We start from the raw sequence: 57,671 nt of genomic DNA, 5'->3' as shown, positions 1-57,671 counted from the left end.
TCTCCCGTGGATTGGATCCGAACGAGCCTTTGCTTCACGTCGTATGTGTAGTTGGTTTGGACTCCGTTTCCTAAACCGAAGCCGGAAGTTTGCCCGAATTCATTATAGGTAATATTCTCCACGATCGTCTTACTGCAAAATCCCGGTAAGACTCCGTTCGTATTCACCTGGACGGAAATTCCCGTGATATACCCCGCGGTTCCGTAACTATAGCAGGCCTTGAGTCTCGTGTGATTGACTGGATGTTCCGGATAGTCTATGGAACTCACACGACCCAATAGATCGTATTTGTATTCCGTAATATAAGGACCATCGGCGAGAGCTATATTCAGATTCTTGAGGTTTCGAGTCTCTTTCTTGACGCGGCCTAGTTTGTCGTAGCTGAAGGCCTTACTCTGTACATTATCCTCTACTTTTACGAGTTTACCGAGTGCATTCTCGCTTCCATATCCCGCATCGTAATCGAAATAAGTGATTCCGTCCGGATTGGACTTAGTGGCCATTCTTCCCAGAGAATCGTAGGTGACGGTGGTCGTAATTCCCCGCGCATCCGTACTTTGGATGAGATCTCCGAAAGCGTTGTAGGAAGAGGAGCTGACTCCCAGATCCGGATCGCTTTGCTTTTTTTGTTTTCCGAAAACGTCATACAGCCAATAGGCCTGGTTTTTACCGGAGGTATCTTTTATGTTGATCCCGCTTGCATCACAATGGAGAGATCCTCCGTCATTCAGGTCGGATTTCTGAATTAGATTTCCTGCAAGATCGTAGCAGAATCCGATCTGAGACCTGGTAGAATCCGAACCGAAATCCTCCACATAGAGAACATTCCCCTTCGCATCCTTAACGGTTCTCTTGCTCGTTCCTCCGCTATGAGTCTCGATCGTTTCGAAAGGATCGTTATAAATATAAGTGATCGTCGTGGATTCGGTTTCTCCCACAGCCTGAGGGAGAATCGCCTGTTTTTGTCTTCCGATCGCATCGTATTTGAAATAACTCGGATTTCTTTCCTGGTTATGAGGAACGAATTTGTCCAATTCTCCGGAATCCGCCCAGTCGGCTTGCCCCGCTCTGGACACTCTTCCGTTTCCGTCATATACGATTCTACCCGATCTTACGAATTTACCGTTAGACGCTGTCTTTACCGTGTGTATGACTCGGTTCATCCCGTCTTTATAACTCCGGGTCGCGAAATCCGGATCTCCCGCACCGGAGGGGAAGATCGTCTTGGCACTCAAAGGAAAATCGGAAGCATAAACGTAGGTTGCGAGAGTCTTCTTACCCGCATCCGTATCCGCGGAGGATTCTACCAATCTTCCGTAATCGTCGTATTCTAAGTAAGACTTGTTTCCGTTCGGATCTATGGTTTGTGTGGGAGAACCGAATGCCTTTCCGTATTGGATCGTGTATTGCGTTTTTAACTGGATGGATCCGCCGAAACTTATCTGCTCGATTACGAATTGGTTTAGCTCCGAATCGTAAACGTAGGAGGTCCCACGGGCGGGGCTTGAACTTACGTCCTTCTCTTCCGCTTTGTTTCCGTAATTGTCGTAGGAAGTCTCGGTGATTCTGGAAGGAACCGAAGGAAGCCCGTTACCGGTATAGGATAGGACGTTACGGATGGGATTTCCTTGGGAATCGTAAGTAAGAGTGCTTGTGGTTTCGTGGGAAGAACCGGAAAGAGAGACCGCCTTCTTGATCCTGGTTTGGTTCGTATTCGTATCGGTTTCGAAATCGGTTACGGTCACAAAGCTCTGAGAAGGGTGGGCCGTATCCGAATAATGGTCCGTCGCGGTTTCTATTTTCCGAACGAGTTTGTATCCGTCCAGAGTCACAGAAGATTCGGAAGTCTGGGTAGGGGTAGCGTTGATGAAATTCTGGACCTTGGACTGTCTTGCCAAGTAACTGATCTTACCCGGAACGGTTTCAATATGAATCACATCGTGAGTATACTTTATGGATCCGTAATCCTTATTATCGGATCCTACGATTCTAGTCTCTTTTTCCGCACCCCCGAGAGCCCGGTTGTCCAGAAAATTCGCATAGGGTTGGCTATGATAAGAATGCACCGTCCTTGCGCCGCTCGCATCCGTCATCGTAAACTCGGTGAATCCGAAAGTATCCGTCTCCTTCTTCCCGTTGATGAACGCAGAGAAGGAGACACCGTTCTTATAAGAATATAATTTAGGAATGGTATTGCCTAACCCATCGTCCAAAACGATCTGAGTGCAGACCCTATAATTGATTCCCAGATCGGGAATATCATCTTCTCCGTTATTATCGAATTTCGTGGAATTCTCATATTGAAAAGTATACACTCCCCCGATTCCGTTCTTCACCTGATCGATCACGTCCGGAACGTTCCCGGTAGACATCGCAAAATACCAGGTGGGTTCTTTGAGATGTATGATCCCTATATCAGTGAGTCCGTCTCCGTTATAATCCCCTTGGATCCATTCGAAAGGATAGACCTTGGACATCAAATCCGGACGCTCCAAAGAAGAGGAGAATACGGGAGAGGCCACGGATACGATCTTACTCTGGGAAAGATCGTAGATTTGGTTCTCTCCCCCGGAAACTACGATCGGATTTCCCCTATGATCGTAATCTCCGTTGAATCCCACATTCCCCGGGTTGAATAGGTTCTGGGTCACGGAAGTTGCAGTAATTTTAATTTTTGAAAATACGATGGAAGTAGCGTCGGTAGGATCCTCATAAACGATGGAGTTTCCTAAAATCTCCGGATAGAGAACATAACGGATCCCCGCCTGGCTCGTTTGGTCGTAAGCGGTATTTTGGATGGGGACATTCACGGATCCCGTGAGAAGTTTGAATTGGACCGTAGTACTTCCTACGGTTCCCAGATACCATTTATGGGGAGTTGCTCTGCGATCCACGAGTAGGATTTGGGCCTTTCCGCTTCCCATAAAATCCCCGGAGAAAAAGCTGAATTGGTTTCTATTATTGCGATTCGTGGAACTCCCAGCTTGGAAAAGATTCTGCAAGAAAGAATCCAGAACGTCACCCGCTACACTCAAGTATCTGGTTCCGCTCGGTCCTGTGAGTAGGAATCTTTGGGCGCTCGTAGTAGTCTGATCGTTTAAGACTAAGACCGATTTCGAAACTGTAGAATCGAAATTGTCCACCGCATATCCGCCGGAGTTTATATCGAAAGAAACGATTTGGGTATCCGACATGCTTGCTAGGTCCGTACGTTTGAATGCTGTTCCCGTATCCTGAGTCACTACGAAGAATTTATTTACGTTTCCGAAATTCCCGAAGAATAAAACCTCATCCCTTGTATTCGTAGTATAACGATCGGGTCTGGAGTTATTGATTCTTACGATCCCGCTTGTCTCAGGGTTGAAACCGGTAAGAACGGATTCCGTAAATGTGGATCCTTTTTTGAAATCGAAGACTCCTGCTTTGCGATCATACAACAAAAGCTCGGGAGAAGAGGAGCAATCGTTTTGGGTAAAGCATCCGAAGAATGGGAGCTCTCCTCTTCCCGGATTCGAGTTCCCGTCGTATTGGTAATCGAGTAGTACGGTTTTCGTGTCCGAAGAAGCGGGAAATACTCCGAAACCTTTCTTCAAGTCCACTTCGTCCAAAGGCAAAGGAGTCTGCATGACTCTGGACTGGTTGGGTCCGTAAGACATATCGCTGTATATTTTATAGCGAAATCCGTTAGACGTAGCTTCTCCGATCCAGAACTTCCCGTCGCTTGCGGAGAAGAATCCTATATCCGTGGCTCCGTCCCCGTTAAAGTTTCCTTGTAACCAACGGGTGATCTCCTTGAATTGGGGAGTCTTGGACCAGATCTTGAAATTGATCGTCCCGTTCTTAGTCTCTCCTAAGGTCCATTCTCCCGAAGAACGATCGAAAAGTAGGAAGTCCGACAATCCGTCTCCGTTATAGTCTCCCGAAAATCGATCGTATCCGAAAAGAGTCTGCTCAGGTGCCGTGAATGTCTTATACAATACCCAATTGGTTTGGAAATAGATGGAAGAGTTCTTGTCCGGATTGCGTTGGTTTTCTCCTACATACCATTTCCCGCTACGAGAATCATACAGGGAAATATCCGTAAGTCCGTCCCCGTTATAATCCCCGTTTAAGAACTGCACTTTCGCACGATCCTTTCCCGATTCGGATAGATCCGAAGTGCTTACGCTATCCAAATTCGCATTGGGAGAATAGTCTCCTCTGTATACGTTCTGGAACTTCTTTCCTATTTTCAAAAATTCGAAACTACCGCCCTTATTGAGCATCAAGGTCCAGAGTCCCGTAGGCTCGTCGAATAACATGGAATCCGAGAGCCCGTTCCCGTCGTAATCTCCCGGAAACCATTCCATACGAAAGATGTCCGGAATACCGCTCATCAATCTTCCGTAATTCTTGAATTGAAAAACCCTTCCGTCGTGTTCCGCAACGATGAAGTCTCTCGTCTCCGGAAGATAGAATGCGATATCCGCTCTCCCGTCCCCGTTGAAGTCTCCGCTAACGTTCCCTTTGAAGAATCGGATCTTGGAAGGTCCTTCGTAATTCTTATAACGGTTCGCATACAATTTAAAATTGTATCCGCCTTCTCTTCTTCCTTCCGCGACCTTCCAATTTCCTGACTGGGGATTGAAGAATAGAATGTCGGAGATCCCGTCTCCGTTGAAATCCCCCTCGAAATATTCCGTGGACCCCGGAGTCACTTCCGGTTCGCTCGAGGCTTGGTTGGATAAATTCTGCCAGGTGAGCAACCGAGAGGCGGCCCCGTATTGGAACTCCGGCTTCGTAGTATGACGATCCGATTCCACGGTTCTTAAGATAGGTCTTCCAGAATCGAAGGAGATGTCGTAAACTAGGGTATAGGTCCAGAGTTTTCCTCCGCTCCAACCCACTTCCACTCGATCCAAAAGTCGATCCATCACCATCGTGAATCCGGAAGCCTTGCTTACGTAGGAATCTCCTCTTTGTTTCGTGAAGAATTTCACATATTGCTTTGGAATTGCGCCGCTTCTGCTATTCCCGGTATATCGTATTTCCTGAATGTATAGGGTCCGCTTATCTGAATACTGGGAAGAATCGTATTGCACCTCCATATAGTTCCCGTTTCGGTCTTCGGTTCGGGAAAGATACCAACTATACGTATTCGAGATTGAATTCGGGTCGTAAATTCGTGTGGAGGATGTGTTTCCGTAAATCGTTTTGGTTCCGGAAGAGTCCTGGACTTCCCAGACTCCTCCGCTTTCTATATTCGTTAATTTTAAAATGACAAAATCGTCGTCGGTGATCTCCGGCCTGTACGTCCCATTCTCGCTGGAACCGGAACCGGATACTTTTATGAGCTTTTTTCCGTTCCATGTGAATGTATCTCTGGAATCGTAAAACAAGGCTCCGTATTCGGGAGTTCTAGTAATCGCTCCCAGTCCCAAACTCCATCCTATCCCCGTCCATCCGTCTCCTCCGGTGGAAGAATAGGATAACGCAAGACTCGGCTGCACTCCCGATCTTCCTACCGGTACTTGGATGGGATAATTTAAAGACACCGCTCCGTAATGATTAGGTTCGGGTGGAGCCACAAATGCCGCTCCGGATACCGGATCCGCCTTTGTCTCCGGATCGTCCACTGCCGCGCTATAATTGGTTGAGATCGAAAACAGATCGCTTCCCTCCGGAGCCGGAGCAGATCCCGGAGAAGGAAGACTCGTGCCAGAGGAGAATGTTCCTACGGACGAGAATACTCGGTTGAGTAAACCCGTTCCGTGCGTACAGGAACTTAAGAGGAGGGGGAGGACGACCGTATAAACGGCCGCCCTATAGAATCTTTGCATCGATCTTTACCGAAATTTTAGTTCGAGATCTTAGTCCAGATCGTGAACTCTCTTTCGATGAGAGGAGCGATGAAGAAATTGTTCATCCCGTACTGGAGGGCTCCTCCAGGGCTGGAGAAATCCAAAGGCATAGCCCGAATCCTGCTCGGAGGGACCAAGAAATCGCCGGTCGCAGTCCAGACCGCCAGGCCAAATTGGGACGATCCAGTTATATCCGGACTTGTATGATTTCCCAGATTCGTAGTGCTGACAAAGAATTCTCCGGGCCCCCTCAGCGCGGGGGTTCCCGTTACGTTCACATATCTACCGCGAATCGAAGTCTTCGAATTTTGAGTATGTTCCCAGATAGAAACCAGAGTAGATCCGAACAAACTTAGTTTTTTAGGAACCTTAGTGGCAGAAGTAATGATACTATCAATTGCCAAACTTGCCGCATCCGCAAAAACCCCGGTTTGCAAATGTATAGACCTTAGATAAATACGATTATCTTTTCCGTATTCGACATATCCGGTTGTTCCCGAAGCATAAGTCAAAACTTCAGTCGTGTTCGTATCCACACTTTGCACGGCATTGACCACTTGGTTAACCGTATCAATCGCCACAACCTTCGCTTCATTCGTAGGCAACTTCCAGGAAATCAAGGTATAATTGCCTACAGTAGAAATACTCAATCCCGTCGTTCCCAATGAACCGCTCGAACTAAGATTGAATAAACTATCATTCGATACGGTGCCGGTTGCCAAATCGACCGAAGCCATTTTCAAATCGTAGGTGTCTACAGGAGTATTCCGATCCGTTTGCAAAACAAACGTAACTTTATTATTCTCCTTCCAGCTTCGGTATGCCGTATTATATGTAGGAACAGTAGTGCCCGTATTCACCAAACTCGATAAAATGGAGAAGTTCGACTTAATGGTAGCACCTGTATTAATATTATACAACACACCGGTAACCCGATTCGTCCTGTTCGTACCAGAACTGCTCCCAGTCGTAATCAATTCATTCCAAGCAAATAATACAGTATTATCTCCAACATAAATGTCGATTGCAGAAAATTCAGAATTGAATGCTGGTCCAGAAAAATTTCCTGAAATCGTAGTGGATAGAGTCGACAAATCAAGGACGGCAAAACGATATTCAGTGTCGCTAGTTTCAAAAGGATAAATTTCCCAGGTTACCACCGCCTTATTATTCTTGATACTGACATTGAAATTTAGAACACCAGAAACGTTATTCCCAGTGGAATTGACCGCGTTAATTTTAAATTCGTTCGTCAGTGGGACCCCGGTAGATAATTGATAATATCTCCCGTATACATTGCCATCCGTCCAACCCGTATACGAGGAAGCGCGAAGATGAAGAACGAGAGCAGTATCTCCGTAAGATACGATCTTCGGAGCCAATGCATAAGTAACTCCGGCATTTGCACTTACAATAAAATCGGACTTAGACGGTTCCAATTTATAAGAACTTCCCGTACTACTGGTTAATCCGAATAAGCCATTCGATAGAAAGTTATTAAAATAGCTCGCATCGGCCCAAGAGTTCCATAGAGCCACGCCTCGGTTATACGCTCCGGACCAATTGATCGCATCCGAATTCACCTTAAAGCCCAGACAGCTTATAGGATGGAATGCATCTACGCCGGAACAACCAACACTAGAGCTTAGAACAAAGGGAAGATACTGGCTCAAGTTCCATTCCGTAGGCAAAAAGACGGAGTTCACTTGGGCATTCCAGTCGTTGAGAAAATTATTTTCAACCGTCAATCTCACGTCCGATGTCGTCAAACTACCTTTAACGAAAACTTCCGAGGTTTTCTTTCCCACCTTCTTGATCGCCGGACTCACCGTTAGGGAGTAAGAACCATCCGAAGCGGGAGAAGATTTCGCGGAGATCGTGTATTGGTTCGGGTCTCCTAAAATATAGACCTTATCGTTCACTTCCGCAAGTCCACTCGGATTCGCGACATGAATAACCGTATCTCCGATTGCCAAGGCTTCCTGCAATTCTCCTCGCATTTTACGAACATCCGAATATGCAAGAGGCCAGATCGTCCTACGATAGGCATTACTTAAAGAAGGCCTCAAATAAAGACTAATCAGACTTACTTCAGGATCCACATATGCGTGACGCGTAGGGAGCTCCACGCAAAGAGAAAAAGTTTGACTAACAAAATCCAGCGTTCTGCCGCAACTCTTCAGCTTGTAGTCATCATTATTATCCAAATCTTTAACTACATGGAACCAGTCGGACCTATCTCCACCAAACCCCATACTCAATTCCAAATCCACCACCTGATCAATAGAAAAGCTCTTAGTGCTATCGATTATATTATAGCTGAAATTTGCAAAATATTGGAACCCGTTGAGGACGGTCGGCGTTCCGAAATTCGGAGTCAGATAGGTAGTCCTATCTAGCTTAATATTCAGCTCGACTTTTTCTCCAAAACCGACCTTACCCAGAAATAAAGACTTTACATTCGGGTTATAAGGATAATCTCCCAGACTATTTAAGTCCCAGGAAGTATTAATTGTATATTCTCTCTGAGTCTCTAAAGGATTCGTACCAAATGTCTGCTCTTCCTCTTTTTTAAGTAAATCCTTGTAGGAGATATAAACGATATCATAATAATCCCCCGCCCAGATGATCGAATCCACCCCTTTCACCATAGGAACTTTTTGGCTATTTGTTGGATCAAATGTCCGAATCGAGTCATCTAGATCTTTGAAATATTCCGTAAGATTATAATATTTTCCGTTGGAATAAATTGCCCAAACTCCCGCGTTCTTTTTTTCCTCGTCTGTCCAAGTGCTAAGAGGCTTCTGAACGCATGCGGTTCTAGACTGCCCGTCGGATCCAGTATGAGTCTCGTCCACGCAAGGAATATTAGTGGGAACCGGTCCGAGGGTCTTAATTCCCTTCAAATGTATTTTATATTCTCCTAATGTAGGAGCGATCTCGGCCAGATTCACAACATAATCCTGAAATTCTACTTTCAGACCGTTACACTGCAATCTTTCCAAAACCTTTCTCAATGTAATGCCAGGAGAAAGAACATTCGCTGTCCTTGCACAAACGTCAGAATTTTCAGGCGCATCAAACGCAGCCACACGATACATTTGCCGAATATTAGGACCGTAAATCCTAACCAAACCCGTCCTTCCTTTCGAATTTTCCTCTATGATTTTCAGGTTGTCTCCGCTGAAATTCAAAAGACTAGACTTATAATTCGAATCGGGAACATGGCTCATCTCATAATCTACGATAAAAATTTTCGGATTATAGCCAGCGGCAATAGCATTCTCGATCTCAACCGTATTCAAGCCGGTAAGTTCGACCACATAGGGACCGAATTCAGAGCCGCCATAAACACTAACTTCAAAAAGACTATAGTCATCATTTCGGAGTCGGAAACTTTGTACAGGGATCAGATCCCCTGTACCCGACTCGAACATCAAAGAACAAAGAATATTCTTCAACTTAACAGGCATATTCACGGAAGCGTTCTTTATATATAAGGCGGCTCTTACGTAACCTGCATTGGCATCCACTTTGGAGGTTTCGTTGATCTTCTGAGACTTTTCAGAACGAAATTTCTTCGCCTTCGTACTAGCGGATGATGATTTTAAGTTGTTCGACTGTGTATCAATATTATTCTTAAAAGGCTTATCTGCCCATTTTGTAGTCGTGGTGGATAAGGAATTTTTTGCCTCCCAACTATTCGAACTACTGGATGCATAATTGAATCCTAACTGAACCGGCCCTATTTTCGTAGCTGTCCCATAACTTAGACTATTACTTACGGATTGAGATAATTCGTTAGAACTTGCAAACGAATCCTGAAACTGAACCGTCTTAAGATTTACCTCATTCTGATGAATGCTCTCGGAGCCTTTAGTCTTAGTAGACTCGAAATCACTGGAGTTAATTTCACTCGTTATCTCATCAGAGGTGTTGGAGGAATTTTTGAGAATTTCGATCTTCATCGTTATTGGGGGAGCCACGATCGCTTCAATAACCGGATAATCCGCCACCCAGACATTTGTAGTTGTCTCATCGGTGTTCAAAATTCCATCACCGTCAAAATCGTTTGCAATCGTGGTTCCAGTAGGATCGATCACCCCGCCTAACGCGCTAGCATTTACTTTAGTTCCCGGAGTAAGCTTAAACAGATTGTTTACAGGAACTGAGGGAGTTATCCCAGGCACTCCTCCGTTATCGACAGCAAGAGGAACTTTTTCCGCCCGCAGCCAAACCGCTTTTTCGAGATTCACATCCTCTAAGCGATCTCCATCTCCCCAAAGCGAACATCCCAAAGCAAAAAGCAAATGCAAAAGTGCATAAGACCTGAAGACAAAGCGGTAGCGAGAGAGCATAAAATCTCCTTTAAAATGAAATTCGATTTTTGTTCGTACGTTGCGCCCCTCAAAGAGAGTAAGGGAACAAAACAATATCAAATTTTATAATTATTCAAGAAGACATCCTACAAATACGAATAACGCAAAACGACAGATATGCCTTCAGATTTCGGACGGTCGCATCATTTGATGGATTTTGTCTACAATATTGTCATAATTTTTTAAAAAAATATATTTCAAAACAAAAAATTATATTTTTATAATTAACAACACCAGAATGAACAATATATAAAACATACGCAATTGTTCGAATTTTCGTTTTCGGCCGCTAACAGTAGATATGCGTGCAAGTTGTTTAATTTCATTAAACAGTATCAAATGATGCCGTTATGAAATCTTTGGGAAAATACCGTACATCTAATAAAAGAAAAAACCGAGATCGATGTAAATTGTGCGTCGAGAATTGGAAAAAGCGTAAGCAACTGCAAGAATATATGCAAATTTCTCCCTCCGGCTCTTGACAAAAATAGAGGAACAAAAATGCATTCCGATATTTTAGATCCATTTTGATAGTTAAATTTCTTCACCCCCCGTCTTCCCGGTTGATTTTTTTTCCCGTTCCTGTCCCATTTCCCGCACCCCGATGGATGTAGATACGTGGTTCGGATCACAATAGGAGTAAAATCGAATGGAAGAATTCGTGATTTTAATGCGCTTGGATTTGATGAATAAGGAGGCCCGACCTTCTCCCGAACAATTGCAAGTCTACATGAAGCAATATCAGGATTGGGTGGGAAGCATCGCCGCTCAGAATAAATTCAAGGGAGGGACAGGGCTCTCTCATGAAGGAAAAGTAATACGCAATCGATTGGTCACGGACGGACCTTATGCGGAAACCAAGGAATCTCTGGCAGGCTATATCATCGTAAAAGCCAAAGACTGGGACGAGGCCTTAAGCTTCGCAAAGGAATGTCCTATTCTTCAAGGAGAAGGAAATAGCGTGGAGCTACGAATGATCTCGGGAGTTCATGAAAGCGAGGGAAAAGCATGAGTACCATCGGTCTCACCTCAAAAGAACGGCTTCCTTTTCGTATCGGTCCTATCGCCATCCTATCCGTAGGGCTTCTTGCGTTTATTGCCAGCTTGCTTTGGTACAGTCCGATCCTTTTCGGAGGAATATGGATGGAATACAGAAACCCGTCGGCGAATTCTTCTCCTCTTTGGATGCTTGTCGCTCCCTTACGGGAACTCATAGTCTCTTATCTACTCGCAAAATTATTCCGAGAGCTGAGAATATTGGAATGGAAGAACGCGATACTTCTCTCCTTTCAGTTATGGTTGGCGTTTCATGCTGTAGGCATGGCCGGTGCGGTGATTTGGGACAATATGAATTGGAAACTCGCCAGCGTTCATGCGGGAGATTGGTTGATGAAAATGATTCTAATGTCCATTCTACTTTGCTATTGGAATCGAAAAATAAACGAAGTATCTGCATGAAATTTCCGGGCAAATCCTGAAATAAGGATAAGAATGTACCGTGCAGAATACGGAGTTAATCCCTCACTTATTTCGAACGGAATATCGTAAGATTGTTTCCGTACTCTGCAAATTCTTCGGATCCGAGCGAATCGATGTGGCGGAAGACATCGCAGGAGACACCTTTCTCACCGCTGCGGAGACCTGGGGGATTACCGGAATCCCCGCTAATCCTTCCGCCTGGCTTTATAGCGTAGCTAAAAACAAGGCGAAGAACTTCCTACAAAGAGATTCCGTATTTCGAAACAAAGTATTTCCCGCTTTAAAAAAAGAATATACTTCCGTCTCGGAAGAAGAACCGGATCTGTCTGTGGAGAACGTTTTCGATAGCCAACTCGGTATGATGTTCGCGATATGCCATCCTTGTATTTCAGGGGAGGCTCAAATCGGCCTTTCTTTACGAATTCTTTGCGGATTCGGCATAGAAGAAATTGCGGAAGCTTTTCTTACGAACAAGGAAACGATCCACAAAAGACTGGTAAGGGCCAAGGAAAAGCTGAAAAGCAATCGAGTCCCTATAGAAATCCCTCCTCTTCCGGAGATCCAAACACGTATCACCGCGGTTCTCGCAACGATCTATCTTTTATTCAACGAAGGATATCGATCTTCGAGCGGCAGTACGATTCTTCGCAAGGAACTGTGTATGGAAGCGATCCGTCTCTGCGAAATGCTCACGCAAGACGAGAATACGAACCGACCCGAAACGAATGCACTACTCGCACTCATGAATTTTCACGCCTCCCGATTGGAAGCAAGATCGGACGATAAGGGAGAAACTGTACTATATGAGGACCAGGATCCGAATTTATGGAATTATAAAATGATACAAAAAGGAGAATATTTTCTAAGTCGATCCGCCTCCGGGGATCGACTCACCAAGTATCATTTGGAGGCAGGCATCGCATACTGGCACACTCAAAAGTCGGACACTCCTGAAAAATGGGAGAGTATATTACAGTTATATAATCACCTTTTGCAATTGGAATATTCTCCCGTAGCGGCCCTGAATCGCACTTATGCGTTATCCAAGGCGAACGGGAAATCGGAAGCGATCCGAGAGGCCGAAAAACTGGATTTAAGGACTAATCGGTTTTATTTCGCCTTGCTCGGGGAACTATACACCGGGATCGATAACGAAAAAGCTAAGGAAAACTATCGAATCGCTTATTCTCTCGCAAAAACGGAAGCCGACAAATCCTCCATCCGGAAGAAATTGGATTCGATCTAACTCGTCATCCAAACCCGATAATATAGGATGTTAAAATCAATCCTCGGAAAGAGCCGAAGACCAAAGAATCAAAGAATCCTTTTCTCCTAAATTGGCAAGTTCCTGTAGATCCTTTCCTAGAAAAGTCATGCTGTCCCCTTCTTCCAGATCGAACCATTTGCCGCCCACCTTCAATCTCAAGGATCCGGATTGAAGATATAGACTTTGTCTTTGCTTGGATTGCACTTTCGTAATGAATGTCTTGGCGACTCCGGAAGAAAGACGGATTTCGAATAGCCTGGTCTGGAATCTGGTCTCCTCATGCAAAAGAGGTCGGATTTTATAAACCCCTCCTTCGATTGCCTGTTCCAAAGAATCCTCTTTTCGATAGATTTTGGGAAGTTCCTCTTTGGAAAATTCCATCAGACTGGAAAGGGGTAATCGAATCGCTTTGGAAATCTTCCAAAGAAGCGCGATAGAAGGAGTCGCCTTTCCGGATTCCACCAAGCTGAGCATCCCTCTGCTCACTTGGGATAGCTCGGCCAATTTGCCGAGAGAGAGACCTAATTCCTGTCTTCTCTTGCGAACCAAGGTCCCTATGGATTGGATGAGTCCTCTTTCGATCGGATCAACTGTAGGCATATATCTTCTCCCTCTGCTCAGAATTCCAATTCGATGAAGGACAGAAGTGCTATCCAATCGAAATTCCAATTTATTGGATAAGGATTCTAATATAGTTCATTACAGTCAATTATATTAAAGTCAAAGCGGTTATTTTTGCAAAAACTGCAATATCCTAGCCCCTGAGGGAGTTCCTTCTAAAAAACCGGCTCCTTATCCAGAGTAGAAAAGGCAGAACGCATCCAAAACCTGCCAATCCGACAAGCCAGCCCGGATGAGCATAATATCCCTTCTCCAAGACGAGGTCCCATTCTCCTAAATTCGCAAAATTCAAATAGGAAGCCTGGGCTAAGAAGAATAGAATCCACCCCGGCCAAAAGAGTCTCTTTCCGGCGAATAAAAACGGAAGGCTCCAAAGTAGATACCAAGCGTTCAAAACCGGAGAAAAAAAGAAGAATAGAAAGAAGGAAGCGGCCATTATCTCCTCCCTTCTCAATTTGTAGGACTTCCTACATTTTAATAGGATTAAGATTCCTGAAAGTAGAATCAAACCCCAGGCGAACCTTGCGATTCCTTCTCCCATGTAACGAAGAAGAATGTACCCTAAAGGAAAGAATTCGAATCCGTTCGCAAATCGACTCACAACCCCTAAATCTGTTCCGTCCGAAGAAAGAAAAAATACGGTATAAGGAAGAAGAAAACCTAAAGAGAAAGAAACTACAACCCCCGTAAAGACCGAAAGACCGAATCTTTTCCGGAAAGATTCGAATATTAAGAGAGGAAGAAAAATCAGCGCGAATCCCTTTACGGCCGTCGCAAGCCCGGAAAAGAAAGCGGCGGTCCTAAATCTTTTACTCCCTGCCAAACTGAATGCGAAGAATAGAATAGATACTCCTATAATATCCGGGTGCCCGTTCAGAAACGTTTCCTTGAGCAGAACCGGATTCCACCAATACATAATTCCCGAATTCCTACCGTATTTTCCGCGAATCCAATAAAATAAGAATAAATCCGGAATAAGCAGAAAGAATTTCAGGGCGGCGAGCTTCCAAGGAAACAGAAAATGGATTAAAAAAAAATAAATCTCCAATACGGGACCGTAAATGGTCGGCCAATCCGGATGGTTGATTCTGGAGAGAATTTCTGCATGGATCGGTTCCCTATCGCCGAAAAAATCCTGGGGAATCGGACCGTAAGGAGATCCGAATCGACTCGTTTGGAATCCGTCCCAGAGATACCTTGCCCAATCGTCTTCGAATACCGGGGATAAAAAAACGAGAAACATTCTGATCCCCAATCCAGACCAAAAGTAGAGTTTCTCCGATTGAGCGGTTTGTCCTAGAAGGGAAATTACCGCATACAACAGAATCAGAACAGAGAATCCGAAAAGAAATCCCCACGCGCCTAGATTTCTGTTATCGTTTGCGACTTCGAAATATCCGAATATAAACATATAACCGAGTCCGACTGCGGTCCATGCCGAAATCCTAGTTTTATCGCCGAACTCAAATGAGAGAATATACTTTCGAAAATGATTCATCGGTCGTTTTCGTTAAATATTATTAAACTATTATACATTATATTGTTCCAATTCCGCTATATCAGATAATTCGTATATTTTATTTGACATCAACTAAAATATACCAAGTTTGGAGCCATGATTCGTTTCGCTTTCTTTTTTACGCTGCTTCTTCTATCCCATTCTTTACTCGCTTCGGAAACTAGAATTTCCGGACTCAAGGGTTGGTTCGTCGACGCTTCTACCTCCCTGTATCTTTCCAAGCAAGGAGCAATACTCATAGACGCCAGAGAAGGAATCACGCTTCCTTCTTTACCTAAATCGATCTCGCTGGGCTGGCAGGAAATTTCCCGGAAAGATTCCCCTTTCGCAGGGAATCTTCTTCCGGATTCCGAGGCAAAGGCGGTGTTAGCTAAGAAAGGAATTCTTCCTAATACAGTTCTTCTAGTATACGGAGATCCTACGGGGGGATGGGGAGAAGAGGGAAGAATCGTATGGTCCCTAAGAACATTAGGTTTTTCGAAATCGTTTATCATAGACGGCGGATATGCCGCCTTGAAAAAAGCATCCAATTCCTCCGTTCCGGATAGATCCGATATACTCGCTAAGATACGCAATAGCTCCTCCGAGCAAAAGAAATGGGGTGTGGATCAAAACTTCGTCTCGGCGAAATTAGCGGATAAGAATACCGTCTTCATCGATACCAGGGAAGAAAGGGAATATCTGGGAGAGACCCCTTACGGAGAATCGAAAGGCGGCCATTTGCCGAAAGCGAAATGGATTTATTATAGGAATTTTCTAGATAAGGAAGGTTTTCTACTTCCGGATTCCAAGATACTTGCCAAACTTCACGAATTGGGAATCTCGAAAGACAAAACGGTAGTCTCTTATTGCACGGGAGGAGTTCGATCCGGTTGGATGACTTCCGTACTCGCATCTTTAGGATACGACGCTAAAAATTACGCGGGTTCCATGTGGGAATGGACTTCTCCGAAGTTCGACAATCCGTTGGTATTGAAATAAGACGATAGATGTCCCTATTAAAAGAGAGAAAATTCTATGCCGGAAGTCTCTTCCTAATCCTGATCATTGCAAGCGTTTACCTAGTTTGGCCCACAAAGGAAATCGTTCCGATCGAAGACGTATTCGGAGAAAAGCCTTGGGCCAAACCTCTTCCCTATCTTCCTCCTCTAAAAGGAGTAGGTGAAGTAAGAGCCGAGAATTGCGGTAATTGCCATAAGGAAATCTATGAAGAGTGGAAGACTTCCACCCACGCTAACGCGCTTTCGGATCTGCAATTCCAATCCGAATTATCCAAGGAGTCCTCCCCTAAATGGCTTTGCCTAAATTGTCATACGCCTATTTCGAATCAAAGAGAGACGTTAGTTGGCTATCTTAGAAACGGAGATTACAGGACTCCGATCGAAGAAAAGAACCCTCATTTCGATCCTAAAATGAAGGCGGAAGCGGTGACATGCGCCGTCTGTCATATACGGTTGGATGAACAAGGACAATCCTATGTTCTGGGAGCCAACGGAAAAACCAGCCCTCCCCATCCGGTTCGGATCGATCCTGATAGTTTAAGAAATCGCTGTTTAGACTGTCATAATGCGAATTACGTTTTGGACGATCAATTAGTCTGCGCCTTTAAGACCGGGGACGAAGCGATACGGGAAGGCAATTCCCACGGAAAAGCCGCCTGCGGCTCCTGTCATATGCCGGAGATACGAAGAAGAATCGTCAAGAAGGAACTAAACACTCCTATCCGGACGGCGCATAAACATTCGTTCATAGGCGGCGGAGTGCCTAAAAAATTCGATTTGTATCCCAAGCAAATTCCAGGAGGTTACGGAAGCGGACTGCAAGTAGGAGAGACGGAATGGAAGTCCATAGGACAAAAAATAGAATATTCCATTTCCATAACGAATCGGAATGCGGCTCATAATATTCCGACGGGAGATCCGGAGCGTTTCCTTTCCGTTAAAGCCTTTCTTTTGGATAAAACGGGTAAGATTTTGGATTCGAAGGAAACCAAATACGGTCAGGAATGGGAATGGTGGCCGAAAGCGAGAAAAGTAGGCGATACAAGGATTCTTCCGGGAGAAACAAAAATCTGGAAAGGAACCCTGGAAGAAAAATCAGGATCTCCGGCAAAGATCATTTTGGAATTCTATCATGTCCGTCTAAAAGAAGCTAACGCTCAATATATGAGAAAAGGACACGACGCTCTTAGTCCCGAACTAAGAAAGAAGGTCAGCAAGATCGAGGATTTTTATCCGTTTTCCAGTCTAGTATACAAAGAAGAAACCGACTTGAAAACGAACCGACGCAAAATCCATTCTCCAGAGGAACTGATGAAACAATCCTATTTAAGAAGGGGGGAATAGTATTTGAGCTCGGAGATAAATCTTAGCTCCGTATACTTCCTAATTCCCGCTTTGAACGAGGAGGAAAGTCTTCCGGGAGTGATACGTTCCTTGAAGGAATTAGGCGTATCTTTGTCCCATATAGTCGTTGCGGATAACGGCTCGACGGATTCCACACCCAAAATCGTTCTCGATCTGGGAGCGAACTTAGTGCAAGAAACGGAAAGAGGTTATGGAGCGGCTTGTCTTGCCGGGCTTAAGTTCTTAGAAAGGCAAGGAATCAAACCGGAATTCCTCGTCTTTATGGATGCAGACGGGTCCGACGATCCTAAGGATATCTATGCTCTACTCCGTCCTTTTTCGGAACATCCAGAAACCGATTTCGTGATCGGATCTAGAATTCTAGGTAAAGCGGAGCCCGGCTCTCTTTCTTTTCTTCAAAAATTCGGAAACGCTCTAACTTGCACTCTCATCCGAATTTTCTATCGTAGAAAGTTCACCGACCTGGGACCGTTTCGAATTCTTAAATGGAAGTCCCTTTTGGGTTTGGCTGTTAAAGACAGAACCTGGGGATGGAATGTGGAAATGCAAATCAAGGCGATTCGCAAAAGATATGTGATCGAAGAAGTTCCGGTGAATTATATCAGAAGGAAAGGCGGGAAATCCAAGATCAGCGGAAATCTTATAGGAAGTATCCGGGCTGGCGGAAAAATACTTTGGATTTTTTTTAAACTGACTTTAGGTTTTTAGAATATTTCCTCTACGGTTTTCGATTTTTAGAATTTTGCAACGAGAATAGAACTCGCCGAACCTTCGACCAACTGTATGGTCGTTTGAGATGATTCTGATATCCGCTCCTGCTTTCCGAATTCCACTCGGAAGTAGGAATAAGATTGCGCTGCTGCAACACCGGCGCCCAATCCTCGGAATAATCCGATCGAAAGGCAAGTTCTTCATCGGCAAAAATAGCGAATATCTCGGAATACATTCCTAGAATCGCCTTCAGTTCGTAAATATCGTATACCTGAAGCACGTCGAAACCGATTCTTTTCAATAGACCGGAAAGCCCCGATATACCCTTGAAGTTTTTCTCGACGATTACGATTCTCCCGTCCACGAGGTCGTCGTTCATTACCAATTCTTCGGAAACGCTTCTGGAGAGCGGTAGAAAAATATCCACTTGCGTTCCTTTATCCGGTTCGCTATGGACATGAATCGCTCCTCGAGATTGTTGAACGAAAGCGTAAACCATAGGCATACCCAACCCGGTTCCCTTTCCCGCTCCCTTGGTAGTAAAGAATGGTTCGAAAATTCTCTCCCGAGTAATCGCATCCATTCCGATTCCCTCGTCTCGAACGGAAATCAGACAGCAATCCCCCATTTCCTGGAGTCCTGGTACGACCGCTCTTTCCGTTCCGGCGGGACAAAAGGAAACGGATACTAAAATCCTTCCTCCCTGCGGCATGGCATCCCTGGAGTTGATTCCCATGTTCAGAAGCGCGTTTTCCAATCCGTTCCTCTCGAAGTCGCAGCATAAAGGAAAATCTTCGAAGGAAAAATCTATAGTTACGACATCGTTTCGGATCCGAGTCAATACGGGAGCGAATTCCTGGACTACGCGACTCACATCGTAAGTCTCTGGATTGATCGCTTGTCTTCTGGAAAAAGATAATAGCCTGCGGTTCGCCTCCGCTCCTCGCTTAACCGCATCCTGAGCGGAACTCACTCGCTTCATCAGCTCCGGAGAATCCTTTAGCTTCAGTTCCAATAGATCCAGATTTGCAAGTATGACGTTTAGAAGATTATTGAAATCGTGAGCCATTCCTCCGGCCAGTTGACCTACCGCTTCCATCTTCTGGAATTGCCTCATGGAATCGTTCCATTCTTTTTGTTCCGTGATATCCTGCATGGTTCCGGACGTTCCGATAAGCCTTCCTTCGGCATCGAGTAAAGTTTCTCCTCGAACCAATAGATGCTTTTCGGTTCCGTTAGCGGTGATCACTCGGAATTCCGCATCTTCGAAAATTCCTTCTTCGGAGAGTCTAATATAATTCTTAGTAATTCTCTCCCTATCCTCGGGATGTATCAAGCTTAGGAATTCCTCGAATCCCTTCGGAGGCTCGCTCTCATCCATTCCGAAAATTTCATATAATCCGGGAGACCAGGTAAGCTCGCCGTCGAAATACATTTTCCAGCTTCCGATCTTAGCTATCTTCTGCGCATGCTGAAGTTCCTCCTTGCTTCTGGTCAACTGTTCCGCCGCGAATTGCAATTTTTGGGTCGCGAGACGGTCTTCCGTCTTATCCCTACCTACCGAGAAAATTGCACCTGAATCGGAAGAATGAACGGAGTTCCAATAGATAACCCGTATATCTCCGTTTTTCGTAATATAACGGTTTTCAAAACCGTAAGAATGGCCTTCCTTGCATAATTTTGCGATCTCATTCTTGGTATATCCCACGTCCTCGGGATGTATGAAATCGTAGATATTCTTTTTCTTAATGGACCTTCGATCGTATCCTAAAATCCTTCTAAAGGAAGAATTGGCCTTTTGGATATTCCCGTCCGAATCTATGGTGAGAATCATATCCAAGGAAAGCTCGATAAACGTCTTCCTTTCCTCGTCGGCGACGCGACGACTCACTACCTCGGCGAACCTTTTGGATACCACTCTCAAAAGATCGATATAAGCCTCTTCTCCGCTAAGCACTCTCTCCGAAAGAAGCTCTATCTCGTAGAATCTGCCGTCAGAAAGAACAGGAATGCCCATCCAGGATCGAAATCCCGCAGCCAAGGCAAAATCCTTTCTCTTAAGTTCCGTATCCGCCTCCAGATCGGGAATAAAATACAATTCTCCGGACTCGGTAACCTTCTTAAGAATCCCTTCCTTTACGCTGAATTTCTTCCCGACGGAGCCTTCCCGGAAAATCAGCTGTTTATCGTTAGTTGAAACGAAAGGGTCCTCGTCGTGGATAAAAACGAATCCCTCCTGAAAACGCCAGATCTGTCCGAAGGACCAGGGGGTATTTTGAATCAATGTGCGTATAACTTTTTCGAAGGCCGAGTGCAGATTCTCGGAAGCCGATATATTCCACAAAAGAGTCTCGCCTAAATTCCAAGAGAGCTCTTTTTTCTTTCTATCCGTGATGTCCTTATAATAAACGAGATAGCCTTTTTCCGTCGGAAATATTCTTACATCCAACCAGTAATGAAAAGGCAAAAAGAAAGATTCGAAGAAGACAGGCTCCCCGGTTTCTTGCGCCTTTCTGTAATTCGTTTCGAAATCCGTACCGATAATTCGAGGAAAGTGTTCGAATAAGTTCCTACCTACTACGTCGACGTTATGAAATCGGAAAAGAACATTTGCCGGCTCGTTTAAGTAAAGAATTTTCCATTTCTTATCGAAAACTACTACGGCGTCGGATATCCTATTTAAGATCATACCCATATCCGAAGTCGATAAGGGTAAAGAAGAGCCTAAGCTCTCATCCGAAAATTCATGATCCTTATGCGAAGACATCACACACCTTAGGCAGGCCTTTTTAGCAGGCTTAAAAGCGAATACAAGTAGAATTCGTTCCGCTTACATTTTCGCCGATTTGCGAACGATCGTTAAACGTCTATATGGGGACTAAGGATTTAAGACGGTAAAATACGTAGGAATTCCGACTTACGGATGCAACAAACGTCGCATATTAACCGAATTGGGCAATAATTTCCGAAACCTTATCCGGCGCGACTGGTCTGGAATAATAGTATCCTTGTCCGATATCGCATCCCGCCTCTTTCATCAGTCTTTCGACCTCGGCGTTCTCAATCCCTTCGGCGACCACATTCATACCTAGTTTATGCCCCAGATCGATGGAAGCCTGGCAGATAAATAAGGATTCCCTATCTCTTGGCGAATCCATAACGAAAGACTTGTCTATCTTCAATTCCGTAAAGGGGAATCTGTGCAATTGTTTCAGGGAAGAATATCCCGTTCCGAAATCGTCGATAGAAAGGCCGATTCCCCGGATCCTCAATCTGGTTAAAATATCCTGAGTGAATCTTATATTCTCCAAGAAACTGGTCTCGGTGATTTCCATTTGAAAATTGCTCTGCGGCAATCCCCTCTTCTTTACCTTTGCGAAGATATGCTCCGGAAACTCCAACTCCGTGAGAGTTACGGGAGATACGTTAACGGCCACACGAAGAGACTTACCGTTGGAATTCCAACCCGAGCACTGATCGATCGCCTGATCTATGATCTTTTCCGTCATTAGATTCAGGATTTGACTTTCTTTCTCCATAACGGGCAGAAAGGAATCCGGAAAGACCAGCCCCAATTCGGGATGATTCCAACGTACTAAGGACTCGAATCCCTCCACCTTACCCGTCTTTAAATCTATCTTAGGTTGATAATACAATATGAATTGGTTTTTATGAACTGCGTCCAAGAGCTCTTCTTTAGAGAATGCTCGTAGAGATTGGCCTGTGGCTCCAGGCTTGGCCTTAGATACCTGGTTCTTGGATTCTTTTTCTATAATATGATTGAATGTGACCTTTATATCGGAGATACGGATGGGCTTCTCCATTACGGACACAATGCTTAGACCGTATTCTCCCGCGAGGGTCTCAGCGCTATGGATCGTCCTTCGATCCGCTCCCGAGATGAGGATCACATCCGGATGAACTTCCTTTTCGGAAAGGGAACGGATAACGTCGACCCCGTCCATGCCGGGAATCATCAGATCAAGAATTACGCAGTCGAAACTAGAATCGACCTGGTTCAGAAAATCGGGAGCCGTATGTGCGAGAGATACGGAGAAGCCGCAATCTTCCGCGATCTCGCCCAGAATTTTAGCGATCTCCTCCTCGTCGTCGAGAATCAGCAATTTTTTACGGTTTCTTTCTTCCTTCATGGAAGAGTCTCTCCGATTTTCTGAAGTGCGTCTCTTAAAGCGGACTTAGTATAAGGCTTTCGTATGAAAGGAACGTCCCTGGGAATTTCCGGATCGGCGGGATCTTGTGCCGAAGAAAGGATTATTTTCTGAGCGCCGAATCTGGTTAATTCTTTCGTAATATCTATCCCCCTATTCTTGGCCCATTGCAGGTCGAGAAGCACGAAGGAAATATCCGAATCTCCCGAAAAGAATCCGGCAAGCCTCTTGGAGTCCGAAGTATTCATAGGTTCGAATCCGAACTCCCTTAAATATACTCCGACTAATTCCGCCGATTCCCTATTTTCCTCAATCACTAGGACTTTTCCGTATTTCTTGCCGTTTACGGTATGTTTCCTTTGTATACTATGGGAAACGTCCTTGTATACGGGAAGGAAAATCAGAAAACTGGAGCCATAATCGGGGACGGTAATCACTTTCAAAAATCCGTTCGATTGTTTTACAAAACCGTAAACCATGGTCAATCCTAAACCGGTCCCCTTTCCTCCTCCTTTTGTGGAAAAAAACGGATCGAAAATTCTAGCCTTGATCTCGTCGTTCATGCCGGTACCGGTATCCGTCACGGAAACCAAAAAATAATCCTCAAGGCCTAAACCGGCGATCCTAGATCCTTTCGCATCTCCGTTACGTATAAAACCTGAGGAAATATATATCTTTCCGCCATCCGGCATCGAATCCCTAGCGTTGAGTGCAAGATTCAACACTGCATTCTCCAATGCGGTTTTTTCTATGTCGCAAATGATCGAGTCCTCGGAAAGTTCGTATTCGATAGTCACCTTATCCGTCCGAATTCTGTCTAGTATTGGAATAAACTCCCTTAATACTCGGTTTACGTCCGTCGGTTCCGGATTTAAGGCTTGCTTTCTAGAGAATGCGAGGAGCCTCTTATTCAATTCCACTCCTCTTTGGATGGCGCCCTGCGCCGAACTTACCCTTTTGAGTAATTCGGGAGAATCCTGCAGCTTCAGCTCTAAAAGATCTAGATTCGCTAATATAACGTTTAATAGATTATTAAAATCGTGGGCCATTCCTCCGGCCAATTCTCCTACGGCTTCCATCTTTTGAGATTGTCTGAGCCTTTCTTCGGTCAAGCGTCTAACGGTAATGTCTCTTTCTATTCCCATCAAGTGGGTGGTAACGCCCTTATCGTTTACGATGGGAAAGATATCCATTTCTATCCAATATTCGTTTCCATCCTTATCGTAATTGACGATTTCCTCGAAGCACGGCTTCCCTTCCGAGATCGCCTCCCGAATCCGATCTAAAACCTTACGATCCGTCCTGGGGCCTTGCAGAATTCTAGGGGTTTTGCCCAAAACTTCTCCGCGCTTATAACCGGTAAGTCGTTCGAAAGCTTCGTTCACATAAACGATCCTGGGTCCCGGTTCGTCTATAGGAGAAGCCTCGGTAATCAGAAATATATCGTTGGATCTCTCAATTCCCATCTTTAATAAATTGAGATGATCCAGGGACTCGTTTCGCTCGATGGAAAGACGAATGGCTCTTTCCAATACGTCCGCGTTCAGCCTGTCTTTGAGTAGTATGTCCGATACGGGAATCTTCTTTTCCCGAAGTTCCTTTCTCACATTTGAGTCGTTCACGATTAGAATTATGGGAGGAAGAGGAGAAAAATGCAGGACCTCCCAAAAAGAAGGAAATCTATCTCCGGATCCGTAGGAAGAGAGGATTAAATCGAAATATTCGGAACGCAGACATTTTTCCGCTTCGGACACATCGGAAACCCGAACCGCGACGATGTGACCGATTTCCATCTCACCCAAAAGACTTCTGAATACACGATAGTCTTCTTCGCGATCCTCCAGAACAAGAATTCGCCTAGGGACCCGCCAAAAACCCATTTAGTCCAATCCAGGAGTAATAATACTCGATTCGATTTCGGATTCAATGAAAAAGCGGAAAATCATATCCTCGAATTGGACGAAAAGAGAAGCGTCATTGCACGCTTCTCCTAAATTCGCGAATTCGAGGAAAGAATTTATATAGCGATTTAGAGGCCTTCCAAAGAAGGTACCTATATCACTTATGCATCTCCTCTATCTTATAGGCGGCATGGCAAGCCACGCAATTCTTGGTGAGGTTGTCCATTTCCTTCAGAATGATCTTAAGATCCTTCTTTTGCTTCAATAAGGTAGCGATCGTATCGAATTGTCTATGGGTTCCGAATCCTAGCTGTTTGAATTCGATAGGAAGCTTGACCAAAATCTTTTTTTCCTCATGCTCCAAGCTTTCCACCAATGCCATCCCGGAAGCGGAGGCGGCGACTTCGGCCTTCGCATAATCGTCCTCTGCAAGAGCGGCAAGCATGCCGTTGACGGAGGTAAGAAGACCTCTCATTTCGGTGAGAACCAATAACTTTTCGTCCTCGGTCAAACGTATCGAGGTCCTACCGTCCTTGGAAACGGATGTGTTTCCGAAGATAAAGAAATATCCGAATATGGAAACGGTCGCCGCCCATAAACAAAAAGAAATCACACCCCAGGGAATTTTCCTCATATCATCTCAGTCCTTATATACTTTATTTTTTAATAAATTTACGCTTTATATGTGATAGAATCTAAATATTCTTTTCCATTCCTAAATACAAGCTCACTATCGACATGCTTTTGCTGTGATCGAATCTCTGAACTTCCACGTCGGAGTTTGGAAATACGGAATGAGCCAGAGTCCAGTCCGAATTTTTGGCCCCGGAAACCGATTTAGGAAAACCGTATTCGACCGCAAAATGAAACGCGTATTCTTTCATATACCAACCGAAACCGGCCGCCAGATGGTGCTCCGTAGTCGTTCCCAACATGGGACTGACCCCTCTTTCTCCCGTCGGAGTCTTTCCGTAACTATACCCCATCCTCGTTCGAAAGTTTTCGTTCCATTTGTATTCCCCACCGAGAGAGAATACCCATTGGTCTTTCCAATGGAAATTCATCTGCATGACGTTAGAATCCGTCCCGAAAGGAGTCGTAACGGAAGAATGGTCCAAAACGAATTTGCTACTTCGAAAACTCTGGGACCAAGGAATGAATTTAATGTCGAAATCCAGAATCCAGGACTCCTTTCTATAGGAAATCCCCATAATATGTTTGTCAGGCCAGACCATATTTCTGGAAACCCTGGATGCTTGCGTAGTCCCGTCGGACTCGAGAACCCGCATGCTACCGTCTAAGGGCAATAAGTTTCTGGTAGTATAAGAATAAGCGATGCGAACCGTATCGGACAAATCGTAGGACATCCCCAATTTCCCTCCGTAAGAATAGGATGGATCGCTATTGTATCTAAGACTTCCCGGCAATTCCAAAGAACCGGTCGGATCGCGATAAGTTTTTTGCATTTCCATAAAAGCGTAAACTATATCCAATCCCGCACCTAAGGATAGATTTCCGAATTTCATTCCAACTCCGGATGTGAATTTAACTGTTATGAATTTATAAACCAGATTCTCTAAAATTCTTCTCTCGTTTCCGATATAAGGAAGATCCGTGCCCAGAGTTTCATCCAAGGTCTTACCGTTAGGAGAAAGCCTTCTTATATTGGAGAACATCCCGCCTCCTCCTCCTTGAGAATACAATGCGAATCCGATTCCTACCTTATCGTTCAAAGGAGTTATATATCCAAGATAAGGAAGAATGGCCTTAGGACTTTCCACCAAGCTATTCTCATAAGCCTCGTTCGGATCCCCGCTAATATATCTGTCCTTGTATTCTATCCGAGGAGAATGAAATCCAGCTCCTAGTTCCCACTTTGCATTCTTCAATCTGCCAAGATGTGAAGGATTCGATTCCAGATCCATCACGGAACCGCCTACCGCCTGGAAAGCTCCCCCCATTCCGGCCTGCCTAGCTCCGAAGGCAGGCTGTAGGATTCCCTGGAAAGCTTTTATAGGTTCTACGAGAATAAGTAAGGGTGCTAGTATAAGTAAACGGATAGAGGATTTAAGCATAAATTTATGATCCTGCGAATCATTATCAATAATTGCAGACTAAAAAGAAGAGAAGAAGAAACAAGAATAAAATCCTACTTTGGAGTTCCAACTCCCTTTGAGGAATATCAGGGAGTCGATCCGTGCGGAGAAGGACTCCTGTGCGAATCTCCTCTCCTTCCAAGAATGGAATATGGCAGCAGTCCCCACCCTGCAACCGGACCGGATCTCATTTTTTCCGATATTTTGTTTCGTGATAAATTCAAAGAATGAAAAATTTCGATAAAAATAATCTACTAAGTATGCACGATTTGTCGGCATATCTCGGAAAATCCGTTAACGTAAAGTTTCGTTCCCCGATAGAAGGGTTCGATCGGGAAAGACTGGCATTCTGGCGAGAAGAAGTCACTCTCTCCGGTGTGGAACTAATTCACTTCGATTCTGGGGCAATGAAAGTTATCCTCAGACTATCCGATGGGGAAATACTGCAAATCCATCCCATGATGATAACCTCGGCTTCTTAAGGCTCGGGTCGAATTCCGAAATCGGAAGATACGACGATCCTGAAAGCGAATATTTTCATTCGAATTTCGTAAATCACTAATGGAATAATAGGACGTCCGAATATTTTCCTCTGTCCTTGGCTCGCTGTGGATAAATCCAGATCCGTTCGCAGTGAGTCTCTTTTCCCGAATAAAACGTATCGATACTAAATCGAACGTACGCAATGCATAAACAACACTCACGCATAGGCTAAAAGCATTAGTTATCGAGAAAAATTCTCCCCGACGCGATCGGACAATTTAGTTGCCTCAAGCAAGCGTTGCAAAATGATATCTATCGGTATCGGAAGATTCTCCGATTTCCGACCTTAGATTCTCTTAAGAATCGCTTCTTCGATATCTAAGATCGGGATATCTTCGTCCTATACAACAAGTTCCCTAACACAAAGAGACTCATGCAAAGAAACAGCCTAAAATTCATTCTTTTACTCGCCGGAGCAGGTATCCTGATCGCTCTGACTTGTTTCATCTCCGGGTTGGCCTATTATATAGGGCAAAAGAAAATTACGGAAACGTATATAGCCCAAATGCATGGGACCGTCGGAGTCGTTGGACAGGAGATAGACGATTTCTTTACCACGCATGTCAACGTAATTCGTATGGCAGCAAAAGATCCGCGCACGATCGCTTCCGTCAAGACAAGCAGTCCTATCGCGAAGGAATATTATAAGGAATTAAAAGACCTATATGGTGTTTATGATAATGTATACGCTCATACCTACGGCCAGGACCCGACCGTCATAGCGGACGCGGACGGAAACGCCATCGGTTATAAATTGAAGAACGAAGAGATGGACCCCGAAGAGTTAAAAGCCGGAAAAGAAAAGAGATATTTTATCGGAAAACCCATCCTGAATCCCTTGACCAATAAGCCGATAGTCACCATCACCTTTCCCGTTTACGACGGCGAAAGATTGATAGGAAACTCGGGGATCGCGCTCTCTTTGACGGATTTAACCGAAAAAGTAATCCAAAAAATAAAGATCGGTCAAGCCGGTTACGTCGTAGTCACTACAAAGGCGGGACTCCTCATCGCGACTAAGGACAAGGAGCTGATCCTAAAATACGATCTGGCAAAAGACGAGGCCGGAGCTAAAATGTTGGCCCTGAAAACGGGAGAGGATCTGGAGTTCAATTACCAAAACGAGGATCATATCGCCACCACCTACGATCTGGATAAATGGGGGATGATGATCATCGCGGTACAACCAAAAGGCGAAATCAACTATATCATACTCGAACTTTTGCTCTTCATAGGACTCTCGGCCTTGGCAATCGCCGTCCTTTCCGTGGGACTACTTTACATTCTTCTAAATAAAAGATTGAATCCTTTGGAAAAAGCGAGCATGATCTTCCGATCGATGGCGACGGGGGACCTGACTTCGGATATAGAGATCGTTTACCAGGACGAAATCGGCCAAATGGGTCGGGATATGAATTCCTTCATAGAAAGCCTAAGAGGATCTCTTAAAGATATACAAAGGATAGCGTTCGAACTTGCTTCCGCTTCCGAAGAGCTGACTTCCTCCTCCCAAAATTTCGCCACGGGAGCTCAATCCACCGCAGCGTCTTCGGAGCAGATGTCCGCCACCGTGGAAGAAATGTCGGCAGGTATGGAAAATATCGCCGTCGCTACCGAGAGACAATATGGGAATATTATGGAATTCCACTCCAAGATCAAGGAACTGTCAGAAAGCGTACGTAGGATCGGAGTGCAAATCGAAAGTACCCTGAATCTTACGAAATCAATCTCCAATCAGGCCAAGAAGGGAGAGGAATCCATCCAAGGGATGAGTAAGATGATCGAAAACATACTACATTCTTCCGGCGAGATGACCGCTATCATCAGTATCATCAACGAGATCTCCGACCAAACCCAGTTGCTTGCGTTAAACGCGGCGATAGAGGCTGCTCGCGCCGGAGAAGCGGGAAGAGGATTCGCGGTAGTCGCGGACGAGATCTCCAAATTGGCGGAAAAGACTGCCTCCTCCATCAACTCCATAGGCAGCATGATTACGAACAATAACCGGGAACTGGATTCGGGTGCGAATGCCATTCGTTCTTCCGCAGAAATCATCCATGGTATCATGCAAAACATCGATTCCGTTGCGGAGGCCATGAACCAATTATACTCCATCACGGAAACCCAAGAATCCTTAAAAAGAGAAGTGGACCAGGGAGCGGAAAAAATGGGCTCGGATGCGGAAGCGGTCAAATTATCCACGGACGAGCAAAAACGCGCGGTCCGAGAAATCGCCGCAGTCATCACTCAGATCAACGAGCACACTCTCAACACCGCTTCGGGCTCGGAAGAGATGTCCTCTTCCGCACAAAATCTTGCTACAACGGCGGAGACTCTCAGATCCATCACCGAAAAATTCAAAGTCTGAAACTGAACTTTTCTCCTTGAAACGCTCGCTCAGTTCGTAAGAATCTGATTTCTTCGATTTTGAGCGATGCGTCCGGATCCTAAAGGAATACTATATTTATGGAATACTCGCGTAATCTTCGCTACCGACGCGATGCAGACCGATTTCCATGAGCACTATGCGGCGTCATTGGCCATTTCTTTGGAAAAAACCATATGTATAGAAACGGAAAAGAGCAAAGAAGAATATAGGGTCGCCCTGGTCGGGCCCAACACTTATCATAGGACGATATCTCCCGGTATTAAGATGGTGGTATTATTGATCGATCCCGAAACCCACGAATACGGATCCATTTCCGATTTCGGAAAATCGGGAGAAGTCAGACGCTTAGATATCGCCCCCTTCTTGCCTCTGATGGAAAAGTTATGGGATCTATATTATGGAAATATAAATTACTCCGACGCCTGGGATCTCCAGATGGAAATGCTACGTTGTGTATTTCCGTTCGAAAAACTGAAAAAAACCGTCGATGAAAGGATCCTAAAAATCGCTCGAAAGATCCGTACCGAGCTCCCGGATAGCATCCGCATGAAAGAGATCGGTAAGGACTTTTCTATCTCGGAAGACAGGTTGATCCGTCTATTTAAGGAAAATTTGGGAATCCCTCTGCGAAGGTACCTTCTTTGGGTGAGAACCTGGGAAGCCTGTAGGCTTCTCACGGAAGGAATCAGTCTGACAGAGGCGGCGCACGCGGCGGGTTTTGCGGATTCCGCCCATTTCACTCGGACCTTTAAGGAGAATTTCGGGTTTGTTCCCTCCTCATTTTTCGGGCATCTGAAATCCATCGAAGTCAGATTCTGCGAATCGGGAGATCGCATTTTTTAAAAAATTCATCCTACACCGGAATCGTTCAAGCGAACCGCAAGCCTTACTGCTATCCTTCTTTAGATCGAGAGAGAAGAATATGCCGTTACCTACAGATAGAGGATTCTTATCCAAACTTTCCTCAAAATTATCCAGAGCGCGATCCGAATCCATAAAGATTCCTAACGAAGAAGAGAAGGCGGGATTCCTAAAGGCCCAAAGACTCGCATACGAATGCGTTACGGAGATCGAAAAAGAAATGCGGGAAGGTTGGACGGAAATTCGAACCGCAAAGCGAATGAATGAATTCCTAAGAGATCACGGAGTTAAAATCTTCCTACATCGTCCTTTTGCCTGGTTCGGAGAACACGCCAGATTCGACGGTTATAAAAGATTCACCCAATTCCATCCCGGCAAAAAAAGATTAAGAGCCGACGAATCCTACATTCTCGACGTTTCTCCCGTTGTGGACGGTTATATCGGAGATATAGGTTATTCTTCTTCCTTAGCTCCCAATCGGGAATTGGATCATGGTATGGAATATCTTCTCAAACTTAGGGAAGAAATTCCCAAATACTTCGCCTCCTCCTTAAGTGCGGGAGAAATTTGGAGAAAGATAGATAGGGACGTTAAGGCCGATGGGTTCGATAATATTCACGCACTGTATCCTTTCGCCGTTTTAGGTCACAGGGTATACAAGGTTCGCCTTCCTAAGTTCTCGTTACCGATTTTACCCGTAAGTTTTGCGAGTTGGTTTAGCCTACAGGGTTCCTACGAATTCCTGACGCATAAGATACTACCGGAACTTCTCACTTCGGATCACGAAGGAGAAAAGATAGGACTCTGGGCAGTGGAACCCCATTTAGGACGAGGCAAGACGGGATACAAGTTCGAAGAGATCCTAGTGGTGGAAAAGGATCGGGCCTATTGGCTGGACGAGGAAGTTCCTCACGTAAAAAGAGCGAGAAAGCTCCAAAAGGCAGTATGAAAATACTTTATAATACTTTAATTTTCCATCTTATAATACAGCTTTTAGGATGTAATCCCGGGAAAATCAAGATAGGGCCCGCATACTCTTTGGGAGAAGTCCCTACTTCGATATCGGAAGTAGAGAGCAAACAGGATCCGTTCATTAACGGCTTAAAGACGGAAATGCGGGATCTACCCGGTCACGACGATCTGATCTTCGACTCGGAAAGGAAAATCGGATTCGCTTCCGGAATGGACGGCTGGGTCTGGAAATTGGATCGGAATACCGGGAAGTCGGAGGCCTGGGTAAAGCCCCCTGTAAATCCCGCTGGGATGCAATTCTCGGATTCCAAGAAAGAAAAGATACTAGTATGCGCTTCCCGTTTGGGCGGAGAATCCTATACGGAAGAAAACAGGGTTGGACTATACGAAATAGAGATCTCCTCTCGAAAAATTCGTCCTATACTATTAGATTTACCTAAAATAGATAAGGAAGAATTCGAAAAAGTCTATGCGACCGGAGAGAGACCTACCTTGAAACTGAAGGATCTCGGTCCCTCCAATTCCCGCTCCTTCTCCTTATGCAACGATTTAGCCGTATCCAAAGACGGAGAACGGATCTACATTACGGAACCTTTCGAAAGGGAAAACGCGGCCATGGGGAGCGGTGCGGTCCCGGAAGCGATCGGATTATTCCCTCATGGAAAACTTTGGGTTTTGGATAGAAAAGAAGGAACAGTATCGTTAGCGTTAAACGGCTTTACCTTCGTAGACGGAATTCTTTTAGAAGAATCGAATGGAGAAGAGAAGTCCGTTATCTTTACGGAAACCTCCAAATTCAGGATCATCAGAGCATTCTTCTCCGGAAAAAATCAGGGCAAATCGGAAATACTTTTCGAAAACCTGCCGGGTCTTGCGGACGGGCTGGAAAGAGACGATAAAGGAAGAATTTGGACAGGAATCATCAAACCCAGATCCAAACTCGTAAATTTCGTGCATGGCAATCCGTGGCTGAAACCATTTCTTCTTTCTTTACCGCAAAGCATCCTACCCATCGCAAAGAAAACGGGAATCCTAGTGATCGATTCGGAGGGAAGGAAACCATTATACTACCATATGCATGACGGAACTATGATCAAAGATATCTCCGTGGCTGTCCCTTTTGAAGGAAAAGTCTATTTCCCCTCCTTCGACAAGACTTCACGGGGACTATTTTCCTTATCGATGGAAGAGTTCCATATCGAAGAATAAGAAAGAGCGCCGGGAATCGCGGGATCGATGTTTCTCGGTTCCTTTATCCCGCAAGAACACAAGCGATCGATCCGAATTTTATAGGTCCGCCTGAGATTTCTCAGAGTCGGACTCTAAGATTCCATTTGACCGGCTTTGCCCCGACATTACGTTTAGATGTAGAACCGATGCAAGCCTATTTGACGGAAATACTTCGTTCTCTTTTAAGTCCGATTCGAATCGTATTTCTTCCTTCCGTAAAAATCTATTGGCTCTACCTTTTTAGCTCCGTCCTAATCACTCTTATTTTTGTCGCATGGAGAAGTAGGAAAACAAAGGGTGCCTCGCTTCGGGATTCCTTAAGGGAGATTCTTTCTAAGCGGGTTTGGTTGCACGAATCCGCACTTCTAGACTACAAATATTATTTTATCAATACGTTCTTTTTCGCCTTATCCTTCGGTTACTTCGTATTATCCGGGGCGAGCGTATCCTTTTTCGTGAGCATGCATTTGAACGAAGCCTTCGGTATGAGAGAGAACATACCCTCTCCCGGTGCATTCTTCATCTTTCTATACTCGATTTTATTCTGGTTAGCGAACGATTTCGGTCGATTCTTCGCACATTGGCTTCTTCATAAGACTTTCCTCTGGGAATTTCACAAGCTTCATCACTCCGCAAAAGCATTGAATCCGCTGACGGTTTACAGAGTGCATCCCGTCGAAGCCATCTTGGTAAATTCTTTGGGTGCGCTTTGCTCCGGAATCGTTACAGGAGTGGCCCTATTCTTATTCCCCAACGGGATCAATATGATTTCCTTCTTGGGAGTAAACGCCGGGATTTTCGTATTTAACTTATATGCGAATTTAAGACATTCTCATATAGGACTTCGATTTCCGAATTGGTTGAGTAAGATTCTCCTAAGCCCCGCCCAACACCAAATCCACCATAGTACAAATATTATACTCCAGAACAAAAACATAGGAGTCTCTTTCGCGATATGGGATGTTTTATTCGGAAGCCTTTATATTCCTAAAGAAGAAGAAGCCGAAAATACGATCTTCGGATTGGAAGAAGAGAAAGATGAGGATTTCCAAAACTTATTTTCCATCTACTTTCTCCCATTCCGAAGAATTTTGGAAAGAATAAGAAACAGTTCTTAAGCTTCGAGCCTCCGAATTCTTAGACATAGAAAATTCTAATAAGTTCGGATTCTCGAATTGATCGAAATCAATGCGAACTTTAGCGTTTTATAAATTCTGCGAAGAATGCGCGCAAAAATCCTTCTCAAATTTGCAACCTTTGGAGATGGAAAACCTCTTATCTTTTGTAAACGGGATTGAAAGGAAATTCTTCGATTCCGAAAGGAGAGATTGATGCAACTACCAAAAGCTAAAAAAGGTGCGAGAGCGTTGTTAGTGGAAGGAGGAGGAATGAAAGGTGCGTTTGCAGGAGGAGTCTTGCATTCGTTGAACTGCACTCTTCCCGCTCAAAATTTCGATTTGATTCTCGCAGTCTCCTCGGGTGCCTGCTGCGCAGCCTATTATGCGACCACACCGAATCCCGAACCGGTAGCGGGGGATCATACTCTTTCGATATGGAAATATGAACTAGCAGGGAAAAAACTCATATCGGTCCTGAACCCGATTTTCGGTAGGACCTTCTTAGATCAGAAATATTTAATAGATTATTTATTCCGAAAAAAATACCGTATCGTTACGGAGAACCTGGGAAAGAAAGGACTTCCCGAACTGAGAATCGCAGTCAGCAATCTTAGATCCCGATCCATAGAATACAGGAAAGCTACCAAGGAAAATCTTTTCGATTTATTGAAAGCCGCGACTTCTTTGCCGATAGCCACGAAAGGAAAGTATAAAATCGACGGGGAATATCTATCCGATGCGGCCATCCTAAATCCTTTGCCTCTGGAAGATCTAATCGAAGCTGGATATAAGGATATTACGGTCGTACTAAATTCTCCGATCGAACATCTTTCCCCTCCCCTGACTTCGGTGAGTCGTTTTCTCTCCTTTCCTTTGGATCGGAAATTATCCAAGATTATGAAGATTTCCCATCATACGAATTATAATCTCGGAAGAGCCATCGCCTCCAATCCTCCCAAAGGGGTTCGAATCTATACGATCGGTCCGGAGACGAAACTGCCTGTGGGACTCATCACAACCAAAGAGTCCAGATTGATAGAAACCGTGGAATTAGGAAAGGAGATCGGCAGGAAGGCGGCGGAGTTCTTGAAACGCAATTTCGGAAAGAGTCGCCATTCTTTTTCCGTTCTAAGCTAAAATAATAAGGGAGAGGGCGATCGACCCATTCCCTTATTGAAATTTACATTACGAATTTCCACTTATCGATGTTTCTATCTATAAGTGGATCAACTTTATCATAGGGATATTCCTCCAGCTTTCACACCCCCAATACTGATTCACACCCGGGAGTTTTTAGATAGATCCAAGGCCAATCCAAACGAAGCGAATATCTCCAGCCTAAGGATACGATTCGATCTTGCATTCGAACTGCGGATCGCAGAATCGATTTAGGCGATCAGATCCTAAATGTCGTCCAGGAATCCTGAGGTAAAATTATGAATTCATTTTATGAAGATAAAGTAGTCTGGATCACCGGAGCTTCTTCCGGAATCGGAGAGGCTCTCGTAAAACGACTCTCGGGAAATGGAGCGAAAATCTTTCTGTCCGCAAGAAGAATCGAAGAATTGCGAAGAGTACAAAAGGAGAGCGGGTTGAGCGACTCCAATTCTCTTTGTTTGCCTTTGGACCTAGCGAATTACGAATCCTTAAAGTCTTATCCTCCGATTGTGTTGGAAAAATTCGGGCGGATCGATATTCTGATCAATAACGGAGGGGTCAGCCAGCGTTCCTTGGCCCATGAGACCGACTTAAGCACTTACCAAACGATCATGGACGTGAATTTTTTCGGGACCATAGCTCTTACTCTTGCCGTTCTACCCCATTTTCGAAAAAGACGGACGGGATGGATCATCTCCGTTTCTAGCGTCGCGGGAAAATTCGGAGTACCGTATCGAAGCGGTTATTCTTCCGCCAAAGCGGCTCTAACCGGATTTTTTGAAGCACTCCGAGCGGAGAACGCTTCCGAAGGAATCAAAGTGACGATGGTATATCCGGGATTCATTCGTACTAAAATCTCGGAGAATGCACTCCAAGGAAACGGAAGTTCTTTCGGAGTTCCGAATATCAAAACAAAAGCGACCATCAGCGCCGAAGACTGCGCCGATAGAATTCTAAAAGCGGTCCAAGAAGAGAAATTGGAGATTCAAATCGCCAGCCCGAAGGAATCGTTCGGAGTAGCATTTCATAAATACTTTCCGACCTTGTTCTCGAAATTCATTTCCAGGGCGAACGTGATTTAATAAATAATCTATTCCTTCCTCAATCCTCGCTACGCACGATACGGAAGTAATTACCGCCTTCTTTGAGATTCTCGTATCGGGTCCAATGGATCTTCTTTCCTTTAGGAATATAAGGATACTCGGCGGATTTCAGTTTGATCCCATGGAATAAGGAATAAACTCCGACCGCGAGCGAAATCGCAGTATCTTTGCGGCGCTTGGTAAGAATACGCATATCTTTTTCTTTATCAATGTATCCGATCTCTATATAGGCGGAAATCGCATTGATGAATGTAGGAAGACTATAAGTCGAGATATAAGGATCGTTGATCGGTCCGGGATTCGCAAGCTCTTCGTCGTCGGTAGGAATCTTTCTGAGACCGTATTGGACGAAACGCATGAGTTCCGAAGCCGCATAATAATTATCTCCCCCAAAGCCCTCCGGCCCGTCCTCTCTTCTCCAGAGTTCCGGCTCTGCCCTTTCTCTATCCCAGAATTTTCCCTTTGCGGAATACTCGGAGTGCTTCTTGGCATACGGCCCGGGACCGCCTAACAACGCTTTTTCGACCCACCCGTTACTTTCGGCGTATTTCCAGGTGATCATATTCTGCCGGTATCCTTCGAAATTGGAAAGATCGGATTTCTTACCGCTTTTATTCGGCCAATATCCGTTGAAATAGATCCATGCATCCGCGACGGCGTTTTCCAATCGGGACCATTCCATCTTAAATTTCATCCATTCGCTCCAAGGACCCTCCAGGAATTTCTTGGGAGAAGCTCCTTCGGAAATCTTTCTCAAAGAGTAAAAGGTTCGATAAGAAGGAGAAAGCACCGCCGCCATCCCTCCCGGATGTCCCTTCCAACTAGGATTCAAGTGTAAGGATAAAACCAAGTAAGGGCGAGCCGCATTGATTCGGGAAATTCTCCCCGGTCTCATCTTTCCCGTTTTTTTATCGGGATAGTCGTATAGACGATAGAATGCATTGGGATCGGAAGAAAGATCGGCGCCTTCTTCCTTAGCCGTATCCTCTCTAGTAAGATCGGAATCGATCCGTATCCAAGGAAGAGAATCGTCCGTAAACTTTTTTGCATACGAGCGAAAAGTTTCGAAACCTTCGGGAGTCTTGGTCAGATCCAAAATCTCTTTGACTTCTTTGGAGAGGGCGAGAACCACCTCGCTCTCTCTTCTTCCTTTGCTTTGAGCTCCCGCTTTATAAGGCTCCAGGTATTTTTTGGTAACTGGATCGTATTTGTCTCCGTGCTCTTCCTTGGGCTTCAGATCCAAACCTCCGTGGCCGGGATCGATCACTATATTATAGGTTTGTTTCGGAGATTCTTGTGAGAAAAGAGCGGAAGAGAATATAAGAATGGATAGTAAGAAGACGGAAATTCTTTGTGTCACGAATGGAAATTTTTTTCTCCGGAGGTATCGGACAAAGCCTGATACTCCCCGAAGATCCGTCAAGGAATCCCGAAAGAAATTTCGGGATTTAGGAAGGGCTTAGAGTTTGGACTCGGCAAAGACCATATTGCGATTATCGCTCAGATCCACCTTGTATTTCTCCCTTACGTTCTTACTTTCCTCCTCGGGTTTCAATTTGCTCAGGATGGAAATACCGTATTCTTTCGCTAGTCTGAGATGAACCAGACTATCTTTGAATCTGGAATCTCTGCGCATGCGCTCAGCCTGGATGAACTGGTAATAAGCGATCTGCAACTTGTGCTGGTTCAGAGATATCTCCCTACCAGCCGCGCCCTTGGCCGCTCCGCCCGGACCCTGCTTTTGTTCGATCCCCACGATTGTATCCGCACATTCTCCCAGGAGCTGGTCCACTTTTTGGTTATATAGGTCGGAGAATTTTCCGTAAAGCTTATTGGTCTCGTCTTCGGTCTCCTTCATCTTGCGACCTGCAACCACGTATTTTCTCATCAATGCGTAGCGATATGCTTCGTTATATTTTTTCCAGATCGTCTCGAAGTCCTGCTGGGATCCTTGGACTTGGGAACCGAAATTTTTTACCACAACTTCCAGGGCTCCCAGATCGTTTTTCAACTTGGTCTGGGTGGAATCCAGGGTACGAGCGAAGTGGAATTCTTCTAGATAATCGCCCTGGTATTTCGGATCCTCTACTGCGTTTGCGAGTGCGGATCCTTTGGAATCGTTTGCCGATTTATTTTGTGCAGTTACGCCGTACGTTAGAACGAAGACGGAAGCGAATAATACCGCAATCGTTCGAGGGAAAGAAATTTTTGTCATTGTGTCGACCCTTCGCGGTAATATAGCATAGCGAGGGAAGGACAAACAAGCTTTTTATTCGGAAAAATCGATACATAATATTCCGTCTCCGGCCGGGAACAATGTATAAGTAAGGCCGGATGCCTTCACCAAAGACCATAACTCTCTCACCGCTTCGTCCGAAGGCGCCTGTCTTTCCGGATCCGCAATCCTTCCATGCCATAGAACGTTATCGAATACGACTCGAACTCGCCTATCTTTCGCTTTAGAAGATAATAAACTAAATATTTCGGGGTATCTTACCTTATCGCAATCTACGAATAGGAATTCTTTTCCCTCGGGAGGTTCAGAAGCCAGATAGGAATCCAAATATTCCACGCAATCCGCGTTCCTTAGCTCCACGTTTTTACCGACGCCGTCTATTCTTTGTAGGAATTCCCACGCGGTTCCGGAGAAGAGTTTCTCCCGATCCACGGAAACGATCCTCACTGTATTTCCCAAGGCAGAATACAACCAGACGAGCGAAACTCCGTAACCTGTTCCGAGCTCCAATACGTTTCCCGGGTTCCAGGAACGTGCGAGAAATGCAAGGACGGCCCCTGAAGCGGGGCTTAAGACGGGAAAGCGATCTTCTCTCGCTTTATTTTCCAAATCCTCCATCCATTCGAAGGGGCGAGGCACGAGTTCTTTATCGATCCATTCTTCCAGACCTTCCCGAAAGACGGATTTTCCGTATTTATTCGGACCTTTTTCGGACGATTTCATCTTCAATTCGGAAGAAAGAGATGGAATCTATCCCTTTCCGAAGGAGGAATTCTTTTGGAAAAGACGGAGCGGATATAAGGAATCGAATAACGTTTAGAGAAATGGATGAGCACGATCTTCTCGTTCTTAAACGCGGATAAATTATGAATGATCTCGTCCAGATGGATATGCCCCCATTCTCTTGCTGCGGCTACATCCCTTTCCTTGTCTATGTAAGTACATTCTAAAAAGATAATCTCCGATTCTGCGACGTCCTTATGGGTAAGCACGTATTCTATCTTGGTATCCCCCGAAAAACTCACCACCGGCTTCGTGACCTGCTCGTCTATCTCGGCACCTGCGGATTTTTTCTCCATCAACTCCTTATGAGGAATACCTTGGAACTCCGGCTTCAGCCTTTTTCTTTTCTCGTAAATAGTATATCCTTGGGAGGCGACTCTATGGAAAGTTTTCCAAGCTTTAAAAGAATGATACGGATCCAAAGGAAATTCCTCCCCTTCCGGAGTTCCCTTCATTTCATATTTATAAGGAAAATCCTCCACCTTGGAATAAAGGGAAAGAATCTCCCTCATGGGAGATTCGAGTTCCTCAGGCAAATAAATCTTAGGAGGATTCAATTTGCGCAGGGATCTCTGGGAAATATAATAAGGAATCCCCGCGGAATGATCCAAATGCGCGTGGGTCAGCAAAAGTCTTTCGATATGGACCCGATCCGGGTTCTGGTGTCCTATATCGAACATCAGATTGAGCCTAGGCATGACTACGGAGGTGCGAATCCCTCCTTCGGAAATTCCTTCGAATACGTGTCCCTTGTGTTCGAAGCGACACTCCATTTTTACGGGACCGGATCCTCTGGACCGATCGTCTTCTGTCCCGGCAACTCGGAAGGCAAGGAGGATTTCGGTCCGGAAATCAACGCCGTCAGTTTATCTCTTTTGAAATAAGTCTTACCCACTCTCTTTAGATCCGAGAGAGTGACTTCCTGTATCTTATTTCTATAATTCTTTAGGTAGTCCTTAGGCATCTTGTGTTCCCGAAACCGGACCTCGTTTCTAAGAATCTCCATAGAATCCGTGAACAAAAAAATAAATTTATTCAGAATGGCTTCCTTAGCGTTTTTCAATTCTTCTTCGCTGATCTTGGAGAATGTGGAGTCGCTCAGAATCTCTCCCATAAGTTGATAGACTTCCATCGTACTTTGGGATTTGGTCTGGGTCACGAAATATAGAACGGAATGATCCTTTTCGAAGACAGGATGACTAGAAGAGGAATATGCAAGTCCCTTATCGGAACGGATCCTACTCATGAAGTAGGAATTGAATCCGCCCCCGCCCACTATGTAGTTTAGGACCTGTATCGCATAAAAATCCTTATCATTATGAGCGGGACCGATTCCCAAAAAGAGAACCACATTTTGAGTATTGGCTTTATCCACCACCAGATTCTTCAAATCTTTGGATTTTAGATTTTGGGTAAGCTCCGACTGAGTCGTAGACTGGGATTCTTTGGGAACATTGCCGGGAGATTTGGGAAGAATATCCGCGAGAAACCCGGGGATCTCAGATTCGTTCCAATTTCCGGATACCAAAACGGATCTCCTTGAAGCAAGTAAGGCGGTAGAATAGAATTCCTTAATATTCTCCTCTTTTAGATTTTCCAAACGGGAGGAAGATAGGGAATTTCCCTTTACCTTTCCTTTATATACCAATTCGTTCGCCTTCCGGAAAGCGAGTCCCATGATATTATCGTTTCTACGTTTGATCTGTTCTCCGAGCTGCAATTTCGCGAGCTCGTAGGATTCCGCACCGAAGAGAGGCTTATTCAGAAATTCTCCTATCAAAGCCTTGGATTCTTTGTCGTAGCGGGATAACCAGGAGAAAGTAAGAGTTACCGTATCCAGATCCGAATCCACTCTCATTTTGGAACCGTAAGATTCCCAGATTTCCGCGAAAGATTCTCCGGGATGAGATTCGGTTCCTCCTTTTTTCCATGCGTCCGGAAAAATCTCCACAAGCTCCGGACCGATCTCGGGATAATAAGAAGGCCCGGCATAAAAGGAAATTTCAAGCGTACGAATCGGAAATTCGGAATTCTCTAAAAAAAGTATCCTAGTATTCGGGTCCTGTCCTATTTCACGGATCTCCGGAAAATGGAATTCCAATGCAGGAATCTTCACATCCTTTACGAAATCGCCCGGAGCGGCGTCGATTCCCAAAAATGCCAAAGGCAAAATTCCCGCCAGAGAGAATAAGATTTTTCGAATATTCATTTTTTCTCCCCTTCGGAGCTGAAAAGATCCCCTACTGTCAGATTTCTGGGTACGAAATATTGTTTTGAGACCCTCATTATATCTTCCGGAGTCACACGATCCAATCGGGAATAATCGTCGAATATATCCGTCCAATCTCCCGCGACCAACTCGTAATAAGTCAGAACATCCGCGAGCTTTGAGTTGCTATTTAGCCCGCGTATATAATCCGCCACGATTTGGTTCTTAATTTTGGATAATTCCTCTTCGGTGACCGGCTCTCTCTTTAAGGTTTCTATCTCTTCAAGAATGGCGGATTCTATCTTGGAAGGATCCGCGCCTCTTACGTTCGTAACATAAATGGCGAATAGGTTCGCGTATCTCTCTCCCGGCTCTCCGGTCCAACAGGAAACCTTCTGAGCCAATTTATCTCTCAACACCAACCTCTTATAGAGGCGTCCCGTTTCACCTTGGGAAAGAATGGCGTCGATAAGATCCAAGACGGGTCTGTCCGGATGAGGAGAAGCGGGAGTCAACCAACCCATTGCCTTCATAGGGCCCGAAGAATGGGTGACGCTTACCCTACGAGGCTCATGATCGAAGCTCTCGGTAGCCTGGGGAATGGGAGACGGAGAGGAATCCGGAATGTCTTCGAAGTATTTTCGAACCAAAGCTTCCGTCTGGGAAAAATCCAAGTCCCCCACGATACCGATGGCCATATTTCCGGGACGATAATTCTTTCGGAAGAAAGCCTCCGTCTTATCGATATCCAAGAAAGGAAGATTCTCCTCGTATCCGATGACGGGCATTCCGTAGGAGTGCTTCTGGAAAGCGGCGCCCAGGAATTTTTCCCTCAGGATTCCCATACCTTGGTTTTCCACGCGCATCCTGCGTTCTTCCAGGACAACATCCCTTTCCGTATAATATTCTCTTAATATAGGGTTTTTCAACCGATCCGACTCCAGCTTGGCCCAGATCTCCAGGCGATTGGCAGGGAGAAGAATCTGGTAATTCGTAACGTCGTTAGTGGTGTATGCGTTGAAACCGGTTCCCCCATTCTTATCGTAGATATAGGAATCCTCATTGGAGATCACGAACTTTCGATGGAGCTCCAACAAATTCCTGAATCTAGTCTCTAAGACGCTCTTTTCGGTGATGAGTTTCTCCGGGACCGGCTCACCCGCTTGGATCAACCTACGCTCCTCCAGTCGGTAAGAGTCCAATCTCTTTCCCCAGACCCGGATCTGGTCCAGATAGACCTTTTCCTTTTCGTAATTATTGACGCCGATGTTCTTGGTACCCTTGAAAAGCATATGCTCCAGAAGATGAGCTGTGCCCGCTATATCCGGAGTCTCATCGGCGGCCCCTACGAGAAATTTGGTATAAACTGCGACAGTAGGAGATCCTTCCCTTTTCATCATCAGGAGTCGGATTCCGTTTTTCAATACCACCTTCTTCACTCTGGATTCCAAAGAGGAACGAATGCCAAGAAAGATGTCCTCGTTAGCGGAAATATCCGCGCCGAGAAAGCAGAGTAAGGAAATAAGGATCGAAAGGAAACGGAGAGTTCGGTATCGGGAGATGGCCTTCCACATAACCTACAAGTTTTCCCTTAAAAGCGAGAATGTCCAGAAGTTACCTGGAAAAAATCCCGCTGGTTTTTGTACCCGGTTCGTATAAAATCGGAACAATGACGCGGTTCCTACTGGTCCTAGTAGCCCTAGTTCTTTTCGAAAATTGCGAACCTGCCGACCCAGAGTTCAGACGGAAGGCATGGGAAAACGTTACCGAGTCCGGATTCATCTCCAACGATTATTTCCAAGTGGTAGTCACCGTCCCCATCCCCAACCAGGAGAGACCCCTTCTGGAATTAAGGGAGGAATGTAAAGCAAGAGCGGTTCGAAAAAGGGATGAACTCTCTATCAATCTCATACTGGCCCAAATCACGGAAGAGAGAAAAATCTTCGTGGGCGTAGGAACAAATTCCTCGGTACCTAAGTATGAACCGCCTCTTCCTCCCGCCCAGGCCATACGAACCCCTTCCAGCGCTACTCCCGGAACGGGATCCATCGCCACCCAAACGGTCCAGAATGCGCAGAACCAAACGGATGATACCGAACCTCAGGAAAAAAAAGAAAAGAAGAAGACGGAAATCGTGAATGCGGATTATCTTGCATACCGCGCCGCATTCTCGTGGTTACTGGATCGATTGTTTTTATACAGAGAAGATTACGGAGACCAGAAGCGTTGCACCTTGGTTTATAGAATCGTAGAAGCGGATTTACTCAAGCGAATCTTAGAATCTCCCATCACCCGCTAACGGATAAGGAATCTCTATGTCGATAAAAACCATTTCTCTCATCGGTCTGGCCGCCCTAGTGTTAACTGCCTGCACGACCGCTCAAAAAGAGGAAACCAAACCGGAACCTAAAAAGAACGTAAGCCAGGAATCCGCTCCTAGCGAAGACGATCAATTCGTAAAGGCCACCGAAGGTTTTCTGAATCCTTCTCTCTACCAGGTGGTTGTATCTTCCTTGGATGGAAACGAACCCGAAGCCTTGGATCTGGCTAAGAAGCGTGCGTTAAACCTATTTATCGCCGAAAGAGGAGAATTGTTTCGTCCTGCAGATAGAAAGTTCCTGAAGGAAATCGTGGATTCCAAGGGAAAAATCGTTAAGACCTCCAAGCCGATCAACGGAAAGACATATTATCTATTCCATGTGGCACAGCCCGATCTTAAGATAGAACTGAAGAAATAAGCTCCTACAAAAAAGGCGGAATTAAATTCCGTCTCTTCTCTCTCCATATAACGTAAAGCTACTGGATAGTTTCCTTTTGTAGAATCTTTCCAGGTATGCAGATATTTCTGGAATAATCGCAATAAAAGATCTTAGCGTGGATCTCTAATTCTCCGGAGCCGTTCAACTGGACCGGCATCGGATCCACGGATTCGAAGTATTCTTTTTTCTTTACCGAGGTCTTTCCCTTCAATTTCAGATCCGCCGACACCACTTTCAGGCCGGAGCCCGGATTGATCAGAATGCGGTGAGGAGCGTCCTTTTGGACTCCGAAGTTTGGAGGATGGACGATTTTTAATAGATATGTGGATCCGGAGGACTTTTCCAATTTAAATTTAATCGGACTTTCCTCCTCGGCGGAAAGCCCGGAAACGAGAAAGAATGCGATTGCACCGGCGGCGAGTATCTGTTTCATACAAAAATTAGACCCTCGATCGGCGGGAATGTTTTGTCAAGTCGCTTGAAATCTCAAAGTCCGGAACAGGCTCTCAGACCCAGAACTCCCCTTTTTCCGGAAACGGTGACAGTATAGACTGCGGGAAATACTCTGGAAGATTCGATCTTTTCAAAAGTGGGAGGAATCACGTAATTTCCGTTCTTATCTATGATACCGAACCGTTTGTTTTCCTCTACGATCGCGAGTCCATTATGAAAATTGAATACAGAATCGAACTTAGGCTCGATGATAAAGTCTCCCGTCTTATCTATATATCCCCATTTGGTTCCGTTTTTTTGAGCGGAAGCCAGTCCTTCCGAGAAGGACCCGACATTTGAAAATTCCTGCGGAATCGCCAACTTTCCGGTTACATCGATAAAGCCGTAGTTCGTAGAATTGCTGCCTACACTCGCTAACCCTTCGGAGAATTCTCCCCAAGAAGAGATACCATTCCGAGTCATGGGATATAATTTTCCTTCGGGCGTAAATAGATAGGTTTCGTATCCTTTCTCATGCACGGACCAGTATCCGGTAGGATTTGTAGAGATATAAGAATATTCTGGATTCAAAACGATATTACCCTGTAGATCCAATAAGCCCCAAAGATTTTCCCCTGCTGCAAATTTTAAATAAGGACTTCCTTGTATTCTGTTAGGCTCGCTTAGCACCTTAGGCGATAACTGTTTTTCCTTTCCGTTGGAGTCTAATAGGAAATATTTCCCATCGCGGAAATAGACAAAGGGCCCGGTTTCAAAATCGATGACGCCCATAGTCGCGTATTTCAAAGGAACCACCGTTTTTCCCTTCGAATCGAATACTCCCCATAGATTTCCTTTTTTTACCCGCAAATACTTTCCTGTCTGTGCCGTATAAATGCTATCGTATTCGTTCCGGAGAATCTCTTTACCGGTCGAGTCAATCAATCCGTATTTTCCGTTTTTTACAGTTCGATAATATTCATAGGACAAGCTATAATCTATACTAACTCCGGGAGGTCCGATATATTCTCCTTTTTTATTTACCAAAACCTTGGTTCCTTCCAATTCTCCGATCGCGACTCCGTTATGAAAATCGCTTACCTTCTTGAATTGAGGTAGAATAACCGCTTCTCCCTTCGTATTCAAAAACCCGAATTCTCCCTCTGTGGAGAACGCCGCCATTCCATCGGAGAAGTCCCGGATCATTTCGTATTCGGTAGGAACTATAAATTTCCCTTTTGTATCTATAATGCCGTATTTGCCGTCCTTCTTTACGACTGCATAACCTTCGGAAAAAAAACCGCCCGCCTCGAATGTGGGGAGGATTTTTTCCTTCCAGTCGGATCCAAGGTATCCTGCCAGCTCGGATTTTACGAAAGAGCGAAGACCATTACTTGCCTTATACCCAATCCACTTATAAGCAGGAGGAAGAAGTTCTTCTCCTGTTTCTCGAACAACGCCCTGCAGCCCTTTCAGTTTGGTGAATAGAATGTTTTCGTCGGTATAGAGAGACTCTTCCACATTCTCATAGACGACCACGACTTTAGAGACTTTAGTATTCGAGGGCTCGTAGGCGAAACCGGCCACCCCGTTCACATCGGCTGCTTTTAAAGCGAATTCGGTCTTACAAGGATGCTCTCTTTTGAAACATCCGTAAACAAATAAAGAGAGTAGACAGAAGGCGAAAAATTTTCTCATCGGGCCTTCCTCCTATTTTCGGAAATTAGCCCTTGAAATTTTGGAACTGAACGTCGAAGGGGAGATCGGCGGAACGTAATAATTTCATAATATCCTGAAGATCGTCCTTCTTCTTGCCTTGGACCCGCACGCTGGTTCCCATGATGGTTGCGGTGACCTTGAGCTTGGAATCCTTGATGATCTTTGTGATCTCTTTGGTTTGTTCCTTTTCCAATCCGTTTCGGATCTTGACTTTCATCCGAACTGTCCCTCCGGTGGCGGGCTCCACCTTGGATTTGAAATCGAAGGACTTAAGACCTATGCCTCTCTTGGCCATTTTATTGATGAGTACGTCGATCACGCTTTCCAGTTTGGCCTCGTTATCGGAGGTGAGAATCAGATTCTCCTCTTCCAACTTGATTTCGGATTTGGAGCCTTTGAAATCGAATCTGGTTTTAATTTCGCTAATCGCCTGACTAACCGCGTTCTGCAACTCCGGTTTGTCTATCTCGGATACTACGTCGAATGATGGATCGCTCATGCTATTCCTCCGTTCAAGCCTACATAGGCTTTTTGGACGGCCAAGTCGACCGCCTCTTGGATTCTGGACACTTCCTTCCCTCCTCCCTGGGCCATATCGGGTTTTCCTCCGCCCTTCCCACCTAATAATTCACAGGCGGCTTTCACCAATTCTCCGCAATGAACCTTTTTACCTGCGATGGAAGGGGAACAGGTAACCACGATACTCGCATCCTCGGAATTTTTGCTCGCAAGAACCGCAACGATCTCCTTCTCTCTGACTTTCAGATTATCGGAAAGTCCCTTGAGAGCCTTGGCATCCTTGGATTCAAAAATAGCCGAGACGATTTTTACGTTTCCTACGAGTTTGGCTTGGGAAAGAACCTGACCTATCACTTCCGGATTGTTTTCGAAGTCTCTGGATTCCCGATTTTTCTTTTCCTTCAGGAATTTGCCCTGAGCCTCTTCCAATTCCAAAGCCAGGGACTCCGTGAGATCCCGGAAGATTCCTACGGCGTCTGCTCCCTTGGTTTCGAACAAAGACCTTACGTCATCCGGTCCAGGAATCTGAGTCTTGACGGAGAGAGTAGCTCCTTCTTCTCCTAATTCGTCCTTGATCTTCAAGTTGAGATTTTGAACCGCTTCGGTCAATTCTGCGAAGCGAGTCTGAAAGGTTTCCACAACTACGGGACCGGCCACGGCCTCTATTCTTCTATTGCCCGCGCCGGGACTGGATTCTTTTTTGATGAAGAAATATTCTATATCCCCGGTATTTCCCACATGAGTCCCTCCGCAGAATTCCAAGGAGCGATCTCCCATTTGCAGAACGCGGACACTATCCCCGTATTTTTCGTCGAATGCGGCTACCGCTCCCGTCTTCTTTGCTTCTTCTATCGGAAGAATTTTCGTCTCTACGGGAATATGGCGAACGATGCTATCGTTCACCCAGGATTCTATATTACGAATTTCTTGCGGACTAAGAGCGCTAGGATGGGAGAAATCGAATCTGAGATACTCGGGAGAAACGATGGATCCCTTTTGCAACACATGCGAACCCAATAGGTTGCGCAAGGCTCCGTTCAGCAAGTGGGTACCGGAGTGATGGGATTTTAGTTTTTCCCTTCTCTCTTTTTCCACTTCCAGCTTAGCGATCTCGCCCACGGAGAAACTCCCGGAAAGAACGGTGCCTATATGTAGGATAATATCGTTTTCCTTTTGGGTATCCAAAACCTTGAAGACCGAATTTCCCTTTCGGATAAAACCGGTATCTCCTACCTGGCCTCCTCCTTCCGGATAGAACGGGCTGGATTTGAAAACGAGAACTCCGCTCTCTCCCTCTTTCAAGGAATTCGTTTGCTTATTATCCGAAAATACGAAAAGAATCTCGGACTCAGCGTTCAGTGCCCCGTATCCCAAGAATTCGGTCTTATCGGTTTTGATTCCAGTGAAAAGACTGACCTTATTGGCCTTCCAGGTTTCCCGGGAAGACTGTCTGTCCTTCTCCAATTCCTCTTCGAAAGACTTGCGATCGAAGGAGAGTCCGTGCTCTGCTACGATCTCTTCGGTCATTTCCGCGGGAAAACCGTAAGTTCCGTAGAGAAGGAAACTATCCTTTCCGGAGAATATACTGGAGCCTTCGGATTTGGTTTTGGAAACCAAAGCCTCGATCTTATCCAAACCGATCTCCAGGGTCTTGAGGAATAGTTCCTCTTCGGCGAGAAGGGTTCTTTCCACTGCGGCGATATGTTTTTCCAATTCAGGATAACGATCCTTATAGATGGAAGCCACAGGTTTTACGAGTTTATATAGGAAAGGCTCCCGCAAATCCAATTTACGAGCGAATAATACCGCGCGACGAATCAAACGTCGGATAACGTATCCTCTACCGGTTCTATCGGGATAGATACCGTCCGATACGGAGAATAATACGGAACGGATATGATCCGTGATTACCCGAAAAGGGACTTTGTTGGATTCTCCGTAGGTCTTTCCGGAAACCTTCTCCACTTCGGAGATGATATTGCGTAGTTCGTCCGTATCGTATACAGAATCCACTCCTTGTAATAGGAGAGCCACTCTTTCCAATCCGGAACCGGTATCTATCCCGGTTTGTTTCAGAGGGTGCAGATTGCCTTCAGTATCCTGATTGAATTGATTGAAAACTATATTCCAAAATTCTAAAAAACGATCGCAATCGCAGCCGGGACGGCATTCGTATTTGACTCCGCAATCCGGAAAACCTTTCTCGGGTCCTCGATCCAGATATAATTCCGAACAAGGTCCGCAGGCTCCGCTATCTCCTGCAGGTCCCCAGAAATTATCCTTCTTGCCTAAACGGGTGATTCGCTCTTTAAGAATTCCCTTAGAGAGCCAGATTTTTTCCGCCTCGTCGTCGTTCTCGAAAACAGTGATCCAGATTTTTTCCTTGGGGAAGCCTAGACGATTCACGGAACAATCCAATGCGAATTCTATGGCTTCTTCCTTGAAATAATCCCCGAAACTGAAATTGCCGAGCATCTCGAAGAATGTACAATGCCTTTCCGTTTTTCCCACATTTTCCAAGTCGGTGGTTCTTAGGCATTTTTGAGCGGAAGTGGCACGGGTATACGGAAGCGCCACGGCCCCCGTAAAGAGAGGTTTGAATTGTACCATCCCGGCGGTGGTGAAGAGAAGTGTCGGATCTCCCGCAGGCAATAAGGAGGAGGAAGGCACTATCGTATGCCCCTTCTCCTTGAAATAATCCAGGAAGATATTACGTATTTCTGAAACTCTCTTAAAATTCATGCCACCTCTATAAACAGAAAATGCCCGAGGTCTTGTTTGCAAGAACTTCAGGCATTCCCAAAAACGGATCTAAAAAACGAAAATTAACGTTTAGAGAACTGAGTTCCTCTACGCGCTTTGTGTAGACCGTATTTCTTGCGCTCCACCATACGAGGGTCACGAGTTAGAAGACCTTCTTTCTTAACGATAGGTCTGAACTCGGGATTATAACGGCAAACGACTCTAGAGAGTGCATGACGGATTGCTCCCACTTGACCGATAACTCCTCCACCGGAAACGATCAGTTTCAGGTCGAATTTTTCGGTAACATTGAGGAGAGTCAGAGGAGTTAAAGCCTCTTTCAGGTTGGAACGGCTATTATGAAGATAGTCCTTGATATCCTTATCATTAACGATAATCTTTCCGGAACCTTCTTTTAATTTAACGCGAGCGATAGCGTTCTTACGACGACCGACTGCCCAGATTTCCTTGGCGCTTGCCATATTTCAATAATCTCCTAGAGTTCCAGTTTCACCGGCTTTTGAGAGCCGAGGTTGTGCTCGTTTCCGGGGAAAATCCGGAAATGGGTAAGAATCTGAGCGCCGAGTTTGCTTTTAGGAAGCATTCCTTTAACGGCTTCGTACAGAATCTTTTCAGGGTGCTTCGCTCTCATACTTTGGAGAGTGGTTGCAGTCATACCGCCCGGATAACGGGAATGGTGGAAGTATTCCTTTTGGGTTTCTTTACTTCCGGTAACCGCAACTTTAGCAGCATTGATAACGATGATATTGTCTCCGCAATCCACGTGTGGAGTGAAAGTCGGTTTGTGTTTGCCTCTCAGCCTATGGGCGATCTCCGAAGCAAGGCGACCCAAGGTTTTGCCTTCGGCGTCGACCACGAACCAAGCCTTATTAGCTTGTTCCTTTTTCAAGGAAGGAGTTCTATGCGATTTAGATATAATTGGCATGGGAAAAAGCGTCCTGTATAGGCCAATTTCGCGTACCGCCCTAACGGGTCAAGGAAATTTAGCCATAAAGGCGGATTTAGGAACTAGAATCCGATTTGGACGCTGGCTTCGGCTCCCCAACCTAGTTTTCCGAGCATCAGATCCGGTTTCGGATACACCCCCCAAGAAATCGGATTGGGCTCCGTCTCTTGTTCCCAGGATTTCCCGATGAAATAGCTCCGGACCAATTGGGCCAGATAGGCGGATGCGAGTAAATACACTGCGCCATTGTAAGTGTGGATAGAAGAATCGTATTTGGAGCGAGCTTCGGGAACGACCGCATAAAGATAAAAATTCGAGATCGCTCCGCCGAAAATATAAGCTCCCTGGACACTACTACGGAATACGGCCTCATCATAATCCTTTTTAGCGCTTTCAGCTTCCACCCTGGCATAAGAAGCCAGTCCCAAAGTAGTTGCGAATCCGGCGGCGGTTAAGCCTCCTTCTTTCTTTCGGCCAGCATACCAGGCTCCCCAACCGGGAAGAAGCGCCGATCTCCAAACTACGCTCCATTTGCTTCGGGAACTTGTCTTAACTTCCGGAGGCGGAGTGATCACGACGGGCTCCTCTATCTTAGGATTTTCCTGGAGCTTCTTTTCCTCTTCCTTACGAATCCGATTCTCTTCTTCCTTAGTGACGTCCTTATAGACGATCTTTAGTATTTCCCTTTTGCCGATGGTCTTGGTCCCTTCGGCGGTCTGAACGGTGATCGCCTTCTCGTTTTGGCCGGTAATGTTTCCCATAAGTTTGCCTCCTTTCCGGAGAAGAATAGTCTGTTCCGCGAAAAGAAAACCGGGGGCTATGAAAATTACAAAAAAGAGAAGAATTCGAAAAGTACGATGCAAGAGACCGATCATATGGTTCAGAGAATAGGAGTTTTTGAATTTAGTCAAGTGGAATGGAAGGCTTAGTTCCGCCGAAAACGGAATCCGAGGGGACTATTAATTAGAATATTATACTTCTCTTTTTATTAGGTATAATTGTGTCCAAAGATTGTCTTACTCAGGGATTCACTCGTATCCATCCCGTTAGGGCCAATCGGATTTTTTGGAAATTTCTTGCATTTTGTAATAAATGCGATCCGATCCTCGAAAAAGGAAAAGAATATTATAATATCCGGAATTTTCGGATCTTCTTGAAATTATTCTCTTGCTCGGTCGTTTACGAACCGGTTATTCTGCCTTAAATGGTCCGTATTGTCTCCCTTTTCTTATTCGTCGCTCTCTTACTCCCGAATTGCTTATCGGAGAAGACCTGCTCGAACCAGGACCGTTCTTGCAGCTTAGAGGCAAATTTAGCGAGCATTCTGTTTTCGCCTCCCGGTATCTATCTCTATTCTACTCTTAACACTTACCAAGGGAATCTCGCCAATTCGATAGTGCTAGATACGAATTTGAGTATTATCTGTACAAATGAACGTCTTTTCGCGCCTATAACTTCTAGCTGCTCCAATCTAGCGCCTTTTGTATCCACCTCTTTTGCACCCATGTCGGCCATTACTGGATTTTATATCGATTTTCCGACTACAGGCGTTCCTTTGCGCGGACCTTTTGGAACGATTCTTGCGGATGATTTCAACTCCGTATTTACGACCGATCTCAAATCCACAATGTCGGATGCAGGCTTAGGGACAGGACTCTTCTGGACCTTCGGCGATGCGAACGGAGGTTATGGAGGAACTACGGCTACAACCTGTGCGGACGGAACGGATAATACTACAGGGACAGGCGCGGCAGGAAGTCCGCTCAATTCCGCTTCCACTACATGGTTCGGCTCAAGCTTAGTCAACTGCGTGGATACTTACAGGCTACTTTGCATGTGTTATTCGCCCGCCTCAGGCGGTGGCGGTTAATAGACTTCCTAGTTCCGACAAAAATATTTTGACAAGTCGAAGGCTTCGGAATATCCTAAAAGACCTCTCAAGGATTTCTCTTGCTTCGATCATACTTCATATTTCCCACCCTCTTAGTTTTAGCGCTTTCCCTTTCGGTTTCTAACTGCATTACTTCGAAAGTCTGTTCCGAACAAGACAGAGGTTGTAGCCTGCAAGCCTCTTTGGTTTCCTTTTTCTCCACGCCTCCCGGTATCTATCTCTATGGTAGTCTGAATTCCTACCAAGGAAATGTGGCCAGCCTAGGACCGGATATGTTCGGAGGTCTCCGAAATATCTGCTCTGGAGAAAGGATTCTGGCCCAAACGGTCAATCTCACCTGCGCAAATGTTCTTCCGTTCGCCTCGTCCGACACCCTGACTCTTGCGAATTACGCTGCCGCACCGAATAATTTCTTTTTATCCACATTCGGCCCCGTATATGGGGCAAAAGGTGAAATCATATCCGCGGATTGGAATTCCTTCATTTCGGTTGCCATCAATCGCTCGCTTGCCGACTCGGGAGTCACTTCGGACGAATTTTGGACTTTTGCAGCCAGCGCGGGAACTTATAACGGGGCGGATAATTGTACCAACGGGACGGATACGGGCACCTTGGGCACCGTAGGAGATCCGTTTTCAACCGTGGCAGGATGGTATGGAGGCAGTACGACCCCAATCTGCTCCGAAGCCAAAAAGATCGTATGCATCTGTTATTAGATTTCGCTCCTGCAAGAGAGTTAAAGAACGAAGAGCCCGACAAATTTTAGTAAAAGATAATACTCTGTCGGGCTTTTAAAATCGGAAAAAGCCGCTGTTACTTGCAATCTTTTTTAAGTTCGGACTTAATGCTGATCTCGACGTCCGGCCATAACAAAGATTTTCCGTCTTTCCCCTTATGCAGATCGCTGCAAACTTCGTTCAAAGCCTTGAGAGCAGCTTGCGCTTTCCAATCGTTTAAGTTCAGACTTCCTTTTGCGAGTAAGACGTTTCCATTTTCCACAGTAAAGCTTAAGGGAACGGATTTCGTTACTCCGTTCAGAATGAGTTTCACTTCTCCTTTTCCGGATTTCTTATCCGCATCCAAAGACAATTTGGTTAAAGAGCCGCTGATCTTTCCGTTTCCCTTTAAGGCTCCGAAAAAAGCACCTTTGATCTTAGGATCTCTTTCCGCGTTACCGCTGTCCAGGTCTATGGGTTCGAGGGAAAATTTCAAACCCTTAAGAGCGGATTCCAAAGAATCTCCCGGTTTGGTCCCATGAATCGTAACCTTGGTAAACTTGCCGCCTACTCCCGTCTTTTCGGTGAATTTAAACGCCTTCCATTCAAGACTCGTCTTTTCGGCGTCCAAGGAATACTTGCAGGAAGGTTCCGAGGCGAACGTTTTGGATTGCCAGGCTCCGCCCAAGATCGATCCTATGAAAAGAGCCGGTAAGAATGCACGAAGAAGGAAAAGATTCGTTCTATTCGATTGTCTGGATTTCATGACCTAATACTGCCTCTCGGATCGGACAAAGTCAAGATTTTTAGAACGAAGCGCTTAGGAAGTTTGATTTGAACGAAGAAGAACTGATTTACTCCCTCTATCCTCCCGGAAAGGAACAGGAAAACGATTGTTATCTGGACTCGGAAGGTAATCTGATCACAACGGACACAATCGTCGAAGGAACTCATTTCCGCTTGGACTGGAGTCGCCCGCAGGATTTAGCCGGCAAATTGGTGGAAGTAAACGTCTCCGATATCGCGGCTGCCAACGGCATCCCTCTGAAAGCGTTCTTCAATTTCGGCCTATCACCTTCCTGTAACCGCAAGGAATTCCTGGAACCTTTCGTGGAATCGTTTAAGAAAACGTTATCCGACTACGAAATAGAACTTTGCGGGGGAGACACATACCGAAGCCAAGAATTGAACCTAACCCTGACTCTATTCGGAAAATCGAATACTCCTTTGGATAGAAAAGGAGGAAAACCGGGGGATAACGTTTATTTAAGCGGGCATATCGGAGCTTCTCTCTTAGGTTATAAGATTCTGGAAGGAGCTCATAAATCCCTGTCTCTCCGCTTGCGCGAAACCGCACTGGACCGACACCTACGGCCCAAGTCAAGATTGCAACTGAGTCGTTCGTTATATTCTAAAAAAAGAATACATGCGGGAATGGACCTCACGGACGGTCTTAAGCAAGACGTTTATAAATTGGCTAAATCCTCCGGGGTCTGGATAGAAATCGATTTGGACAAACTTCCCTACGAACCGGGAGTCAAGGAAGCGATCGGTATAGAAGGTATCCTCACGTCCGGCGAGGAATTGGAGCTGCTTTTTCTATCTCCCGAAGAATTGCCGGAAGTATGGGAAGGTATTCCTATCCGGAAAATCGGAATTGTAAAGGCCTTGAGAGAGGGAGAATCTCCGAGAGTCCAATATCAGTACGAGGGAAAAAGTTACGATCCCAAAGAGTCCGGCTTCCGTCATTTCTAAGCGAAATTCTACTTGCCCTAGGATTTCGAATCGGAATTCTTCTGGTTCAAAATGAAATTTTCCTTTCTTTCCTGGATTCTTCCCAGTCAACCCAAACCCAGACTGGACGACTCGAGCGTCCATAATCTATATCCCAAATACCGATGGAGAATTCTGGAAGCGACTTTTATCGGTTATTCCGTATTCTATACGGTTCGGAATAATTTTCCGGTCGTATCCAAGGAAATCGGCCAAGCACTTTCCTATTCCCAAGAACAGATAGGAAATATTCTCGCAGCGACCGCTATCTCTTACGGGATCGGAAAATTCTTGATGGGAGCGCTTTCCGATCGAAGCAATCCCAAGGTTTTCATGCCTTTGGGTTTAATTTTAACAGCGATTTGTAATATTCTTTTCGGAGCCTCTTCCGATTACGAGACTCATCTGATCCTTTGGGCCTTGAACGGATTATTCCAGGGTATGGGCTGGCCTCCTTGCGGCAGGTCTCTGGGGCATTGGTTTTCCCTAAAGGAGAGAGGCCAAAAATTCGCGATCTGGAATATTGCACATAACGTGGGAGGTGGCCTCGTCGGAGTGATCGCCGCATATAGTGCCTCCTGGTTCGGCTGGAGAAACGCATTTTATATACCGGCGGCTATTTCCCTTTTGACCGCGATCTATCTCTATTTCCGTCTAGCGGATACCCCTCAGTCGGTAGGACTTCCTCCTATTGAGGAATATTCCGACTCGGATCCGCATTCCTCAAAAACCGAAGAGATCGAGCGCGAATTGAGTTTCAAAGAGATATTAGTAGATTCCGTATTGCTAAATAAGTATATCTGGATCTTCGCTCTGGCGAATTTTTTCGTGTACATCGTAAGATATAGCCTAACGGATTGGGGACCTTCTTATCTTAAATTCGCCAAGGGAGCCAGCCTAGAAAAAGGAGGGATCAGCACCCTGATCTACGAGTTCGCGGGAATCGGATCCACCCTTCTAGTAGGTTGGTATTCCGACAAAGTAGGCGGAAAAAGAGGATGGGTCAGTTTCTTCTGTATGATCCCCATTCTATTCGCTTTCGTGGGATTATTATTCGTGCCTCCTGGATATCTCTGGTTGGATTTGGTATTATTCGGAGTAGTCGGATTCTTCATTTATCCTCCGGTAATGCTCTTAGGAGTGGCAGGTTTGGATTTCACTTCCAAAAAAGCGGTGGGAACCGCCGCAGGCTTCATCGGGTTATTAGGATATTTAGGGAGAACAGCCCTATCCAAGAGTTTAGGTTGGATGACCGGCTTCTCCTGGTTTCGTTGGGAATATTCTATTTTTTTGATATTAGGTTCCGCGGTCTTGGCGTTGGTATTGCTGGCCTTTACCTGGAACTGGAAACCGAAGCATTAACGGGAAATAAGCCGATTATTGCACAAGGGCGAAAAAATTCGCCCTTTCGTTATTAAAGAATTATTTTTTAGCTTTTCCTTTTGCAGGCGCGGCAGGAGCAGGCTCGTCTATCCTTTTCGCCACTTCGAAAGTGCGTATTTCATAGGAACTCCCGTCTTGGTTATAGGCGATTCCGGTTTCAGTAAGAACGATAACATCGCCTCCGTTTTCACGCGCGATCGCTTGTGCCTTTTCAATCTGGCTGGCGGTGGTTCCCCCCTTAACATTCACGACACCTATCACATCGACTTTGTAGTTAGGAACGGATCTCAAAATCACATCCACCGGAGCGTTCTCCGCCAATGGAGGATATGTCGAGGTCCCTGTTTTCGTGAAGGAAGAAAGAGCGCAGCCTACCGTTAAGGAAAGCGCAAGCACAGCTACCGTAAGAATTTTTTTCATGTTAACTCCTTATTTCGAGCCCCCGTATTAAGAATAAAATTTTTCCATAATTTATAGAAATGAGGTATTCCAAAATCGAGATTGTTGACCTTTATATGTTCGAAAAATTTACGCGCAACAAAAAAAATCCCTAAAAATATCAGTAAAAAGCAGTTTCTATGCCAAGCCGATTTGTTAACATTGTATCGGCATGGACGAGCGACGGATCGGATTCTTGGATTTCTTGCGAGGCTTCTCCCTATTGGGAATTCTGATCGTTAATCTACCATACTTCGCCAAACCGATGTATTTGGTCGGAGCTAAGGAAGAGAATTCGCAAATATTGGATTTCGTTGCGACTTGGATCGTAGCCGGATTTTTCGAATTCAAGTTTTATCTTCTATTTTCCTTTTTATTCGGCTTCGCTTTCTTCCTACAGATGCGAACCGGTTCGAACGCTTCCTATTTCAGAAGAATCTTCGCGTTACTCGCAATAGGAATATTGCACGGAATTTTTCTATTCTTGGGGGATATACTATTCTCCTACGGAGTATTAGGCATTCTTCTTTGGTTCGTTCGAAATCGGGACGCGAGATGGCTTTTGCAATTTTCTTTCTTTTGCCTAGTACTCGCATTAGTATTCAGAAGCCTTTTTTTATTCTGGGGAGACGAATACAAGGCGCAGTATTTAGCCGATTTGCCCCGACTTATCGAGGAGAGTAGAAAAGCATATTTAGGAGGCTTCTGGGAGAGTTCGTTACAAAGGGCAAAGGAAACGTATCTATCGCTCCCTATTTTGATCTTATACCAATGGCCGAGCGCGCTCGCCATGTTCGCATTGGGTCTTGCCGCGGCAAAAAGCGAAGTTTTCTCCGACTTACAAAAAACTAAGGAACTCCTTTCCAAGTATTTCATCCCTCTCTTTCTTTTAGGAATCCTGGGAAACGTAATATATACCGCGGATTCCCGTCATCTACTTCCTGAAGATTGGAACAAATTCGTGAAGTTCCTGCTCCTAATATCGGAAGTATTCGGGGCTCCGGCGCTCTCCTTCTGCTATGTATTTTTACTTTTAGTATATTATAAAAATACGATTAGCGTTGCGGATCGCCCTTGGTTCGAAACTATGGGGCGACTTTCTCTCTCCAATTATTTGGGAGAATCCTTAGTATGCGCCTGGGTCTTCTGCGGCTGGGGATTAGGAAAATTCGATTCCGTTGGAAATTATATTTTGCTTTTACTCGGTCCTGCAATCTGGATCGGATTATCGGCGCTAACTCTAGCTTGGAGCCGATACTATTCTTACGGTCCGGCGGAGTGGCTACTTAGATCTTGGACCCACTGGAAAAGGATTCTGTCTTAGACTTTAGTAAGTCGATCAGTCGTCGTCTCTCTCCTTTGGGGTATCCTGTTTTTCTATA

General features: G+C 45.3%; 45 protein-coding genes and 2 pseudogenes (2 of these 47 running past the window's edge). 22 read left to right on the top strand and 25 right to left on the bottom strand.

Translation table 11 applies throughout. The annotated features are described in order from the left end of the window. Positions 1-5,819, bottom strand: a pseudogene (locus LEP1GSC061_RS20225) (SpvB/TcaC N-terminal domain-containing protein) (its annotated part extends 1,006 nt beyond the left edge of the window); the annotation flags it as partial. Between the two features lie 17 nt (positions 5,820-5,836). Continuing rightward, a complete protein-coding gene (locus LEP1GSC061_RS20220) occupies positions 5,837-10,198 on the bottom strand; it encodes an LIC12048 family lipoprotein (RefSeq protein WP_016547399.1) in 4,362 nt (1,453 codons plus the stop codon). 670 nt (positions 10,199-10,868) lie between these two features. Between LEP1GSC061_RS20220 and LEP1GSC061_RS20215 the strand changes: the two genes are divergently transcribed. The 3 genes from LEP1GSC061_RS20215 to LEP1GSC061_RS20205 are packed head-to-tail and all read left to right on the top strand — an operon-like array spanning position 10,869 to position 12,944. Next, positions 10,869-11,231, top strand: a complete 363-nt coding sequence (locus LEP1GSC061_RS20215) for a YciI family protein (RefSeq protein ID WP_016547362.1) — start codon at positions 10,869-10,871, stop codon at positions 11,229-11,231. Beyond that, positions 11,228-11,677 (top strand): DUF1761 domain-containing protein, encoded by a 450-nt coding sequence (locus tag LEP1GSC061_RS20210; RefSeq protein ID WP_016547232.1) that lies wholly within the window; start codon positions 11,228-11,230, stop codon positions 11,675-11,677. Before LEP1GSC061_RS20215 ends, LEP1GSC061_RS20210 begins: the two co-directional genes overlap by 4 nt. A gap of 40 nt (positions 11,678-11,717) precedes the next feature. After that, entirely contained in the window at positions 11,718-12,944 is a 1,227-nt protein-coding gene (locus LEP1GSC061_RS20205) for an RNA polymerase sigma factor (RefSeq protein WP_016547426.1), read from the top strand. Positions 12,945-12,980: 36 nt separating this feature from the next. Here LEP1GSC061_RS20205 and LEP1GSC061_RS20200 read toward each other — a convergent pair whose 3' ends face one another. Further along, complete coding sequence (locus LEP1GSC061_RS20200) at positions 12,981-13,565, bottom strand: XRE family transcriptional regulator (RefSeq protein ID WP_016547038.1); 585 nt, start codon at positions 13,563-13,565, stop codon at positions 12,981-12,983. A 154-nt stretch (positions 13,566-13,719) separates the two neighbouring features. Next, positions 13,720-15,084, bottom strand: a complete 1,365-nt coding sequence (locus LEP1GSC061_RS20195; protein WP_016547280.1) for a hypothetical protein — start codon at positions 15,082-15,084, stop codon at positions 13,720-13,722. Between the two features lie 117 nt (positions 15,085-15,201). On the opposite strand from LEP1GSC061_RS20195, the gene LEP1GSC061_RS20190 reads away from it, so the two are divergent. Genes LEP1GSC061_RS20190 through LEP1GSC061_RS20180 form a run of 3 tightly spaced genes read left to right on the top strand, consistent with a single transcriptional unit; the run spans position 15,202 to position 18,179 of the window. Then, positions 15,202-16,086: a sulfurtransferase gene (locus LEP1GSC061_RS20190; RefSeq protein ID WP_016547442.1), complete on the top strand. Its 885-nt coding sequence runs from the start codon at positions 15,202-15,204 to the stop codon at positions 16,084-16,086. Positions 16,087-16,094: 8 nt separating this feature from the next. Continuing rightward, positions 16,095-17,450 carry a multiheme c-type cytochrome gene (locus LEP1GSC061_RS20185; RefSeq protein ID WP_016547257.1) on the top strand — a complete coding sequence of 452 codons (1,356 nt, stop codon included), beginning with the start codon at positions 16,095-16,097 and terminating at the stop codon, positions 17,448-17,450. Between the two features lie 3 nt (positions 17,451-17,453). Next, the gene (locus tag LEP1GSC061_RS20180; protein ID WP_016547305.1) at positions 17,454-18,179 is read left to right on the top strand and encodes a glycosyltransferase family 2 protein; all 726 of its coding nucleotides are present in this window, start codon (positions 17,454-17,456) and stop codon (positions 18,177-18,179) included. Between the two features lie 10 nt (positions 18,180-18,189). Here LEP1GSC061_RS20180 and LEP1GSC061_RS20930 read toward each other — a convergent pair whose 3' ends face one another. The 5 genes from LEP1GSC061_RS20930 to LEP1GSC061_RS20155 form a co-directional block, all read right to left on the bottom strand. Further along, positions 18,190-20,871 (bottom strand): PAS domain-containing protein, encoded by a 2,682-nt coding sequence (locus tag LEP1GSC061_RS20930; RefSeq protein ID WP_198014292.1) that lies wholly within the window; start codon positions 20,869-20,871, stop codon positions 18,190-18,192. A 253-nt stretch (positions 20,872-21,124) separates the two neighbouring features. After that, a complete protein-coding gene (locus tag LEP1GSC061_RS20170; protein ID WP_016547012.1) occupies positions 21,125-22,333 on the bottom strand; it encodes an EAL domain-containing response regulator in 1,209 nt (402 codons plus the stop codon). After that, positions 22,330-24,231 (bottom strand): PAS domain-containing protein, encoded by a 1,902-nt coding sequence (locus LEP1GSC061_RS20165; protein ID WP_040510075.1) that lies wholly within the window; start codon positions 24,229-24,231, stop codon positions 22,330-22,332. Before LEP1GSC061_RS20165 ends, LEP1GSC061_RS20170 begins: the two co-directional genes overlap by 4 nt. 178 nt (positions 24,232-24,409) lie before the next feature. After that, a complete protein-coding gene (locus tag LEP1GSC061_RS20160; protein ID WP_016547026.1) occupies positions 24,410-24,886 on the bottom strand; it encodes a hypothetical protein in 477 nt (158 codons plus the stop codon). Positions 24,887-24,947: 61 nt separating this feature from the next. Then, on the bottom strand, positions 24,948-26,327 hold the full coding sequence (locus LEP1GSC061_RS20155) for an OmpP1/FadL family transporter (protein ID WP_016547033.1): 1,380 nt from the start codon (positions 26,325-26,327) through the stop codon (positions 24,948-24,950). Between the two features lie 6 nt (positions 26,328-26,333). Here LEP1GSC061_RS20155 and LEP1GSC061_RS20150 point away from each other — a divergent pair, with 6 nt between their 5' ends. The 9 genes and pseudogenes from LEP1GSC061_RS20150 (at position 26,334) to LEP1GSC061_RS20110 (ending at position 35,701) form a co-directional block, all read left to right on the top strand. After that, a complete protein-coding gene (locus LEP1GSC061_RS20150; RefSeq protein WP_040510073.1) occupies positions 26,334-26,579 on the top strand; it encodes a hypothetical protein in 246 nt (81 codons plus the stop codon). 685 nt (positions 26,580-27,264) lie between these two features. Further along, positions 27,265-29,259 carry a methyl-accepting chemotaxis protein gene (locus LEP1GSC061_RS20140; RefSeq protein WP_016547142.1) on the top strand — a complete coding sequence of 665 codons (1,995 nt, stop codon included), beginning with the start codon at positions 27,265-27,267 and terminating at the stop codon, positions 29,257-29,259. A 66-nt stretch (positions 29,260-29,325) separates the two neighbouring features. Next, the gene (locus LEP1GSC061_RS20135) at positions 29,326-30,123 is read left to right on the top strand and encodes a helix-turn-helix domain-containing protein (RefSeq protein ID WP_016547071.1); all 798 of its coding nucleotides are present in this window, start codon (positions 29,326-29,328) and stop codon (positions 30,121-30,123) included. Positions 30,124-30,202: 79 nt separating this feature from the next. Then, positions 30,203-31,090 carry a M24 family metallopeptidase gene (locus LEP1GSC061_RS20130; protein ID WP_016547234.1) on the top strand — a complete coding sequence of 296 codons (888 nt, stop codon included), beginning with the start codon at positions 30,203-30,205 and terminating at the stop codon, positions 31,088-31,090. After that, positions 31,087-32,322, top strand: a complete 1,236-nt coding sequence (locus tag LEP1GSC061_RS20125) for an SMP-30/gluconolactonase/LRE family protein (protein WP_016547027.1) — start codon at positions 31,087-31,089, stop codon at positions 32,320-32,322. The genes LEP1GSC061_RS20130 and LEP1GSC061_RS20125 overlap by 4 nt, the downstream gene beginning before the upstream one ends. Before the next feature lie 167 nt (positions 32,323-32,489). Further along, positions 32,490-33,461, top strand: a complete 972-nt coding sequence (locus tag LEP1GSC061_RS20120) for a sterol desaturase family protein (protein WP_016547361.1) — start codon at positions 32,490-32,492, stop codon at positions 33,459-33,461. A 213-nt stretch (positions 33,462-33,674) separates the two neighbouring features. Continuing rightward, the gene (locus LEP1GSC061_RS20115; RefSeq protein WP_016546995.1) at positions 33,675-34,598 is read left to right on the top strand and encodes a patatin-like phospholipase family protein; all 924 of its coding nucleotides are present in this window, start codon (positions 33,675-33,677) and stop codon (positions 34,596-34,598) included. A 164-nt stretch (positions 34,599-34,762) separates the two neighbouring features. Next, positions 34,763-34,888: pseudogene (locus tag LEP1GSC061_RS21985) on the top strand (fumarylacetoacetate hydrolase family protein); the annotation flags it as partial. Positions 34,889-34,897: 9 nt separating this feature from the next. Beyond that, entirely contained in the window at positions 34,898-35,701 is an 804-nt protein-coding gene (locus LEP1GSC061_RS20110; protein WP_016547417.1) for an SDR family oxidoreductase, read from the top strand. Between the two features lie 19 nt (positions 35,702-35,720). Here the strand turns inward: LEP1GSC061_RS20110 and LEP1GSC061_RS20105 are convergent, their stop codons facing one another. The 6 genes from LEP1GSC061_RS20105 to LEP1GSC061_RS20080 form a co-directional block, all read right to left on the bottom strand. Next, positions 35,721-37,082, bottom strand: coding sequence for a hypothetical protein (locus LEP1GSC061_RS20105; RefSeq protein WP_016547314.1), 1,362 nt, complete (start codon positions 37,080-37,082; stop codon positions 35,721-35,723). Between the two features lie 99 nt (positions 37,083-37,181). Continuing rightward, entirely contained in the window at positions 37,182-37,937 is a 756-nt protein-coding gene (locus LEP1GSC061_RS20100; protein ID WP_016547261.1) for a hypothetical protein, read from the bottom strand. A gap of 54 nt (positions 37,938-37,991) precedes the next feature. Next, a complete protein-coding gene (locus LEP1GSC061_RS20095) occupies positions 37,992-38,681 on the bottom strand; it encodes an O-methyltransferase (protein WP_016547393.1) in 690 nt (229 codons plus the stop codon). Positions 38,682-38,683: 2 nt separating this feature from the next. Then, on the bottom strand, positions 38,684-39,514 hold the full coding sequence (locus tag LEP1GSC061_RS20090) for an MBL fold metallo-hydrolase (protein WP_016547470.1): 831 nt from the start codon (positions 39,512-39,514) through the stop codon (positions 38,684-38,686). Between the two features lie 2 nt (positions 39,515-39,516). Beyond that, a complete protein-coding gene (locus tag LEP1GSC061_RS20085) occupies positions 39,517-40,950 on the bottom strand; it encodes a M16 family metallopeptidase (RefSeq protein WP_016546947.1) in 1,434 nt (477 codons plus the stop codon). Continuing rightward, on the bottom strand, positions 40,947-42,524 hold the full coding sequence (locus tag LEP1GSC061_RS20080; RefSeq protein ID WP_016547016.1) for a M16 family metallopeptidase: 1,578 nt from the start codon (positions 42,522-42,524) through the stop codon (positions 40,947-40,949). Before LEP1GSC061_RS20080 ends, LEP1GSC061_RS20085 begins: the two co-directional genes overlap by 4 nt. A 95-nt stretch (positions 42,525-42,619) precedes the next feature. On the opposite strand from LEP1GSC061_RS20080, the gene LEP1GSC061_RS20075 reads away from it, so the two are divergent. Together LEP1GSC061_RS20075 and LEP1GSC061_RS20070 are read left to right on the top strand one after the other, a co-directional pair. Further along, the gene (locus tag LEP1GSC061_RS20075) at positions 42,620-43,249 is read left to right on the top strand and encodes a hypothetical protein (protein WP_052006592.1); all 630 of its coding nucleotides are present in this window, start codon (positions 42,620-42,622) and stop codon (positions 43,247-43,249) included. Between the two features lie 22 nt (positions 43,250-43,271). Then, entirely contained in the window at positions 43,272-43,688 is a 417-nt protein-coding gene (locus LEP1GSC061_RS20070) for a lipoprotein (RefSeq protein ID WP_198014298.1), read from the top strand. Positions 43,689-43,746: 58 nt separating this feature from the next. Here LEP1GSC061_RS20070 and mpl17 read toward each other — a convergent pair whose 3' ends face one another. The 7 genes from mpl17 to LEP1GSC061_RS20035 form a co-directional block, all read right to left on the bottom strand. Further along, a complete protein-coding gene (gene mpl17 / locus LEP1GSC061_RS20065) occupies positions 43,747-44,142 on the bottom strand; it encodes a cell surface protein MPL17 (RefSeq protein ID WP_016547102.1) in 396 nt (131 codons plus the stop codon). Between the two features lie 53 nt (positions 44,143-44,195). Further along, positions 44,196-45,839 carry a WG repeat-containing protein gene (locus tag LEP1GSC061_RS20060; protein ID WP_016547311.1) on the bottom strand — a complete coding sequence of 548 codons (1,644 nt, stop codon included), beginning with the start codon at positions 45,837-45,839 and terminating at the stop codon, positions 44,196-44,198. A gap of 25 nt (positions 45,840-45,864) precedes the next feature. Then, positions 45,865-46,359, bottom strand: a complete 495-nt coding sequence (locus LEP1GSC061_RS20055; RefSeq protein ID WP_016547025.1) for a YajQ family cyclic di-GMP-binding protein — start codon at positions 46,357-46,359, stop codon at positions 45,865-45,867. Further along, positions 46,356-49,121 carry an alanine--tRNA ligase gene (gene alaS / locus LEP1GSC061_RS20050; RefSeq protein ID WP_016547332.1) on the bottom strand — a complete coding sequence of 922 codons (2,766 nt, stop codon included), beginning with the start codon at positions 49,119-49,121 and terminating at the stop codon, positions 46,356-46,358. The genes LEP1GSC061_RS20055 and alaS overlap by 4 nt, the downstream gene beginning before the upstream one ends. 83 nt (positions 49,122-49,204) lie before the next feature. Then, positions 49,205-49,603: a 30S ribosomal protein S9 gene (rpsI, locus tag LEP1GSC061_RS20045; protein ID WP_016547091.1), complete on the bottom strand. Its 399-nt coding sequence runs from the start codon at positions 49,601-49,603 to the stop codon at positions 49,205-49,207. A gap of 14 nt (positions 49,604-49,617) precedes the next feature. Continuing rightward, entirely contained in the window at positions 49,618-50,067 is a 450-nt protein-coding gene (rplM, locus tag LEP1GSC061_RS20040) for a 50S ribosomal protein L13 (RefSeq protein ID WP_016547053.1), read from the bottom strand. An 83-nt stretch (positions 50,068-50,150) separates the two neighbouring features. Next, on the bottom strand, positions 50,151-50,963 hold the full coding sequence (locus LEP1GSC061_RS20035) for an LA_0442/LA_0875 N-terminal domain-containing protein (RefSeq protein ID WP_052006591.1): 813 nt from the start codon (positions 50,961-50,963) through the stop codon (positions 50,151-50,153). A 680-nt stretch (positions 50,964-51,643) separates the two neighbouring features. On the opposite strand from LEP1GSC061_RS20035, the gene LEP1GSC061_RS21580 reads away from it, so the two are divergent. Together LEP1GSC061_RS21580 and LEP1GSC061_RS20025 are read left to right on the top strand one after the other, a co-directional pair. Then, positions 51,644-51,958, top strand: a complete 315-nt coding sequence (locus LEP1GSC061_RS21580; RefSeq protein ID WP_125250314.1) for a hypothetical protein — start codon at positions 51,644-51,646, stop codon at positions 51,956-51,958. Between the two features lie 80 nt (positions 51,959-52,038). Beyond that, the gene (locus tag LEP1GSC061_RS20025) at positions 52,039-52,695 is read left to right on the top strand and encodes a hypothetical protein (protein WP_016547099.1); all 657 of its coding nucleotides are present in this window, start codon (positions 52,039-52,041) and stop codon (positions 52,693-52,695) included. Positions 52,696-52,792: 97 nt separating this feature from the next. Here LEP1GSC061_RS20025 and LEP1GSC061_RS20020 read toward each other — a convergent pair whose 3' ends face one another. After that, positions 52,793-53,461 (bottom strand): YceI family protein, encoded by a 669-nt coding sequence (locus LEP1GSC061_RS20020; RefSeq protein ID WP_016547031.1) that lies wholly within the window; start codon positions 53,459-53,461, stop codon positions 52,793-52,795. Positions 53,462-53,529: 68 nt separating this feature from the next. Here LEP1GSC061_RS20020 and thiL point away from each other — a divergent pair, with 68 nt between their 5' ends. Beyond that, positions 53,530-54,450, top strand: coding sequence for a thiamine-phosphate kinase (gene thiL, locus LEP1GSC061_RS20015; protein ID WP_016546970.1), 921 nt, complete (start codon positions 53,530-53,532; stop codon positions 54,448-54,450). Between the two features lie 51 nt (positions 54,451-54,501). Next, positions 54,502-55,830, top strand: coding sequence for an MFS transporter (locus LEP1GSC061_RS20010; RefSeq protein ID WP_016547032.1), 1,329 nt, complete (start codon positions 54,502-54,504; stop codon positions 55,828-55,830). A gap of 60 nt (positions 55,831-55,890) precedes the next feature. Here LEP1GSC061_RS20010 and LEP1GSC061_RS20005 read toward each other — a convergent pair whose 3' ends face one another. Further along, the gene (locus tag LEP1GSC061_RS20005; RefSeq protein ID WP_016547110.1) at positions 55,891-56,271 is read right to left on the bottom strand and encodes a hypothetical protein; all 381 of its coding nucleotides are present in this window, start codon (positions 56,269-56,271) and stop codon (positions 55,891-55,893) included. An 808-nt stretch (positions 56,272-57,079) separates the two neighbouring features. Between LEP1GSC061_RS20005 and LEP1GSC061_RS22185 the strand changes: the two genes are divergently transcribed. Then, positions 57,080-57,613 (top strand): DUF418 domain-containing protein, encoded by a 534-nt coding sequence (locus LEP1GSC061_RS22185; RefSeq protein WP_415751843.1) that lies wholly within the window; start codon positions 57,080-57,082, stop codon positions 57,611-57,613. Between the two features lie 15 nt (positions 57,614-57,628). Here the strand turns inward: LEP1GSC061_RS22185 and LEP1GSC061_RS19995 are convergent, their stop codons facing one another. Continuing rightward, positions 57,629-57,671: the 3' end of a hypothetical protein gene (locus LEP1GSC061_RS19995; protein WP_016547178.1), read on the bottom strand. 722 nt of this gene lie beyond the right edge of the window; the window shows 43 of its 765 coding nt (coding positions 723-765); its start codon lies off the right edge, out of view — the gene reads right to left on this strand; it ends in the stop codon at positions 57,629-57,631.

Origin of the sequence: Leptospira wolffii serovar Khorat str. Khorat-H2 (assembly GCF_000306115.2) — a bacterium.
GTDB classification, from domain to species: Bacteria; Spirochaetota; Leptospiria; order Leptospirales; family Leptospiraceae; genus Leptospira_B; species Leptospira_B wolffii.
Note: the sequence above shows the minus strand (reverse complement) of the source record. Positions and strands in the feature narration are given on the sequence as shown.

Bases quoted from the DNA above. Each gene is read 5' to 3' on its own strand.
- LEP1GSC061_RS20220 (WP_016547399.1), bottom strand. From the start codon at position 10,198: ATGCTCTCTCGCTACCGCTTTGTCTTCAGGTCTTATGCACTTTTGCAT.
- LEP1GSC061_RS20215 (WP_016547362.1), top strand. From the start codon at position 10,869: ATGGAAGAATTCGTGATTTTAATGCGCTTGGATTTGATGAATAAGGAG.
- LEP1GSC061_RS20210 (WP_016547232.1), top strand. From the start codon at position 11,228: ATGAGTACCATCGGTCTCACCTCAAAAGAACGGCTTCCTTTTCGTATC.
- LEP1GSC061_RS20200 (WP_016547038.1), bottom strand. From the start codon at position 13,565: ATGCCTACAGTTGATCCGATCGAAAGAGGACTCATCCAATCCATAGGG.
- LEP1GSC061_RS20195 (WP_016547280.1), bottom strand. From the start codon at position 15,084: ATGAATCATTTTCGAAAGTATATTCTCTCATTTGAGTTCGGCGATAAA.
- LEP1GSC061_RS20190 (WP_016547442.1), top strand. From the start codon at position 15,202: ATGATTCGTTTCGCTTTCTTTTTTACGCTGCTTCTTCTATCCCATTCT.
- LEP1GSC061_RS20185 (WP_016547257.1), top strand. From the start codon at position 16,095: ATGTCCCTATTAAAAGAGAGAAAATTCTATGCCGGAAGTCTCTTCCTA.
- LEP1GSC061_RS20930 (WP_198014292.1), bottom strand. From the start codon at position 20,871: ATGATCTTAAATAGGATATCCGACGCCGTAGTAGTTTTCGATAAGAAA.
- LEP1GSC061_RS20170 (WP_016547012.1), bottom strand. From the start codon at position 22,333: ATGAAGGAAGAAAGAAACCGTAAAAAATTGCTGATTCTCGACGACGAG.
- LEP1GSC061_RS20165 (WP_040510075.1), bottom strand. From the start codon at position 24,231: ATGGGTTTTTGGCGGGTCCCTAGGCGAATTCTTGTTCTGGAGGATCGC.
- LEP1GSC061_RS20160 (WP_016547026.1), bottom strand. From the start codon at position 24,886: ATGAGGAAAATTCCCTGGGGTGTGATTTCTTTTTGTTTATGGGCGGCG.
- LEP1GSC061_RS20155 (WP_016547033.1), bottom strand. From the start codon at position 26,327: ATGCTTAAATCCTCTATCCGTTTACTTATACTAGCACCCTTACTTATT.
- LEP1GSC061_RS20150 (WP_040510073.1), top strand. From the start codon at position 26,334: ATGATCCTGCGAATCATTATCAATAATTGCAGACTAAAAAGAAGAGAA.
- LEP1GSC061_RS20140 (WP_016547142.1), top strand. From the start codon at position 27,265: ATGCAAAGAAACAGCCTAAAATTCATTCTTTTACTCGCCGGAGCAGGT.
- LEP1GSC061_RS20135 (WP_016547071.1), top strand. From the start codon at position 29,326: ATGCGTCCGGATCCTAAAGGAATACTATATTTATGGAATACTCGCGTA.
- LEP1GSC061_RS20130 (WP_016547234.1), top strand. From the start codon at position 30,203: ATGCCGTTACCTACAGATAGAGGATTCTTATCCAAACTTTCCTCAAAA.
- LEP1GSC061_RS20125 (WP_016547027.1), top strand. From the start codon at position 31,087: ATGAAAATACTTTATAATACTTTAATTTTCCATCTTATAATACAGCTT.
- LEP1GSC061_RS20120 (WP_016547361.1), top strand. From the start codon at position 32,490: ATGCAAGCCTATTTGACGGAAATACTTCGTTCTCTTTTAAGTCCGATT.
- LEP1GSC061_RS20115 (WP_016546995.1), top strand. From the start codon at position 33,675: ATGCAACTACCAAAAGCTAAAAAAGGTGCGAGAGCGTTGTTAGTGGAA.
- LEP1GSC061_RS20110 (WP_016547417.1), top strand. From the start codon at position 34,898: ATGAATTCATTTTATGAAGATAAAGTAGTCTGGATCACCGGAGCTTCT.
- LEP1GSC061_RS20100 (WP_016547261.1), bottom strand. From the start codon at position 37,937: ATGACAAAAATTTCTTTCCCTCGAACGATTGCGGTATTATTCGCTTCC.
- LEP1GSC061_RS20095 (WP_016547393.1), bottom strand. From the start codon at position 38,681: ATGAAATCGTCCGAAAAAGGTCCGAATAAATACGGAAAATCCGTCTTT.
- LEP1GSC061_RS20090 (WP_016547470.1), bottom strand. From the start codon at position 39,514: ATGGAGTGTCGCTTCGAACACAAGGGACACGTATTCGAAGGAATTTCC.
- LEP1GSC061_RS20085 (WP_016546947.1), bottom strand. From the start codon at position 40,950: ATGAATATTCGAAAAATCTTATTCTCTCTGGCGGGAATTTTGCCTTTG.
- LEP1GSC061_RS20080 (WP_016547016.1), bottom strand. From the start codon at position 42,524: ATGTGGAAGGCCATCTCCCGATACCGAACTCTCCGTTTCCTTTCGATC.
- LEP1GSC061_RS20075 (WP_052006592.1), top strand. From the start codon at position 42,620: ATGACGCGGTTCCTACTGGTCCTAGTAGCCCTAGTTCTTTTCGAAAAT.
- mpl17 (WP_016547102.1), bottom strand. From the start codon at position 44,142: ATGAAACAGATACTCGCCGCCGGTGCAATCGCATTCTTTCTCGTTTCC.
- LEP1GSC061_RS20060 (WP_016547311.1), bottom strand. From the start codon at position 45,839: ATGAGAAAATTTTTCGCCTTCTGTCTACTCTCTTTATTTGTTTACGGA.
- LEP1GSC061_RS20055 (WP_016547025.1), bottom strand. From the start codon at position 46,359: ATGAGCGATCCATCATTCGACGTAGTATCCGAGATAGACAAACCGGAG.
- alaS (WP_016547332.1), bottom strand. From the start codon at position 49,121: ATGAATTTTAAGAGAGTTTCAGAAATACGTAATATCTTCCTGGATTAT.
- rpsI (WP_016547091.1), bottom strand. From the start codon at position 49,603: ATGGCAAGCGCCAAGGAAATCTGGGCAGTCGGTCGTCGTAAGAACGCT.
- rplM (WP_016547053.1), bottom strand. From the start codon at position 50,067: ATGCCAATTATATCTAAATCGCATAGAACTCCTTCCTTGAAAAAGGAA.
- LEP1GSC061_RS20035 (WP_052006591.1), bottom strand. From the start codon at position 50,963: ATGATCGGTCTCTTGCATCGTACTTTTCGAATTCTTCTCTTTTTTGTA.
- LEP1GSC061_RS20020 (WP_016547031.1), bottom strand. From the start codon at position 53,461: ATGAAATCCAGACAATCGAATAGAACGAATCTTTTCCTTCTTCGTGCA.
- LEP1GSC061_RS20010 (WP_016547032.1), top strand. From the start codon at position 54,502: ATGAAATTTTCCTTTCTTTCCTGGATTCTTCCCAGTCAACCCAAACCC.
- LEP1GSC061_RS20005 (WP_016547110.1), bottom strand. From the start codon at position 56,271: ATGAAAAAAATTCTTACGGTAGCTGTGCTTGCGCTTTCCTTAACGGTA.
- LEP1GSC061_RS22185 (WP_415751843.1), top strand. From the start codon at position 57,080: ATGTTCGCATTGGGTCTTGCCGCGGCAAAAAGCGAAGTTTTCTCCGAC.